Here is a 57671-nt window from a genome sequence, read left to right on the forward strand (position 1 = left end):
CCCAAGGGTTATCCGCAGAAATTGGGGATAATTTAAGCAGTGGATGAGTTGATAACATACAACAATGTGCTATTTTGATCAGATATTGATCAATTTTATTGGCAATATATTCCAGAGTTGTACATAAAAAAGCCGACTTGTTTCCGAGTCGGCTTTTTTGTGGCTTTTTGAATTTTTAAAATCAGTTAAGTTGTTGAAATGGTTAACTTAAATGAAACGCGTTTCGTATAACGACCATTATGTTAAATGAATCTAAAACATTAATACGACAGATCCGAAATTATATTGATAAAAGAGGTAATTTTATAAAATGGAGATCAGCTTTAGCCATATCTTATATAACAGAGCAAATTTAAATTTTTTCTAAAATCAACACTCAAATTCAACAATATGGTCTAGGTCTGGTACCATTTTTAAAAATGCTCCCCACTCTTTGATAATTCTATAAAAGCATTCAAAACTCATATTTTCATCATATTTAGTATCATCATACATCCAATAAATTAAAACATTTGCCTTAGTTATTTCCGCTGCCCAAGCATGAAATGCACACATGTCATAGTAATTTAATTCACCATTTGAAATTTTTTCAATTTCAATCAGTCCTTCATCTATCCAATTACTTAAACATTTTATTCCATGACCTTCGTCATCATTCAAAAAACTAAATATTAGTCCTTTAAAAGTGTTAGGTGCATCATAGCTTCTTGCTTCTGGAAATAGGTATCCATCATTCCACCTGTCTATCCAAAAAAAATGTACTTTCATTTCTTTCACTTATTAGAGTAATAATTAAATTTTCCTAAAATTAACATAATACACCTTATACGAAAGGCTCTGATTTGCCCCCCGAAAGTTGGACGGTTTGATTAATCATCTGTTTAACATGAAATGTCTTATGCGAAATTTAAGACGACATTTTCAGAGTTAAAAAGACAACGTCCTGTAAGGTATTCGAGATAACGTTCAAGTCTTTGCTACGTAAATGCAATTATTTGCCACACTTTTGCAATTATTTGCTACGTAAATGCAATTATTTGCCACACTTTTGCAATTATTTGCTATGTAAATGCAATTATTTGCTACACCTCTTACTTTTGTCCAAAGCCTTTCTTAATCTTAAAATAAAATAAAACCTTTTATTTTAATTTAAACTTATGATTTTATTTAAAAAATTAGACAACGCCCTTAAAAACCTAAAACTTTTTAAATTTTGAATTCTATATATAATTTTATAAGGATTAATGCGAAATTTTATGGATACACCATACGCACCTTACAGGATGCAAAAATCAATAACTTACAATCTTAAAGCATATATGGAAATCAAAAAATTCATACATAATTAACCTTATTGCACTGATTTATATAGAATTGATAGGTATGAAGATAGAAGCCTCTTCCAGCACCTAATATCTTTAATTTTAGTCGGGATCGATTGAGCGCTCTTATAAAGAATTGCAGGGAAGTTAAGGGTTATAAAATTAATAGCAATTCAATGCATCAATTTTGCATCATAAAAAATAAATATTGAATCAATTAAACCATTCAATTACATAAAGAATAGTTTAATACATGTAAGGATTTACTGACTTTTAAAATGATCTTTTCACACTCTAAAAAATCAAGAAAAATGTTATTTTTGGAAGAGTTTTTGGTTATTCCACGTATCTTTCTAATGAAATACTGCATTAAATGATCCAATACATGTAAATAAATACCAAATGATTCATGTATAGACCTATTGTTTTATACATATATGTAAGGATTAACTAAAAAAAGGGAAGTTGAAAATTTAAGACATAACTAAAAACGGCTTTTTAAAGCCCATAAATAGCTTTTAAGTTAAAACAACGTAAAACCATTGGTCATAAGAAGAAATATGCTTTAAATCGCATTCTATGCGCTTATAGCAGTATTTTTAGAGCGAGTGTCTACGAGCGAACTATAAAAACTTGCGTCTAGACCCTCTGAAAAACTGTTTTTTTAATTTTGAATTTTTTAAATATATAAATTATATACAAAAAATAGATTCCATATCGAGCGTAGCGAGTAAAAAAGCTTTATGAGCGAAGCGAATTCCTAGTTGCTTTTGCTTTTTTTAAAAGTCACAAGTTAATGAGTCAAAAAATTGCCCCGAAGAATCGAGCGAAAGCGAGATTCAATAGAGTTTGAGCGTAGCGAAAACATAGGGCAATTTTTCATTCCCTGGGCTTTTAATTATTTTTAATGCTTTTAATGCTTTTAAGCACGCTGAAATCCTTTCTATATAAGGCTTTCAAAGCCTATAAGACTACAATCTCTTTGTCATAAGACTACAATCTCTTTGTCATAAGACTACAATCTCTTTGTCATAAGACTACAATCTCTTTGCATTTGACTACACATATTGATAGTGTAGTCTCAACAACACTAATAATATGTAGTTCTATGAAAAGTGATTTGGTTGTCAAAGATAATATTCTTGTTAATGCTAGTTATAATCTAGAAGTTACAGAGCAACGCCTAATACTCTTATCTATCATAAGAGCTAGAGAAACAGAACAAGGGATTACTTCCGATAGTAAATTAGAGATACATGCTTCTGACTATGCAACACGCTTTGATGTAACTAAGGAAGCAGCTTACAGTGCGTTAAAAAATGCTGTTCATAATCTTTTTGAAAGAAAATTTTCTTTTAAAGATAATCATAAAGATACTAACAAAGAAATTGTAGTCAAATCACGATGGGTTAGTAGAATCGCCTATATAGATGATCTTGCTATTCTAGAAGTTACATTTGCTCCCGATGTTGTTCCTCTCATCACTAGATTAGAGAAACACTTTACTAGTTACCAATTAAAACAAGTCGCTCAATTAACTAGTAAATATGCTATTCGCTTATACGAATTGTTAATCTCATGGAAAGAGGTTGGTAAAACTCCAGTCATTGATTTAGCAGACTTTCGAGAACAACTAGGTTTAGAAACCAATGAATATCAGAAAATGATTAACTTCAAAAATCGGGTATTAGAGCCAGCTATAAAACAAATTAATCATTTAACTGATATTACTGTTGAATATGAACAATTTAAAAAAGGAAGATCTATTTCAGGCTTATCATTCACTTTTAAACCTAAAAAAGTTAATGCTCCAGTAACTAAAGTTAAGAGCGCTCATAATAATTTTGATCTGTTTTCTCGAATGACAGATTCGCAACGTCATTTGTTTGCTAATAAACTTTCAGAGTTACCTGATATGGGAAAATATTCACAAGGTACAGAAAGCTTTCAACAATTTGCTGTTCGTATTGCTGAAATGTTACAAGATCCTGAACGATTTAAAGAACTCTATCCATACCTAAAAAAAGTGGGATATATGCCATCTAATCAAAAGGACACTGTAAATGGCTAAGTTATCACTAAGTGAGGTTTCTAAACGCTTTAATGTTAGCCGTTCTACGCTATATAGAGCTATTAAAGAAGGTCGCTTGTCTCGAAGTTCTGATAATCTTTTTGATGTATCAGAAGTCATCCGTTGCTTTGGTGAACCAACTAAAAAAAATGAAACCTACCAAATCGTAAATCCCCCCAAAGATAATGCAGATTTACGCCAGTTAGTAGATTTCATGAAAAAAGAAATTGAATCTTATAAAGATCGAGAGCAACGCTATTTAGATCAGATAGACCGCTTTCAATTACTTATAGGACATAAAGAAAATACTGAAGAATTGTCTCACGATACAACCGTGAAACAACCTAATGATGCACCACAAGACAATACATATGAAACACCTGTAACCCATATAAATAAAGCAATGGATCAAAATGAAACGTCCCATGAAACAAACATAAGGCATCCCAATGATGCACCACAAGACAAGTCAATAACACACTATGAGACATCCCCAAAAGAACCTAAAAAACGTGGTTTATTTGGACGAGTATTGAGTGCAGTCTTTAACGAAGATTGAGCTTTCTAGGAAGGAGATCCAGCGTGAAAAAACTGAAAGAGATTCTACAAGGCATTGCCTTTCTCTTGATCGGCATTCCCATCATGATCATTACCAGTATCATGGATCAAAAAGCTTTCAAGAAAGAGCGAGAACAGCGTCAAAAAGCCCAAGAGCAAAGCAAGTGATTGTTCAGTAAGGTTTATCAATACACACTCAAATTGCTGAGAAAATAGGCATATTGGATGAATGATCCCCTAAAAAGTCCAGTTTGTTCAAACTGGACTTTTTAGGGGATCTCAATATCTTGATTTAATTCAATTTAATGAGAGTATTTCGTATAAGCTGTATTATGTTAATTTTAGAAAAAATAAAATAAATCAAATAAAATAAAGACTTAACTAAAATTATTAATTCTATATAATTTGAGTAAATTTTACTTCATGAAGATAACAGTGACTCAAAAGAATATATCTAGTATTTCTGATCTTATTAGCCATTTAAAAGATGATTTTAGTGTTTCAAATACAAATATTTGGTACAGAGGACAATCTCATAAATCATGGGACTTAGTGCCGGGATTTCATAGAGGAAATAATTTAACTTCTGAATCAAACCTACTAAAAAGATTTAAACAATCTGCCTCAATGCTTTTAGATAAAGACCCTGTTAACAGCTTTTCATGGATGTTTTTAATGCAACACTATGGACTTCCAACTAGGTTATTAGATTGGTCTGAGAGCCCTTTAATTTCGTTATATTTTGCTTTAGAAGATTATGAAAAATATCCGAATACAGATGCTATTCTTTGGTGCTTAAAACCAACAGAATTAAATAACGAAGCTAATATTAAAATTGTTGATGAAAACAACTTCATCCCATCTTTTGATGATGAAGATATTATTACAAGTTATGCGATTGAGAGTGTTAATTCTACTAGAATTGGGATGAATCCAATAGCAGTAATAGCCACTCGAAACAATCCTAGAATTCAAGCTCAACAAGGTGTATTTACCATACATCATAAGGATAAAATAGCTATTAACAATCTAGCTAACACAGAAAATTTTTTAACTTCCTACATCATTTCCTCAGATGATAGGTTAAAAGTTTTATTAGAACTAAAAACATTAGGATTCTCTAAATTTTCTCTTTTTCCTGAATTATCTAGTATATCTGAACACATTAAACAAGGGTTTTAAGCATGAGCTATATAGAAACAAGCCCAATGCAACATTCAACTATATTACGAGTATATTCAGATAAAGATACTCTTAACGTAGATCCTGAATATCAACGTATGGGAGATGTATGGAGCATTGCTAAGAAACAATTACTCATTGATTCTATTTTGAATAACTATGATATTCCTAAAATGTACTTTCATCACCTAGCTAGAGAAGAACGAATTGAATCTGGATTTAGTTACTCTGTAATTGATGGTAGACAACGGTTAGAAGCTATTTGGGGGTTTCTAGATGGAAAGTTCAAATTAAGTAACGATATAATATATTTAGATGATCCTATTATTGAACTTAAAGGCAAAAGTTATGAAGAAATTGCAATAACTTATCCTAAGATTAAAATTAAATTCGATTCGTATGTTTTACCAATTATTAATGTTGTTACCGATGATATCGAATTAATTGAGGAAATGTTCTCACGCCTAAATGAAGCTGTACCACTAAACTCTCCTGAAAAAAGAAATGCTATAGGTGGTAGTTTAGTAAAATGTATACGTGAATTATCTGAGCATCAGTTCTTTACACAAAAAATTAGTTTTTCAAATAAAAGATATCAACATTACGAAGTCTTAGCTCGAATTCTGCTTATCGAATCTCACTTAATATTTAATGAAAAACTAGTAGATACCAAAAAAGAGTTCTTAGATAAATTAGCTTCTAGCTATAAAAATGAAGAAACTAAAGTAGCTAGTATGAAAGGAGTAGTAACTCAAGTATTAGATCAACTATCTTTAATATTTAATGATAAAGATAGTTTACTTAGAAGTCAGGGTAATATGATTGTCTACTATCTATTAGCAAAAAGTGATAGTGGAGAACCAGCAAAATTTACTAAAGAGAAGCTCGAAGAATTTCTTGAAAATGTTAGACAAAATAAAGACTTTGCTAGTAAAGCTACAGAGGATGAATACGATAGAATTGATTATGAATTAATTCAATATTCTAAACTATTAGTTCAAGGTACTAACGATGTAAGTAATATAAGATATCGACTTAAAACATTATCAAAGTTTATGGATATTAATCCAATTGATTTAAATAACTAATGTTCTTACTCTCTCAAGTTCCCACAGCCGTCGGGCAAGCCCTTTAGGCTGATGGTGAACATTGAGAGAGTTTCGGCAATACTCACCCTAAGAGCATTAAAGTATTGCCAAATACCAATTTTGGGCTGACGAAGCCACGCATCGGTCGTCCACGACAGTAGGTAATGGTACTTACACGAAATGAGGACTATATATCCTCATTTTTTGACTTCGAATAAGAGATTTCATGTTAAATAGCCCCATTCACATGGGGCTATTCAATTTATTAATCTCTGTATAACGGTTCTGGTAATTTTTTTAAAATTTCACCAGCGCCCGTATATGAGGGTAAACCTAGTAAATTTTCTTTTTCACTATGAGTCGGATCTGGAAATGAGAACTTATCTAAATCTTTTTCCGTTGCTATAAAAAATAATCGTCTTCTTTTTTGTGGCGTCCCATAATCACATGCAAATAGTTCCGCATGTTTAATGCTGTAACCAATATCATTAAATGATTTATAAATTTCATCTAACATATTGGCTTTCTTTACTTGAGCTAGACCGTAGACATTTTCCATCACGACAATTTTAGGTCGAAGTTGATCAATAATACGAATAAAATCTCTATATAACGTGCCAAGAGGATCATCGGTTGCTTTCTGTTTACCAGCTACGCTAAATGGTTGGCAAGGTGGGCCGCCAACAATAATGTCAGGCTTTCCATTTACAGCTTCTATAATTTGCTGTGGTGAAATGGTCCTAATATCCTGACGTATAAAATTCCAAGAAGGTCTATTTTTGTTGATAGTCTTTTCAGCGAAACACTCAATATCATTTGAAAATTTTGTTTCAAAAATGACTTTTGAATCTGTTGCATTTTCAAATCCTAAGTCTAATCCGCCTGCTCCAGTAAAAAAAGAAGCAATTTTTTTTGTTCCAATGTCTTCAAGAGCTTTAAAGTAATTTGAGACTTCTTTAGCGATAGCTGTAGCTAATTTAATAGGTACAGCATTTCCGATTTGTTTATGAACTTCTCCTAATGTTCCTAGAAATTCATAGTTTAAGGGGAAATCTTGGAGAGTGGCCGCTTCTCTAGGAGTAACATATCTATTTTCAATCGGATGAACGAACTTATTAAAGATATGTGCCGTAACCGTTAACGATGGTTTTTTATCTTCCAAGCGGATTAAACGCATGTTAGGACCACCGGTTTTTTTTTCACCAGTTCTAATGAAACTTTTGTGTTGAAGATGGGATGGAAGATCTCCCATCTTTCCACCAGGGGGAAGGTGTTCCAGCCTTTCTAACACTATACCTTTACAGATTTTAGCTTGATGGTTAGGAAGCACGTTAAATCTCTAAATTTCGTAAAGTCGAATAGTCTAACGTAATGATATAGTCAAAAACATATCTTAACTTTTCTTTGGATATATACTCACCAACTTCAGAATTAATACACATATCTTTTTGATCACCCCACATCAGAGGGATTAAATCATCAATATATTCGCGCTCGTGTCTATATGCTGGGAGGTTGGAAATAATTGCCGTTTTGACATTATTCTCATGTCTATGATTAGACCCAATTTTTAGTGTTTGATAGATACCTTTTTTAATATCATCAGTTCTATCAAGCCCTGCACTAGTTTTTGAATCACTAATAACTTCTTTTTTTGGCCAACCAAATTCTGTTTTTGCGATTTGAGGTGGTGCCCCACAGGCATTTACTAAATAGAAAATTGGGTCAGATTTATCTTTTGATTTATATAAGTCTCTAGCTCTTTTCCAATGATCGAAACCTGCATACATTAGCTTCTTATTATCAATATTATCAACAAATTCAAGTAAACCATGAAATGGCCAAAGGTGCGAATGTACTTTACCTAAAGGGATACTTATATGCTCATTGATATATAAAGCAGAGTCACATTCTTGTAATTGAGAATGTGTAATTTCCAATTTTTCGTGGTCTTCTATATCCGAGAAAGGAGTCTGTACTAATAATGGAAAAGTTATCAAAGGAGCACTTTTAACCTCAGCGTAAATTAATTCACCTGATTTAAGATGAATAATTGCATCTGCATAGTTTGTCCCCCCAATTACTTGCACTTGATCAAATTCTGTAAATTTTGATGAGATGAACTTTAATATTAACTCACTACTTAACTTACCTAATGCACCTGAAGATGGTTTTGCTGCTTTTTGATATCGCCAAATTTTATGAGCATAACATTTAGCGCATAAGTTAATAAAACCTAAGTGGGCATTATAGTGACTATCTCCAGAAGTACATACCTCTAAACTATTACCTAAATTATTTGTTGAATCTATGTATGCTAGTGACATAACAACATCAAATAAAAATGGTAATAAATCTTTATCTTCTAGAGTTTTACTCTGTAAGATTTTATCTAAAGTATCTTTCCATGGATAATCTATTAAAGGTTCTTTCATTTTGCAAATAATTCAAAAGTTTATAAGCTATTATGCTTGGATTTAAATGTTTATCAAAGATAATAAAAAAGCCCAACATCCTGTTGGGCTTTTTTACATATTTGATGCGTTGGTATAACTCCTGTCGTACCTCACATTCCCTGTATCTGATCTTATTATTCTTATCTGGAGCATCCTGCTCTCTATGTCCTCATGATAGGAAATAAGCGTGAGGTCGTATAGCCGCAAAGGGCTTGAATCCATGTGCGCCTAAGCGTACAAAACTGTTTAAATTTTACCCCAAGGGTTATCCGCAGAAATTGGGGATAATTTGAGCAGTGGATGAGTTGATAATGTACAACAATGTGCTATTTTGATTAAATATTGATCAATTTTATTGGCAATATATTCCAGAGTTGTACATAAAAAAGCCGACTTGTTTCCGAGTCGGTTTTTTTATGGTTTTTTGAATTTTTAAAATGAGTTAAGTAATTGAAATAATTAACTTAAATGAAACGCGTTTCGTATAACGCCCATTATGTTAAATGGAAGATTAATAAGTATGTTTTATTGTTGTGTGCATGATCCAATTTTAGTTCGATGAATTAAGTAGCTCATATAATCCTATCTCAGAGGGATCATTTAGTATGAATGTATCTTTTTGAGTTCTATAAGTTAATTCAAACTGTCCTTTTTCTTCGTCAATAATTCGAACACCATCTAATACTGAAAAAACACCAAATAAGACATCATGAGCAACTAACTCCATTATGGTATTAACTTTACTAGTATTTTCTTCTGATAAGCCATTATACCATTCAGATAAATTTTTCATCTTGGGAGAAACACTTCTACCAGGTGGGTTTTTTAACCGAGAAATAACACCCTCGATTCCGGCATCTCGAACATAGAGCCTAAGTGCATCAACAAACTCAGCGTTATCCATTATTAGTTCCTTAATTTGATAATAGATGCTACTACATCATTTTATTTACTTTTTCTAAAATTAACATAATACACCTTATACGAAATGCTCCTTTTATTTTTATATAAATCAATCACTTAAGTATTTAATCAAAATCCAACCCTCACCAATTGGGCTTTTTACGTGAATAGTCGTGTTCCATGCTTATTATTTAACCATTATTTCAGAAAGTCGATAAGCTAACATTTATAATGAGTTATCGTCTATTTCATACTCTCAAAGAAAAAACCTTTCAACATAGCCACCACGCCCTAAATTTTGTAGAATACCCCCTTTACTCCCATGGTTCTGTTTTATGACCGCTTGGACAGCTCACGTTACCGTAGCCACAGTTGTTGAAAAAGACGGAAAATTCCTGTTTGTTGAAGAACATACTGAAGGTGTTACGCATACTGTATTCAATCAGCCTGCGGGTCATGTTGAATGTGGTGAAACGCTTATTCAAGCCGCAATTCGCGAGACCATGGAAGAAACTGGCTATAATGTCGAAATTGAATCATTGCTCGGTATATACACCTATACACCGCCAATGTTCTCCGATCGTACTTACTATCGTTTTTGCTTTTTAGCCCGTGATGTTGAACATTATCCTGATGCTAAACTGGATACCGATATTGTTGGTGCGGTGTGGATGACTGTAGATGAGCTGATTGAATCTGCACGAGCACGTAGTCCCCTAGTGACTAAAGCCGTAAAAGATGCTTTATCTGGTCAAAAATATCCTTTATCGCTCGTTTATGAGCACCAAAACTCTCCTTTAATTTCAAATTTGGATGCCTAATCCTATGCAACAACGTGTCATCGTCGGTATGTCTGGTGGTGTAGATTCTTCTGTTTCTGCAGCACTTCTTCTTCAACAAGGTTATCAAGTTGAAGGACTTTTCATGAAAAACTGGGAAGAAGATGATGGCACGGAATATTGCACGGCAATGGATGACCTTGCCGATGCACAAGCTGTGTGTGACAAAATTGGCATCAAACTCCATACTGCTAACTTTGCAATGGAATATTGGGATCGTGTATTCGAGCACTTTTTGGCTGAATATGCTGCGGGTCGCACCCCAAACCCTGACATTTTATGTAATAAAGAAATTAAATTTCGTGCTTTCATCGACCATGCCATGAACTTAGGTGCAGACTTTATTGCAACAGGTCACTATGCGCGTCGCGGTGAAACCATGACCAATTCTAAAGGTGATGAATATGCACCTTTATTACGTGGTGTGGACAGCAATAAAGACCAAACTTATTTTTTGCATGCTGTACATGGGCGTGAAATTAACAAAACGTTGTTTCCTGTCGGTGAAATTGAAAAACCTGAAGTACGTCGTATTGCAGAAGAACTCGATTTAGCAACAGCCAAGAAAAAAGATTCAACCGGTATTTGCTTTATTGGCGAACGTCGCTTTAATGACTTCTTAAAACAATACTTACCTGCACAATCTGGAAAAATTCTACTCGATACGGGTAAAGAGGTTGGTGAACATCACGGCTTAATGTACTATACGCTCGGTCAACGTGGTGGCATTGGTTTAGGCGGCTTAAAAGGCGAGTCTGAAGGTGCATGGTTTGTTCTTTATAAAGATATTGAAAACAACCGCCTCGTGATTGGTCAAGGTCATGAACATCCACTCATGCAAAGTACAGTGCTTTGGAGTGAAGCAATTGACTGGGTGGCTGGCGAACAAGAGATTCCTGAGTCAGGTTTCCGTTGTACTGCTAAAACGCGTTATCGCCAACCTGACCAAGCCTGTGTAATATTTAAAGACCCGAATTCACCCAATGGTGTACGGGTTGAATTTGATGAGCCGCAACGTGCGGTGACTCCTGGACAAAGTGTAGTGTTCTACGCAAATGAAGTTTGTTTAGGTGGTGGTGTGATTCATCATACCAATGCGCCAAAACCTGATTTTATTTAAAAGGAAGCGATAGGCATGGCTGAGTTACCCTTTCAACAGCCTCAAACTTTGAATGTTCGCCAAAATAGAGCTTTGGCATTAGCAGCTGTGTTTCAATCGACACAGCTGACGCATATGACTGCCATGTCGGGGCAGCAAAATGTCGGTGAAAGTGGTAGTTTCTACTTAGAAAAACTCATCAAAGCCAGCCTCAATATTCGTCCAAGTGCCAATGAATCCTGTCAAACACTGTATTTTTTCAATCAACTTGCCGATCTTTCTTTAGGCTTAAAAACGCTAGAAAACAGTATTACCCAGCCATTTAATACGTCGCCTAAGTCTCGTTTACCTAAACTTTCTAATACCAAATTGCCGATGAGCTATGCCATGGCACTGTTGCAGTTAGAAAAGAAAGTCTATGGCAATCCTAAGTTCGTTGAGATTATTGAACAATCTCAACAGAAAATTTTGAAACAGCTGTCTTTCTTTGACAATAATTATCTGCATCCCAGTATTATTGCCAACCTTGCCCAAACCTATATTGAAACTGCGGGACAAATTAGTCCACGCATTATGGTAAAAGGCAGTGCAGAAGCCTTTAAAGATGCTTCTCACACCAATCGTATTCGCGCTTCCCTGTTTACTGGCTTACAAATGGCGCATTTATGGCGTCAGTTGGGTGGCAGTTCATGGGGCATGATTTTCAGTAAGCGTAAGCTGCTCCAAGATATCCAAGATCTTGCTCGTTTACAGTATCAGGTGGTTTAACTGATGCTGTGCGAGTTTTGTTTTACGTTTAATTCCAAAGTTTAAGGAATCGCTATGAACGCTTTAACCGCACTTTCTCCATTAGATGGACGCTACGCGAGCAAATGTGATGCTCTCCGTCCTTTCCTCTCTGAGTTCGGTTTAATCCATGCTCGTGTGACTGTTGAAGTGCGTTGGTTACAAGCGCTTGCAAACCGTCCTGAAATTATTGAAGTTCCTGCTTTTTCAGCAGCAACTAATATTGCTTTAGATGCAATTGTGACTGATTTCTCGGAAGACGATGCAAACCGCATTAAAGAGATTGAACGTACCACCAACCACGACGTAAAAGCGGTTGAATATTTCCTGAAAGAAAAAATTGCGCATATTGATGAATTGAAAGATGCCGGTGAATTTATTCACTTTGCCTGTACTTCTGAAGACATCAATAACTTGTCTCACGCTCTCATGTTAAAAAATGGTCGTGAGGTTCTTGTTGCTTCTATGCAAAGCATTATCGATGCAATTGCGACTTTAGCGGAAACACATGCTGAACAAGCAATGTTGTCTCGTACCCATGGTCAAACAGCTAGCCCAACCACTTTGGGTAAAGAAATGGCAAACGTGGCTTATCGCCTTGCGCGCCAAATCAAACAATTTAACAATGTTGAACTTTTGGGTAAAATCAATGGTGCTGTGGGTAACTACAATGCACATTATTCAGCTTATCCAGACATTAACTGGCCTACACATTCACAAGCATTTGTTGAATCTTTAGGTTTAGCATTTAACCCGTACACCACGCAAATTGAACCACATGATTACATGGCGGAACTTTTTGATGCGTTACGTCGCTTCAATACTATTTTGATCGATTTTAACCGTGACGTTTGGGGTTATATCTCTTTAGGTTTCTTCAAACAACGTTTGAAAGAAGGTGAAGTTGGTTCTTCAACCATGCCACACAAAGTCAACCCAATTGATTTTGAAAACTCTGAAGGTAATTTAGGTTTAGCCAATGCAGTATTGGCTCATTTGGGTGAAAAACTTCCGATTTCTCGCTGGCAGCGCGACTTAACTGACTCTACTGTTCTTCGTAACATGGGTGTTGGTTTTGCACAAAGCTTAATTGCTTTTGATGCTTGCTTAAAAGGTATTGGTAAATTAGAGCTGAATGCCGCACGTATTGCTGAAGATTTAGATCATGCTCAAGAAGTTTTGGCTGAACCAATTCAAACTGTTATGCGTCGCTACAACGTAGAAAAACCATACGAAAAATTAAAAGCCCTTACTCGCGGTCAAGCAATGACACGTGAAATGATGGTGGACTTCGTTAATGGTCATGAACTTGCAGTTGTTCCTGCTGCGGATCGTGCACGTTTAGCTGAGATGACACCTGCAACCTATACAGGTAATGCTGCTGAACAAGCCAAACAAATTAAAGATTTAATTACTAAAATCTAATTAAATTTTAATATCAAAAAGCGAAGCTTCGGCTTCGCTTTTTCATTATAATTCCAATACTTTATAGTCGAAAAAAATAAAATGATTGAATATCAATTCAGCTTAAAACACTGGCTTCTTTTAGGTTTTTTAGCCATTGCAATTATTATTGCAAGTATTCAACCATTAGAATTACCCTCTTATATACTGCATCAGATTGGTACAGTATTTATGCTAATTGTCCTGTTTATTTGTTTTAAAAAAATTGGGCTAAGTTATTACAGTTTTTTCCTCTATATTTTATTTTTACTCATTCATATTCTTGGCGCACATTATCTCTATTCTTATGTACCCTATAATGAATGGTTCATGCAATATTTTAACTTTGATATAAATGAAGCTTTTGGCTGGTCACGCAATATGTACGACCGTTTAGTTCATATTGCTTATGGTTTATTGCTGTATCCTTTTTTCTACCGCTTATTTCAAGTTTGGCTTCCCACCCTAAAACCATGGGTTTTATTTCTGCTTATTATTCAATTTGTCATGGCAAGCAGCCTCGTATATGAATGGATTGAATGGTGGATTGCAATGCGTTTATCTCCTGAAGAAGCAGAAAACTATAATGGACAACAAGGAGATATCTGGGATGCTCATCAAGATATGCTGCTGGCGACTATTGGCGCAATCATTACTGGCCTGATCTGCTTAATTAAAGTTTCCAAACATCGCTAATCCCTAAATAACGAAGCTGCTACATCGATTGTTTATTGCTGAATCGAGGTCGGCTCAATCCATTTTAAAATTATCGATTCGGATAACTGTGAGTTTTTCTGACGATCATGAAATTCAAAACAAACATGATCGTCTTTATTCTTACGCACCAAACTTTCAACAAATCTAAAATGGCGGAAATATTTAGAATCATCTAGTTGTAGTGTAATTCGTTCAAAAGTCTTCCGACTATGCCGCCCCCAAGACAATAAGAAACCTTGCCATTTTATAGATAAACAATCATGAAACAATATTAGTATAACTCTTTAATATGGCTACAAAAAAAGCATACCTAAGTATGCTTTAAAATCTTAATCAAACTTTATTATTAAAGTTTCGGATCACGCATTTGCACTAAGCTTGAATTACTATTCGCTAAAGTTTCCATGATTTTATTCATGACTGCTGGCACTAAACCATCTGCCATCTGTGCTGCTTGCAAACCTAACTTTTCACCTAAAGTCGGCTTACGACGTGTATCAATCACATAGACATCGTGCTGTGCCAACAAACTAAGCAAATATTCATCTGAGGTTTGTAGTTTATCCAGCAAGTTTAACTCAAGTGCATCTTTACCATACCAATGCTCCCCTGTAGCCACTTTCTCAACATTCAATTGTGGACGGTATTTTTCAATAAAGTGCTTAAATAATTCATGTGTTTGCTGTAACTCTTCTTCGAATTTTGCTTTACCTTCAGCCGTATTTTCACCAAACATGGTTACAGTACGTTTAAATTGACCTGCGGTATATAACTCGAAATCGACATGATGTTCTTTCAACAAACGATTAAAATTGGGCACTTGTGCAACCACACCAATTGAACCGACCACTGCAAATGGCGCAGAAACAATTTCATTGGCAATACATGCCATCATATAGCCACCGCTTGCCGCGACTTTATCCACACAAATGGTGAGGTTAAACCCAGCATCACGTAAACGTACCAGTTGTGCCGCAGCTAGACCATAACCATGTACCATACCACCCGGACTTTCCAAGCGAAGTACTACTCGATCACGACCTGCTTTTGCTGTGGTTAAAATTAAGGTAATTTCTTCGCGTAAACTTTCCACCGCAGATGCCGCTGTGTCACCTTTAAAATCGAGGACATAAACTTTTTGATTATTCTTTTTACGTAAACGTGCTTCTTTTGAAAGCTGTTGAGTCAATTGTAATAGTTCAAATCTAGATGCTGTGGTTTGTGCAATTTTTTTTCGTTGTTCATTTACACGTGCATTTAAATGGCTGATTCGAATTTCAGCAGGTAATTTCGGGGTGTGAAATAGCATATAAAATAATTTCTCTAATTGTATTTACAGTTAACCTTAACATGAGGTCAAAATATCAAAAATTCAATATGATTTTTGATCCAAATCATCTGATTTTTTATTCTGCTACTCTTATAAGCATTTTAGCCGTTATAAAGCCTCTTTTATGTCGCGAATTTCAACCCGATAAACAAAAATAAGCGATTTGAGAAGTATAAATCTAGTTCAATATATCTTTGATTAAAAATAAAAAAGAGCCTAACGGCTCTTTTTTATGCGGTCATTGGATTAACCAAAACGACCAGTAATATAGGCTTCTGTTAATTGATGATCCGGTTGGGTAAATACTTTTTCGGTCGCATTCACTTCAATTAAATCACCTAGATGGAAATAAGCAGTACGATCTGAAACACGCGCTGCTTGCTGCATTGAATGCGTCACAATGGCAATCGTATATTGTGTAGACAGCTCTGAAATCAGTTCTTCAATTTTTGCCGTTGCAATTGGGTCAAGCGCAGAACACGGTTCATCCATCAGGATCACTTCTGGGCTAACAGCAATGGTACGTGCAATACATAAACGCTGCTGTTGACCACCAGACAAACCTGTACCCGGCTGATTTAAACGGTCTTTCACTTCATTCCAAAGACCGGCTTTATGCAAACTATTTTCAACAATTTCTTCAAGGTCATATTTATCACGCGCTAAACCGTGAAGCTTTGGACCATAAGCGACGTTGTCAAAAATTGACTTTGGAAATGGGTTTGGTTTTTGGAATACCATCCCCACTTGTGCTCGTAATAGAACCACATCAAGGCTTGGATCATAAATATTTTGATTATCTAACATTACTTTACCCGTTATACGACACGAATCAATCGTGTCATTCATACGGTTTAAAGTACGTAAGAAAGTCGATTTACCACAACCTGATGGACCAATAAAAGCAATCACTTCATTTTCATAAATATTCAGATCAATCCCTTTGATTGCCTCTGCTTCACCATAATATACATGTACATCTGAAGTACTAATTTTCACGTTAGCTGTTTTTGCTTCTTTTTTTGCCGAAGTTTGGGTATCAAATTGAGAAACAAATGAAGTCCCTTGACGTTTTTTATCTGCTTCGGAAGATATAAATTGTTTCTGTTCTTGATTCACGGATTCATCCTGCTCTAAGGAATTTGTTTTTGATGCAGTTACAGTATTCATATATTGCCCTCTCTACCAGCGCACTTCAAATTTTTTACGTAACCAAATTGCAAGGCTATTTAAGCCCACCATCAGTGCCAGTAAGACAATAATGGCAGCAGCAGTACGTCCTTCAAAGAAGTTACGTAATTCATTGCCCTGCCATAAATAAACTTGGACCGGTAAAGCCGTTGATTGATCTAAAGGTGATACAGGAATATTCGCTACAAATGCACTCATTCCAATCAATAATAAAGGTGCTGTTTCACCTAAAGCATGTGCGATACCAATAATAGAGCCCGTCATGATTCCAGGCAAAGCCAAAGGTAAAACATGGTGAAAAACAGTTTGGATTCGTGATGCACCAATTCCCAAAGCTGCTTGACGAATAGATGGTGGCACTGCTTTTAACGAGGCCCGAGTCGTAATAATCACTGTTGGTAGTGTCATTAGACTTAAAACCAAGCCACCGACCAAAGGTGCAGAAATAGGTAAATGCATCCAACCAATAAAAATTGCAGCACCTAGCAAACCAAAGACGATTGATGGCACAGCCGCAAGATTATTGATATTCACTTCAATAACATCTGTAATGAAATTTTTAGGTGCAAATTCTTCTAGATAAATCGCACTTGCCACCCCTAATGGAATCGAGATAAAAATCACGATCAGCATCATGAACAATGAGCCCATGAATGCACCCGCTAAACCAGCTGTTGCAGGTGAACTACGGGAGTCTGGATTAGTAAAAAGCTGCGTATTGAATGTACGCTGAATAATTCCTTTTGCAGCAAGATCGTCAGAGAGCTTACGGATTTCGGGGCTTAATTGTTGCTGATCATCGGGTAATGAGCGATCAATATTCCCCGCTAACCAGACATCAATATTGGCATCTGCTAAGAAGTTCAACTCAACTTTTTTACCAATTAAAGCAGGATCTTTAAAGACCATATCCCGAATCCGATAGGCTTCTGAACTGGTATATAAGCTACTTAAGTCATCACGATAATTGGCTAATGATGGATCTTTGGCGATTAAACCATTGGCAATCAAAGCATCCCAATCGACCATGCCCATTTTAGTTTGCCATTCTATAAAACGCTCTTGGTAGAGTGCTGGAGACTCGCCTACTTTCTGCGTTGGTCTAGGGCCAGCATTAATCAATGTAGGATCAAAATAAACAGGAACCGTCATACTGGCTTGCCAAAATGCAGGAAGACCTTTATATAAAATACTACCAAACAATAAAGCGACAAAGGCAAGTCCGATAACCACAGAAGAGAAGCCTACAAAGCGAAATGCGTTTTCTTTACGATGGCGCTTTGACAATGAACTTGCAATTCTAGCTTTACGTTTTTCGCGTAATTCCGCAGCTGCACGAGGATCAAATACATTTTGATCCGTTGGAGATGTATTTGATGTACTCATTCGTATTGCTCACGATATTTACGCACAATATAGAGTGCTACAATATTAAGACCTAGCGTAATGACAAACAGAGTCAAACCGAGTGCAAACGCCACCAAGGCTTGAGGGCTTGCGAAATCTGTATCACCCGTTAATTGCTTCACAATCGTTACGGTGACGGTCGATACTGCTTCAAAAGGATTAACATGAAGTAAAGGGCTATTTCCTGCCGCAAGCACCACAATCATGGTTTCACCGACAGCACGGGACACAGCCAATAAAAATGCACCCGTAATCCCTGGCAATGCGGCTGGCAGTACCACTTGACGAATCGTTTCAGATTTTGTTGCACCTAGACCTAAAGAACCATCACGTAGTGAACGTGGGACTTGCGTAATAATGTCATCTGAAAGTGAAGATACAAATGGGATAATCATAATCCCCATGGCAAAACCTGCTGTTAAAGCACTGGTTACATTAATTTCAAGACCAACGGCTGCACCTATTAATTTTAAAGCGGGTCCAATCACCATCAGTGCAAATACACCATAAACGATGGTCGGAATACCAGCTAACACTTCAATGGCGGGTTTGGCCCAAGATCTAAATTTTGGCGATGCATATTCTGCCAAATAAATCGCAATCATCAAACCCAATGGTACGGCAACCAGTAATGCGACACCACTGACCATGAGTGTGCCCCAAATGAGAGGCAGTAAACCATAACTTCCTTCAGCATTTCCCGATGTACTAAAACCAGGATTCCATTCAGTTCCGAAGAAAAAATCAATTGGAGAAACAAAATTGAAAAAATGAACTGCTTCCTTAAACATTGACATCACAATGCCAATCGTTGTCAGAATTGCAACCCCTGAACATAAAATCAAAATAACATTGATGGTACGTTCAACTTGATTACGTGCACGATAATTTTGACTGACCCGTTTCTTTGCCCAAATCAAACCTAACATTGCAGCACAAATGACGACAGCAAACTTTGCTAATCCACTTACTTTTTCAAACTTAGCTAAATGCTCTGCTGCTGCAACTTCATAAGCTGCGGGTGTGTCACTCACACCAAAACCTGAAGCAATTGCTTTAATTCGATCAATCAGTACATCTATGCCAGCGACATCTAAGTTTGCTGTAATATTTGCTGGAACATTTTGTAAAATTAAATATTGCAAAACATTGGGTTCAACTAGATTCCAAACAAGTAAAATTAAAAAAGCAGGGATACCACACCATAAAGCAACCAATGCACCGTAATATCCGGGACGAGAGTGCAACTTCGCAGAGTTATTTCCCTTACCTGCTAGGTTACGGCTTTTAGATAACCCGATTTGATAGGCTACGGCAATCAATGCCAATAACACACCTATGAGTAGCAGATTCATGTATTCTCCGGCATTTTTTCAATTTTCATGCTTTGAAAAAACCTTATCTTTGCAAAAAAAGCCGATGCTAAGAACTCTCCTAGCACCAGCTTATTCATCCTAATTACTTAACGGCTTTGCCTGCTTTCAAATCTGCAAGAACTTTTACACGTTCTTTATCAGACATTGAAATAAGACCAGATTTTTCTAATTTAGAACCTTTACCTGAAACTTTCTTATTTAAGAAGTACTCAGAATATTGTTGTAAACCTTTGATTGATTTAAGGTGCTCACCTTTCACGTAAAAGAACAATGGACGTGATACTGGGTAAGAACCATTTAGAATTGTTTTCTCTGATGGCACAACATTATTGACTGTCGCTACACGTAATTTGTCACGGTTTTGATCATAAAAACCTAAACCAAATACACCAACTGCACTTGGAGAGGTTTTTAAACGTGCCAGTGTTTCTGTGTAGTCACCTGAAATTTCAATCACTTTGCCATCTTTACGGAAAGTAGAGCATGCTTTTTTCTGAGCATCTTTATCTAACTTTTTAAAGTATTCATAAGATTCACAACCTGCTTCAACCATTTTTTCTTGGAATACTTCACGTGTACCATGGTTAGAAGCTGGAATGACCAATGTAATTGGTTCATTTGGAAGTGATTTGTCAATTTGATTCCAATTCGTATACGGGTTTGCAACCAACTTACCATTCGATGGTAATTGTGCTGCTAGTGCTGCAAATACATGTTGTGGACGAAGTTTATAAGCGGCTTTTTTTGAGTTAGACGCAAATACAATACCGTCATAACCGACTTTTATTTCAATAATTTGATTCACACCAGCTTTTTTACATGCAGCCAGTTCAGTATCTTTAATTTTACGAGATGCATTGGCGATATCGATCGTGTTATCACCTACGCCTTGACAGAATTGCTTTAAACCACCAGATGTACCACCAGAACCAACAACAGGTGTCTTAAATTGTGGAAAAGTATTACCAAACTCTTCTGCAACAATACTTGAGTATGGCAAAACAGTTGAAGAACCAGCGATTTGGATTGTGTCACGAGCTGCATTTGCTGTTGTTGCTACAACTGCTCCTGAAACTGCTAAAGCAAGTGCGATATGATTTAAGCGCATTCTTTTCTCTCTTCATTAGATGCAATTTTGAAGCACGCTACTTTTTATAAAGTTTTGTACTTTTTCGATATCTGCATTTTGAGTTTAAAATATGACAATGAAGTTACAGCTTTATGACACTTTAATGATCTGTACATTTTAAGTAAATTTATGCGTTCATCCACAATACTCACGCACTTTATAAAAATAACTAAAACTTTGTTTTGACTTAAAAAATTAAAGAAATATTCAATGACCATATTTATGACAAAAGATCATCCTACGATGTTCCATACCAATCATGATGAATGTAATATTACCCTTGATGACTTAGAACACATCATTATTTGTACCTATTTGCCGTAAACCATACCGAATACCTGACTATAAATTAACCTATAAAAGCACGTTTTCTGACAGATCACCACTCTAGTGTGTATCGAAAATTACTTGGCAAAACTGGATTTAGTCCAATCTTGGCAGCTGAATTTTACAATTTTAAAAAGTACGATCATCACTTTTTTTAAGCATATATCAAAACATCTGCACAACATTGAAAAATATATGCGCTACAATCTTTACCACTTATTTTTTACTCATTATAAATTTTAATCACGACAACCAAATTTATTTTTAATCAAAAAAACACCAAATAAAAACAATATATTGATCATAAATTAATACTTTTTAGTTGGTGACTCATCACGTGAATTAAAATCCATCTTATACACAAATTTTATGATGAACAGCTTACTTTAGAAAGTGCTATTAAAATGATCAAAGCACAGAAAAAAATTATGCTTTGATCACGGCTTCCTAACGTGTATAAAAAAAGCCAGTTATAAAACTGGCTTTTCTTTTAACTTAAAATTATTTACATTCGCTTAGTCAATTGCTGTCACATAAGTACCAGCTTGAATTGGCCCTTTGATACGATCTGCTTCTACTAACACAAGGTTAAGCAAGTTCTTCACGTTATCTAAAGTCGCTACTGGACTTAAAGTAGTCATTTTCAAGGATTGAACTTGACCGACTTTAGTGACACCAATATTCGCCTCTCCACGCGCAAACAATTCATCTGCAACGTTTTGATTCAATGTATCAAGCAATTCTGTTGGATAACCTTCAGGAATCACACGGAACAATACAGAAGCAAATTGTGGATCAATCAACATCTCTAAACCATCAGTTGCATTGATATAATCAGCAACTTGACGTGTTAGAACCACACCATGGTCGATCATTGAACCATAAAGCTCTTCACCTAATGATTCTACCGTCATCCACAATTTCAACGCATCAAAACGACGCGTCGTTTGTAGTGACTTCGACACAAGATTTGGCACACCATGTTCTTCATCATAAGCCGAGTTTAAGTACTCAGCTTCATAATGCATGAAACGATAGTTCGCTTCGTCTTTCAACAAGAACGCGCCACACGAAATGGTTTGGAAATAATGCTTATGGAAATCGAGGGTCACAGAATCAGATAGTTCGATACCATCTAACATGTCACGGTAGTCATTGGAAAGAATGAGTGCACCACCCCATGCTGCGTCGATATGCATCCACGCACCATATTTGTTGGTGATTTCACGTACTTTCTTCAATGGATCAATTGCGCCTGCATCGGTAGTACCCGCAGTTGCAACCACACATGCCACGATTTTACCTGCTGCTTGAAGATCAGCCATGGTTTTTTCCAAGGCATCCATATCCATCTGTGCATTTTCATTTACAGGAACAGTCACAACCGATTGGAAACCCATACCCATCATTGCCATGTTCTTTTGCACAGAGAAATGTGCATTTTCAGAACAAATCACTTTGACGTTACGCATCGCATCCGCAGGGATACCATCACGCTGAACAGACCACGGCTTGCCGTTTTCATCTTTCCAGTTTTTCGCAATACATGCATCACGCGCCAACAATACACCCATCAAGTTCGACTGTGTACCGCCAGAAGTAAATACACCCGCCTGACCTGCACCATAACCGACTTTTTGACGAAGCCAATCAATCAATTGAACTTCCATCAACGAACCCGCTGGGCTTTGATCCCATGAATCCATCGATTGGTTGGTTGCATTGATAAGCACTTCAGCAATTTGACTGGTGACCATGGTTGGGCAATGCAAATGCGCAAGTGAATGCGGATGATGTACTTTCAAGCTTTTATTGAGGAAAAGCTTAACCATACGTTCAAGCGACTTGTGTACACCTAAACCTTCTTTTGAAGGATTAAACGCAATTGCGCTGCGTAGCTCTTTAATGCTACCGCCTGTGTACATTTTGTCATTGTGCAACCATGCTGCGACTGCTTTAGTCGCCTCACCCATTGCTGACTCGTAGTCAGCAATGGACTGAGCATCATTGCAAAGTAATGCTTTACGATGTTCTGCAAAATCAACCATTATGCGCCTCTTACAGCAACAAGTGCTTCAGCAATGGCTTTCTTAAAGCGAACAAGGACTTCTTCACATTCAGCTTGAGTGATGATGAGTGGGCAAAGTAAACGAATTACAGTACCGTTACGACCGCCTTTCTCTAACAACAATTTGTTATCGAAACAAGCCGTTTGGATAGCAGCTGCCAATTGAGAATCACCCGGTAATGAACCCATGTGATCTGCTGTTTGACGTTCGTCTACAATCTCAACACCCAACATTAAGCCACGGCCACGTACGTTACCGATGCATGGGAATTCTACGGCTAATTTTTTAAATTCAGCTTGTAAGAAATCACCACGTTCTTGTGCATTTTGCGCAAGATTTTGCTCTTTAATGGTGTTGATTGTTGCAAGACCAGTACCCATCGCCAATTGGTTACCACGGAAAGTACCTGTGTGACCCGCAGGCTGCCAAGCATCAAACTTACGCTTAATACCCAACACTGCAAGTGGTAAGCTACCACCTACCGCTTTCGACATTACAATTACATCAGGCTCAATGCCTGCGTGTTCAAAGGCAAACATTTTACCTGAACGGGCAAACCCTGCTTGAACTTCATCCAGAATCAACACAATGTTGTGTTTTTCAGTGACTTCACGGATTTTTTTCAACCATTTGTTCGGTGCTGTAACAACACCACCTTCACCTTGAATTGCTTCAAGAATTACGGCAGCAGGTTTAGTTACACCACTTTCTACATCTTCAATAAAGTTTTCAAAGAAGTACGTTAAGGCATCTACACCTGCTTCACCGCCAAGACCTAATGGGCAACGGTATTCATGCGGATATGGCATAAACTGTACGCCTGGCATTAAGCCATTTACCGAATTTTTCGCAGATAAGTTACCTGTCATGGCTAAAGCGCCATGTGTCATTCCGTGATAGCCACCTGAGAAGCTAATCACCGAACTACGACCTGTATAAGTTTTTGCTAATTTAATAGCTGCTTCTGTGCCATCTGCACCAGATGGACCACAGAACTGTAGACAATACTCTTTCTTACCACCAGGTAATTGTTCAAGTAATGCTTCAGTAAATGCATCTTTTAAAGGCGTGGTTAAATCTAAAGTATGTAATGGCAGACCACTCGCTAAAGTGTCTTGAATACTTTGAATCACCGCAGGATGATTATGGCCTAAAGCCAAAGTCCCTGCCCCAGCTAAACAATCGAGGTACTCTGTACCTTCAACATCAGTAATCCAGCAGCCTAAAGCTTTTGCTATTGCCAACGGTAATTTACGTGGGTAGCTACGAACATTGGATTCCATCTGGCTTTGGCGAGTCAAATAGTATTCGTTAGTAGAATTAGGGGCAGGATTTACAGAAGAAACGCTCATATCGAATTACCATCTCTGATATGGGTTGAAAGAAATAAGTCGGGTGACTTGCGGTCTGTTGACTCGGTGCTTTATAGAATCTAGTTAGACTTGAATTTGTTTGTCATAACTAGAGGGCGGATGATACCGAATTTTTCTGAAAAATAAACAACTTTCGGCACTTTATCCTTCCTATTTCATTAAAAAAATCAAACTAATCTATAGGTTGAATTTTCATCTTACATTGTGACAGAAGAAAGAAAACCTCATTTTTTTATGCTTTGATTGAAAAATAATGATAATACAGCGAAATTTCATACAAATTAATTCATAAGTGTATAATTTTCTTTTAGTTATATTGATAGATGCTATTTATTTGATTTCATCCATTTTTACAAACCCACCACAAAACCTGCTCAAATCCAACATAAACACACTTTAGTATCATCAATATAACTTCAAATTTTACTTACAAAAAATAGGTCAAAGAAATGCGTTATTTAACTCTCTCATCTCTAGTTTTAGCTTCTGCTTTAGCTACACCAGCTTTTGCTCAACAAAATGAGCAACTCAATTACAATCTAGTCAATATACAAGCGGAAGCTGCACGCAAAGTTTCTAATGATGAAATGCATGCTGTTTTATACATTGAAAAAAGTAATAAACAACCCGCTGAGCTTGCTGTACAAATTACACAATTAATGAATCAAGCCATGGCTTCAGCCAAGAAATACCCGCAAGTAAAAGTGGAAACAGGTTCTCAAACTACTTATCCAATTTATGACAATGATAGCCGTAAACTTAAAGAATGGCGTGGTCATGCCGAAATTCAAATTGAAAGTACTGACTTTAAAGCTGCAAGCCAATTGGTCAGTGAACTACAACAAAATTTTCAAACACAATCCATTAATTTTAGTGTTTCTGATGCCCAACGTAAAAAAGTCGAAAATGAGTTAATGGTAGAGGCTTCTAAAAACTTTCAGCAACGTGCCTTAACCTTAAGTCAAGCATGGAATAAATCAGGCTATAACTTGGTTAATCTAAACTTAAATACCAATAACTCTTACCCACAACCGATCATGATGCGTGCGAGTATGGCAAAATTTTCAGGCGCTGAGGCAGCAGATGCGCAAGATGTCGCGGCAGGTGAATCTAAAATAACTGTGAATGCAACCGGTACAATCCAGTTTAAATAATAGTTTAATTCTTCATCATCTAAAAACCGTGTGCTATACACGGTTTTTATTTATCTTTCTATTGCATGAATTTTTCATTTGAATAGAAATTTTATTATAAAAATTCAAATACCATAGTAATAAGTAATAACTATTATTATTTAAATGTATCACTAAACCCTTTAACATACACGAAATTTGAAAATCGATTTCTGTTATGTCACATATCTCAACTCAATTTGGTGTTGCTAAACCCACCCAATTTTCACCTTTAACTTTAGCGATTAAAGTTGCGCTTACTTATGCAATCAGCCAAGCTGCTTTTGCTGAAGAGTCAAGCACATCCTCAGTCAGCACCTTACAAACCATTACCTTACAAGCACAAGGTAACTGGTTAGAAAATGCAAATGCTGAAAAAGTGCAAAAACATGCAGGTGCACGAACCATTATTGACCGTAAACGCTTAGATGAAACAGTATCTACATCCATTAAAGATGCTTTGCGCCAAGTTCCTGGTGTTCAAGTTCAAGAAAGTAACGGTACTGGCGGTAGCGACGTTTCCCTAAATATGGGCGTTCGCGGTTTAACTTCGCGCCTTTCTCCTCGTTCAACTGTACTCATGGATGGCGTACCGATGTCATTCGCGCCTTATGGTCAGCCACAGCTGTCTATGGCGCCTGTTTCTTTAGGCAATATTGAATCTGTTGACGTAGTACGTGGCGCAGGTTCTGTACGTTTTGGGCCACAAAACGTAGGTGGTATTATTAACTTTGCAACTCGTAGTATTCCAGAAGAATTCTCAGGCTCTATTGGCTTAACCACAGAATATGCATCTGGTACAGATCAAAGCAAATTCAGCCCGAATCTTTTTGTCGGCGGTACCATGGAAAATGGCTTAGGCTTAGCCCTGCTATATTCAGGTACCAAAGGCAACAACTACCGTGAAAACAACAACAAAATTGATATTGATGATGTAATGCTGAAATCGTCTTACAGCATTACAGATCAAGACCAGATTGCGTTAAATTTGCATCACTACGAGGGTCGTGGTGAAATGCCTGAAGGTTTAACTGCTGCACAATATGCAAAAAATCCGTATCAGTCCAACCAATATCGCAATTACTTTGCAGGTCGACGCTCAGATGTTTCTGTGAAATATAGCCACAAAGATGATGTGAATAACTTTGAAATCTTAGGCTACTATGTCGATTCATTCCGTACCAGTGATCTTGAATCTGCTATCGCCAATACAACAAACAGCCGAATTAGTAACTCACCACGTGACTACAAATATTTTGGTATAGAACCTCGTTATTCAAGAGCTTACTCATTGGGCGATATGAATAATGAAGTCACTGTCGGGTATCGTTATTTAGAAGAAGAAAGTTCTGAGTTTTCTGGGCGTACAGCACCATATAATACATTGACAGGTACGCCTGGCGAACGCCTTGCCAATACCACCAGTGACGGTGGTACCAAAGCACATGCAATCTATATTGATAACCGTTTCGAACTTGGTCAATGGACCATTACACCTGGTGTGCGTTTTGAGTCGATTGATACCCACAATGACTTCAGTGCATACACCAATGGTGTATTGAACAATACCGTTAACCCATCTATTAAATCTGAAGAGTTTTTACCTAGCTTAGCTCTGATGTTTAAAGCGACAGATCACTGGAACTTCTTTGCCAATGCGGGAGTTTCATTTGGCCCACAGCAATACAATCAATTAGCTCGTGCGGTCAATAATATTGCGCAATCCACAACAGATGGTCTGCACCCTGAAAAATCCAATAACTATGAAATTGGCACCAAGTATTTAGGTAATGGCCTCAATGCTGAATTAACGGCGTTCTATTTAGATTTTGACAAAGAATTGATTCTAGAACGTGATGCACAAAATAACGGCATTTGGACAGACTTAGGTGCGACTAGCCACAAAGGAGTTGAAGCTGGCCTAAGCTATGACTTTGGTTCAGTTGCTGATACGTTAGAAGGCTTAAAAGCTTACGGTAACTATACATTCACCAAAGCAGTCGCCGAAGCTGGCAACTTTGAAGGAAAAGACTTGCCATTCTATTCACGCCATGTTGCTAATATTGGCTTAGGCTATAAATATGATGCATGGAGCGTGAATGCTGATATGTTTGCTCAATCTAAGCAGCATTCCCCAGGTTCGGATAATGTTTATCAAACTGTAGAAACAGCCGATGGCCGCATAGGCGATATCCCAGGTTATTCAACTTTTGCAGTACGTACAGGCTATGACTTTGGTCAACAGCTAAGCGGTTTAAAAGTTGCGGCAGGGATTAAAAATGTATTTGATAAACAGTATTTCACCCGTTCATCTGACGCTACTGGCGGTAAATATGTAGGTCAGCCTCGTACTTTCTTCCTACAAACTTCATTTGATTTCTAATATTTTTATTATAAATTAAATTTCTACTCTCTAAAAAAGACTACAAATCTGTGGTCTTTTTTTATGTCGTCATTTAATGATTCTGATAGATTATCGGGTTATTTTTTCTCTTGGCATCAATTTTCATTATGTCGCTTTCCGAATTAAATCTCAGCCTTTTTGAATGGATTAATGCATCCAGTCATGCGACTGATTGGATGATTGTTTTTGCAATTTTCATTGCCAATGATTTGTTTTACATCATGTTACTAATATTTTTATTTTTTTGGCTTAGAGGCAGTTTCGCCATAAAAAAACAAATAATTAAGGCTTTTATTTTTACCTGCGCGGCACTTTTGTTCAGCCAAATTATTTCTCATAGTTTTTATCATCCACGTCCTTTTATGATGGACGTTGGGCGTACTCTAATTTATCACTCACCCAATGGCTCTTTTCCCAGTGACCATATGCTAATTTTCAGCAGTATTGCCTTTGCATATTTTTTCTCAGCAAAACGTTCCATTGGTATAATTTTAATAGCCATAGCATGGTTGGTTGCATGGTCACGGGTTTATTTGGGCGTGCACTTCCCTTTAGATATGCTTGGGGCTTTTTTCCTTGCCTTTGTATTGAATTTTTTTGGTTTAGCTATATGGAATCAATACAAAGTAATGATTATGCAGTTTGTATTAAGAGTACATTATTTTCTATTTAAGCCACTGATTGAAAAAGGTTATATCAAATAAATTTAGATTGCATAAAAAAAATCCCGCTCAAAAGCGGGATTTTTTATGACGAAATTTTTAGTAAATCGCCATATGGTCACGATGAATCATTTCTAAAGAACGCGCTTCACCTAAAACTTGATAAACTTTATCTGAAGACAAACCCTTCACGATGTCAGCCGAACGTGAACTAAAGTTGACACGTCCTACTGCCACACGACCACCTTGACTATCGACACATTCAACCACATCACCACGATCGAAATGTCCTTCCACCGCTTTTACCCCGACTGGTAATAAACTACGGTGATTGTCTTTAATCGCATTTACGGCACCATCGTCTAAAACCAAACGACCGGCTGTTTGTAAATGCGCTGCTAACCATTGTTGATGTGCGGTCATACGGTCATTGTCTGTAATAAACAATGTTCCGAGCAACTCACCAGACATTAGGCGAGCAAGCACTTGATCACTTTCACCACTGGCAATTAGTGTTGGACAACCTGATTTCGCGGCTAAACGCGCTGCACGAACTTTGGTCAACATACCACCACGACCAAACTTCCCACCACCACCAGCCATATCAAATAGGCTTTCATCCAATGCGCGAACGGTATGAAACAGTTTCGCATTCGGATTAGAACGTGGATCAGAATCAAACATACCTTGCTGATCGGTTAAGATAATAAGTAAATCGGCATGGACTTGCCCTGCAACCATAGCAGCTAAAGTATCGTTATCACCAAAGCGAATTTCGTCAGTCGACACAGTATCATTTTCATTAATGACAGGAATCACCTGCCAATCAATTAAATGCTGTAAAGCATCGCAAGAGTTTAAATAACGACGACGGTCTGCTAAGTCATCATGGGTCAATAAAACTTGCGCGGTTTGAATAGCATGCTTTTCTAATACGCTCGACCACGTTTGAATTAAGCCCATTTGACCAATAGCAGCACATGCCTGAAGACTCGGTAAATCAGTGGGTCGGTTGATCAATTTCATTCGAACCATACCTTCAGCCACAGCACCTGAAGACACTAGAATAATCTCGTGTCCTGCATTGTGTAGAACTGCAATTTGTTTCGCCCAATGCGAAATTGCTGCAATATCTAAACCTTGCCCATTTGCTGTGAGTAAAGATGATCCGATTTTAACAACGATTCGTTTGCAATCCTTGAGCTGACGTTGCCCATCCACCACTTCTATCATCTTGTCCTCAGTTACTCATATTTTCAGAGCTTAACGTACGTAAAACACTTCCATATTGCTATCATCATCGCCATCTTCATCATCTTCATCATCGTCCAACAGACCTTCAAGACGTTGTTGACGACGCATTTCACGATAAGCTTCTTTCGCCGCAATAGTTTGTTCACGTGTTTCAGCTTCAAGCTGATCACGGAATGCTTTCATTTCTGCAGCGTATTCAGGATCTTCAACTTCACGTTCGCGTTGTTGCTCAATTTCATCCATCAAGTAGTACACAACATCTTTGGTGCCTTCCGACATCAAGCCAGAAGTCTGGAATACTGGACCTTCCCACTGAATTTCATCAAGAATATGCTGACACCATTCTTCACGAGTTGACTCATCAAGTTGATCGACTTTATTCAACACCAATACCACTGGCAATTTCGCCAAAGTTGGAGAGAATTTTTTCAATTCCTCCACAATTGCTTTGGCGTTATATGCTGGGTCTGAACCATCAATCGGTTGAACATCAACAATGTGCAACAAGATACGCGTACGTGCCAAATGTTTAAGGAAACGAATACCTAAACCTGCACCCTCAGAAGCACCTTCGATCAAACCTGGAATATCGGCCATTACGAATGAACGGTGACTATCGGCATCGACCACACCTAAGTTCGGTACCATTGTGGTAAACGGATAATCTGCAACTTTTGGTTTTGCAGCCGATACAGCACGGATAAAGGTCGATTTACCTGCATTTGGCATACCCAGTAAGCCAACATCCGCAAGAACTTTAAGTTCTAAACGAATTTCACGGAACTCACCTTTAATACCATGGGTGCATTTACGCGGTGAACGGTTCGTCGATGATTTAAAGTGAGTATTACCCAAACCACCTTGACCACCTGCGGCAACCATGACACGTTGACCATCAGTGACTAAATCCCCGATGATATCGCCAGATTCTACATCGACAATTGTTGTTCCTACTGGAACCTTTAATATGGTGTCTTCACCGCCACGGCCTGCGCAGTTCGCACCACGACCATTTTTAGCACGTTCCGCACGGAATCTACGTGTATAACGATAATCTACGAGTGTACTGGTGTCATTGTTTGCTTCAACATAAATACAGCCACCACGCCCACCATCACCACCATCTGGACCACCAAATGGTACGAATTTTTCACGGCGAAAACTGGCTACGCCATTGCCACCGTCGCCAGCCTCTACGGTAATGACTGCTTCATCAACAAAGCGCATACTGCCAATCCTCTAAATACTTTAAAACCGCATATTCTGCCATATTTTAAAGAATTTCTCGAATAGTATTATTCAGCATTACATGATTTTTAGTCATGCCAAGACCATTTCCCCTACGGCTTAGCCTATATTGCGGACTTCATTTCAATTAAGTCGATACAAAAGCAAAGTGAAACATCAGCTTATTTCTGCAAATGATGATTCACTGATGTTAGACAGTGATGAAGTCATATGTATTACGAAGTTTAAATGACCGTTACGCAGGTATTTGGTTAGATTGAGCGAACGTCCTTGTATACAGTCCAATGGGGTGGCGTGCATGCCAACCATCTGCGAAATTAATGTTTTCTATGGTTTAATTGGATAGATTTACCTGTACGATAAATCTTGCCTGATCTTTCTCCAAATCAGCCCATAAAACAAAATCATTTTGCTCTTTTCTTCTTAATGAATATTTTAACTTTGATCAAATTCAAATAGCTTTATGCAGCTTCAAAAGCTTCGCCAAACTCAGGCATGATCGTTTCAGAGCAACATTTACAATGATGGCGTAGTACGTTGTTTATTTTCCATAATCTCAGGCAAATTGCGTTCAATCCAGCCAATCAAATGATTCAATTTTTCTGCGGCTTGTGAGCCTAAAATCGTCAGTTGATATTCAACTTTCGGCGGTACAACAGGATAAACCGTACGGATCAGAAAGCCATCTTTCTCTAATACCCTCAAGGTTTGAGCCAACATTTTTTCACTCACCCCGTCTATGCGCTGTCTTAACTCACTAAAACGATGGATACCATCACTTAAACAGCGCAAAACCAACACCGACCATTTGGTGGTTAAATGTTCTAATATTTCACGTGAAGGACACTCATTGGATAAAACCTGTCCAAGTAAATTACTCGTTGCATAGTTAATCATCATTTCTCTCCAAATCGAAACAAGCTTACTTTTGGGTACGTACTTACATTAGGTAAGTTAGTGTATTAAGATAAAAACATCAAGTATACAAAATAAACAAATTAGAGGTTAGTCAAATGAAAATTGCCATCACAGGTGCAACGGGTCAGCTCGGTCAATTGGTTATTCATGCACTGTTAAAAACACGGCTGCGACCAATATTGTGGCATTGGTTAGAAATGAATCCAAGGCTGCCGCTTTAAAAGCAAAAGGAATTGAACTGCGTCTGTTTGATTATGACACACCTGCAACTTTAGCTTCTGCATTATCTGGAGTTGATAAACTGTTACTTATTTCAGCCAATGAAATTGGTCGTCGTACACCACAACATAAAGCAGTCATTGATGCTGCTCAACACGCAGGTGTTCCCTATATTGCCTATACCAGTTTGCTCAATGCAGATCATTCGCTACTCGGTTTAGCACAAGAACACCGTGAAACTGAAAACCTAATTAAAGCCAGCGGCTTGCAGTACACCTTCTTACGTAACAATTGGTATAGTGAAAACTATTTAGCAGGTGTCACCCACACCGTTGAAATCGGTACGCTGTATGGTGCAGCAGGCGCAGGAAAAATTAGTTCAGCGGCACGTGCCGACTATGCCGAAGCAGCAGCAAAAGTGCTAACGACATCTGGACATGAAAATAAAACCTATGAGCTTGCAGGCTCGACCAGTTTTACATTGGCAGATTTAGCAGGTGATATTGCTAATGTTTCAGGAAAAGACATTACTTATCAAAACCTCAGTGCTGCAGATTACACCCAAGCTTTAACACAGGCAGGCTTAGCTGCTGGCTTAGTCGATATCATTGTCGATGCAGAGATACAGACCCAAAAAGGTGCCATGTTTAGTAAAAGTAAAGACTTAGAGCAACTTATTGGGCATCAAACTACACCGATTAAAGAACAAGTTGCAGCGATTTTAAAAGCGTAGTTGTTCCGTTATTAATCTCCACACCCTCTCCTTTTTAAAGACTGACTTTTATTAAAAGAAGGAAAAGCCTTCCCTCAATATTAGACAAAAAAAAGAGCCTCATATGAGGCTCTTTTTTACTGCTTTACAAATTATGCATTCTTTTCAGCAGGAACTTTTGGATAGCTCACGCCACACATTTGTTCAGCAATACGTAATACTTGGCAGCTATAACCCACTTCATTGTCATACCAAACATAAGCAGTTAAGCGCGTACCTGAAGTGATGGTTGCTTGCGCATCAAATACACCCGCAGTACGTGAACCGATAAAGTCAGAAGATACAACTTCAGTCGAATTTGTATAACCAATTTGACCTTGAAGGCTTGAATTGATTGAAATTTGACGAATGTATTCATTCACTTCTTCACGATCAACTTCTTTCTCAAGGGTTAAGTTAAGAATAGCCAGTGAAACGTTTGGAGTTGGAACACGTACAGAGTTACCCGTCAACTTCCCTTTAAGTGCAGGAAGTGCTTTTGCAACCGCTTTAGCAGCACCCGTTTCAGTAATGACCATGTTCAAAGTCGCAGCACGACCACGGCGATCTGCACTGTGGTAGTTGTCGATTAAGTTTTGATCATTCGTGAAAGAGTGAACAGTTTCAACGTGACCATTAAGCACTTTGTATTTGTCATCTAACACTTTTAATACTGGTGTAATGGCATTTGTGGTGCAGCTTGCAGCAGAAATAATTTTGTCTTCATCTAAGATGTCAGTATGGTTTACGCCGTAAACAACATTTTTCATTTCGCCTTTACTTGGAGCAGTCAATACCACACGAGCAACGCCTGGGCATTTCAAGTGTTGAGCAAGACCTTCTGCATCACGCCATTTACCTGTGTTATCAATCACTAAAGCATTATTGATACCATAAGCAGTGTAATCCACTTCAGCAGGACTAGACGCATAAATCACTTTAATGAAGTTACCATTGGCAATGATCGCTTCATTCGCTTCATCTACAGAAATAGTCCCTGAAAATGGACCATGGATTGAGTCACGACGAAGTAAAGACGCACGTTTTTCTAAATCACCATCAGATGATTTACGAACCACAATGGCTTTAAGGTTTAAACCACGACCAAGACCAGATTGACCAATGATTAAACGTGCAAGAATACGACCAATACGACCGAAACCATAAAGAACAACGTCTTTAGGTTCAACAGTTTCAGCATTACCTTTTAAAGATTCTACTGCTTGCGCAACAAAAGCGTCGATATCGCCGCCTTTTTCTTTAAATTCAACGGCTAGTTTACCTAGATCGATTTCAGCAGAACCGATATTTTCAACTTTAGCTAAAGCTTCTAAAATTGGGAAAGTGCTAACCACTGAAAGCTCAACGTCCATAACACGTGTACGGCGATGCGCTTTTAAAATTTGGATTACTGAACGGTTAACCAAAGAACGACCGTATACAGAAGTCACGATATTTTTTTCACGATATAACTGACCAATTAAGGCAATCATATGCTCCGCGATTTCTTCACGGTTTTTCCAGCGACCTTGATGCTCTGCATGTAGGGCGATGATAGTGTCTTTGCTCACAGATACGTCCTCTAATTAATTGTATATCTAGGCATAAATTTCAAAACCCGACAATTGTAAAGGAATTATCGGGAAGTTTGAATCAAAAGCTGATCCAGACTTGGCTATTTTCCTACATATTCATTATAAATTGACAAAATAGTTGTAATTATTTTTATATCAAAAGCGCTAAAACATTTCATTTCCTGCAAAACGAGTCAATTACACTCAGATGTTGTTTTATCAAACAACACTCAAAGCATAAAACCCATCACTTTAAGCGCTCTTGGTAATTTTCAAGATTTTTAGACAATGCTTTCTGCTTTTGTTGTTGTTTCACGAGATGAATCGAACCTTCAACGATGAGCAGTAATACCGCAAACCAAATTGGAATATAAGTAAACCATTCAGCCGCTTCAACTCTTTCACCTAAAACAATAGAGGCGAAGGCAAGTAATACAGGCTCTAAATAGCTTAATAATCCAAAGATGACAAAAGGTAAATAACGACTCGCCAACATGTAACTTCCTAGTCCAAATGCACTTAAAAAGCCCAACCCCAAGATCGCCAAAATTAAATGTGGAAACTGTGCAATGAGGTTAAATGAGTCGCTATAAATCGTTGCTAGATAGATTGCAACAGGCAGAATTAAAAACAAATCCCACCAGAAACCACCCAAATGATCCGTTTTAAAAGCACGTCTTAAGAAGAAATAAATAGGATAAGCCACAGCAACATAAGCCGTTTCCCATGCAATACTGCCGATACGCCATAATTCATGTCCAACGCCCATGCAGGCAAATAGGACTGCAGCAATTTGCCATTTGGACAACTTTTCTTTGTAAATCACACAGCCAATCAGCACCATGACCAAGGGTAGTAAAAAGTATCCTAATGAGACTTCTAAACCGCGTCCATTCATCGGTCCCCACAAAAACAGCCAAAGCTGCGTGGTACACAATACTGAACTAATGATCAACCAAATAAACAAAGAAGGTTGCTTAAAAATACGTTTAAAAATTTCGATGATATGTTTTAAATCACCGCTCCACCACATAAATAAAGTCAGGAACGGCAGCGTTGCCAACATACGCCAAGCAAAAGTTTGTTCACTATCTAGTGGTTTTAAAAACTGGGTATAAAAATACAAAATACCAAAAGTGATAGATGCCAATACAGACAATGCTACGCCTTTATACATCTTTCATCTCTAAACTTATGTCATCTGTATTATAAACATTTCACTCTGATAAAACTTGATCATTCATCTTTCAATCTGACTATTCAATAAAAAAAACATGCCGAAAACATGGTTTGATCATGAGATTACGCCCAACTTTAAAAGAATATATTAATTCAATATATTAAGATTACTTTTCGTCTGCTTAGTATGAATAACATCACTTAAGTTATAGCCTAGGGATTTTGCATATTCTAGATATTCATTAACTACGGCCTGATCTGGCTGTGCTGAACGTGACAATACCCACATATATCTACGCCGTGGCTCACCAACCAATACAGTTTGGTAATCGTTATCTATCTTCAAAATCCAGTAATCGCCACGACCTACAGGCAACCAACGAACAGCTTCGGGTAAAAAACCAACTTTCAACTTACTGTTAAAAGGTGCATTTTGTACAAAGGCTTCACCAATAGAGCGTTTTAACTGCCCATCTTTACTAAAACAACGGTTATCCACGTTAATATTGCCATTTTCATTTAACGTATAGGTCGCGGTGACATCGCGATCACACTGATTTTGAAAGTACATTGGCTTACGCGCAATTTCATACCAAACACCCAGATACTTATCCAACTGAACTTTATCTACAGTCTGCAATGGTTTGGTCTGTGCATATGCCAATGTTGCAGCACCTAAACCAATCAGCACCACCCCAACCACTGCAATTTTAGCAAGTTTAAAACCTGCCTCTGGAAGATTATTAGCAACCATAAAAATACCTGATTAAAAAAATCGTATTATATTAATGATGAATATCCATTAAAATAACGAGTATTTTTCAGCCACACTGTAGCGTTATGTAATGATTTTTGAAGATAAAATTTTGAAGATAGAATCATGACCTCAAGCTACGTCAACATCTGGGCTTTCAAACGAACAATTTCATCACGCAGTCGTGCTGCCTGCTCAAACTGTAATTCTTTCGATGCTTTTAACATCTCTTTTTCCAGTTTAGACATGTGTTTGGCTAACAATTTTGGATCGGCTAAAATATGTTGTTCATCTGCGCTTAATGCACGTGCCTGATCAGAAATTTTGCCATCAATTTGATCATCATTAAGTACCTCGCCTGTATCAATATCCTTTTTATTTTGACGTTTGGTACTGCGTGGGGTAATACCATGGATCTGATTAAATTCGATTTGTTTAGCACGACGACGATCTGTTTCATCAATCGCCTTTCGCATGGAATCTGTTATTCGGTCAGCATAAAGAATTGCTTTGCCTTTCACATTACGCGCTGCACGACCAATGGTTTGAATGAGTGAACGCTCAGAACGTAAAAAGCCTTCTTTATCCGCATCTAGAATTGCCACCAACGATACTTCTGGCATATCTAGACCTTCACGCAGCAAGTTAATCCCCACCAAAACATCATGCACCCCCGAACGTAATTCATGAATAATTTTGACACGTTCAACCGTGTCAATGTCGGAGTGTAAATAAGCGATTTTTACCCCATACTCTTTTAAATACGAAGTTAAATCTTCCGCCATCCGTTTGGTCAAAACGGTAATTAAAACACGCTCATCTAAATCTTTACGCAGATTGATTTCTGAAAGCACATCATCGACTTGCGTTAATACTGGACGAACTTCAATTTCAGGATCAATCAAACCTGTAGGACGAACCACCTGCTCTGCAATTTGCTCAGATTTTTCCAACTCATATTTTGCAGGCGTTGCACTGACATAAATGGTCGTTGGAATAATTCGCTCCCATTCTTCAAATTGCATTGGACGATTATCCAGAGCACTGGGTAGACGAAAGCCATAATTGACCAGATTTTCTTTACGCGAACGGTCACCTTTATACATAGCGCCAATTTGTGGAACGGTGACATGCGATTCATCAATAATCAGTAAAGCATCATCAGGAAGATAATCGAATAGGGTCGGCGGTGCTTCACCCGATGGACGACCCGATAAATGACGTGAATAGTTTTCAATACCATTGGTATATCCCAACTGCTGCATCATTTCCAAATCGTAACGGGTACGTTGTTCAATACGCTGCGCTTCAAGCAATTTGTCGTGTTGTTTAAAGAATGCCAAACGCTCTTTAAGCTCATCACGAATGGTGCCAATCGCACGCTGTAAATTATCTTTCGGTGTGACATAGTGACTTTTGGGATAAATCGTCACCCGTGGCACTTTACGCACTAATTTCCCCGTGAGCGGATCAAACCAGCGGATAGAATCAACTTCGGCATCAAAGAGTTCGATGCGAATGGCATTTTGATCAGATTCGGCAGGAAAAATATCAATGATTTCGCCACGAATACGATAAGTACCGCGTAAGAATTCCAATTCATTACGGCTATATTGCATCTCGACCAAACGACGAATAAGGTCGTCACGGCTAATTCGATCGCCCTGCACGATATGCAACAGCATACTCATATAGGCATTGGGATCACCCAAACCATAAATAGCAGAAACGGACGCCACAATAATGGCATCACGACGTTCTAATAAAGTACGCGTTGCTGAAAGACGCATTTGATCAATATGATCATTAATTGCAGAATCTTTTTCAATAAAGGTATCGGACGATGGAACATACGCTTCAGGCTGATAGTAATCGTAATAGCTGACGAAATATTCAACCGCATTATTGGGAAAAAAAGATTTAAATTCGCCATAAAGCTGTGCAGCTAAAGTTTTATTATGTGCCATGACTATCGTTGGACGTTGTAATTGGGAAATCACATTGGCCATAGTATAGGTTTTCCCCGACCCCGTTACCCCTAATAGCAACTGATCGTGATAGCCTTTTTCAATCCCACTGACTAATTTTTCAATGGCTTGTGGCTGATCCCCAGCGGGTTGATAGCTGGTCACTAATTCAAAAGGTTGCTGACTATCCTGCATAGTATCCATCTTCAACGACATAACCTTCATAGTATGAGGGCTAAAAATCTACATGCAACATCAGTACCCTTATATTTCTATACTTTGCCCATTCAACAAGGCCATGAGAACGGATTCAGGTTGATCTCGCATTTAACAATTTGCATGCAATCAGATTAAAATATAACTCTACTTGTATTGCAAACTCAGATGTATACAGCCCTAAATACATTATCCTTTATACTAATTTTAAAAATGCTGATCTTTCACTTGACCATCTGTCATTTCAATTGCAACATGAATGAAAGCCCATCACGATTGCATTCGCCTATGTCATATCTCTATCACGATGAAAATATTATAAAAAGCTTACCAGAAGACACTGTATTTGTTTTTGGCAGCAACATGGCAGGAAACCATGCAGATGGTGCAGCACATACGGCTCTAGAGCACTTTGGAGCAATGCAAGGTGTGGGTCGAGGTTGGTCAGGTCAAAGCTATGCCATTCCCACCATGAATGAACATTTACAACAAATGCCATTGTCGCAAATTCAACACTATATTGACGATTTTAAGATTTATACCAAAAACCACCCCAAAACGACCTATTTCATTACCTCAATTGGTTGTGGCATTGCGGGTTATAAAACTGAAGAAATTGCACCAATGTTTAAAGGCATTTCACATAATGTCATTTTCCCAAGCTCCTTCCGTCCTTTTGTAGAAAGAGCACTACCAAAACTAACACGCCATTTTTTAAGAACTGTATTTACCGATGCCGTAATTTTTTCAACTGCTGATGAAGAGGTGATCAATCAACTCGATTTATCAGAAAGCGAAAAAAGTGCCGCCAGAATTATTTTACATACTCAAATGTACCCAACGGACAGTAATGGCCGTGATCGAATTTTTGAAATTTCAGATATTTTGCATACATTGAACGGTAAAATTTTCGATTGGCAAAATAAATCTGAAGGTGCAATGCTATTTGGTGGCGTAGTTCTAGCATTATTGGAACTCTACAATATTAATGAAAAAGATTTTATTGATGTTTGGCAAGGTGACCGAGAAATTTCTGCACCCAAACCTGAAAATAAAGCACGCAAGCAAAGTCGCTAAATAGCGGTACATATCCATAAATACCAGCCAATTTATACATTGGCTTTTTATTGTTAATTAAAATTAAGTGATAAAAACCACATTAATTAAAAATAATATTTTAATTATCACATTATTTAAAAAACATTTTTTTCGTTTTATACTCCATTCCTAAATTATTGATATAAAAATGATGAGCGACTGAAATGGAAATAGTGGATTCGCCTTTTTTTGAACTATCACCCATTGCAATGTGGCTTGAAGACTACAGCGAAATAAAAAAACAATTTGATCTTTGGCGTGAACAGGGTGTCCAAGATCTTTTCAGTTTTTTACTAGAAGATGAATCTCGCATTCTTGAATGTGCAAGAAAAATTAAATTATTAAAAGTAAATTCCAAAACACTTGAACTCTATCAAGCTAAAGACTTTGAACATTTATACCAAAATCTTAATTTGATTTTTAAAGGTGACATGACCAAAAGCCATATCAAGGAACTGGTGGCTTTGTGGAATGGTGAAACTCACTTTTCCAACTCTGCGGTGAACTACACCCTGACGGGTGAACGTCTTGATATTCAGCTCAAAGGAATTGTATTCCCAGAACATGAACATGATTTATCGCTGTTATTGATTACCACTGAAGATATCACACCCTACACTAAAGCCTGCCGTCTTGAAGAACAAAGCCGCCATCTAGCAGAAGCACGCTTTATGTATTCACCGACCTCTCTCTGGGTGGAAGATTTTAGTCGTATCAAAATAAAATTAGATCAAGTCCGTGCTTTAGGGATTGAAGACTTTAAAACTTTTTTAGACGTACATAATGACTTTATTAGTGAATGCATTAAAGATATTGTGATTATTGATGTCAATCAAGCAACACTCAATCTATTTAGCGCTCCAAACAAGGATGTTTTATATAAAAATATACACAAAGTTTTTGCTCAAGAAATGATTCAAACCTTTCGAGAACAATTAATTGAACTTTGGAATGGCAATATTCATCATCATCGGGAAGCCGTCAATTATGCACTTGATGGTAGTATCCGTCATGTGTTGCTGCAATTTACCGTATTTCCAGATTATCTGGATGACTGGGGAATGGTTCAAGTTGCGCTCACCGATATTACCGCTCGGAAAAAGGCTGAAAATTATCTTGAATATTTAGGTAAGCATGATGTGCTGACCAAACTCTATAACCGTGCTTTTTATACAACGGAAATAAATCGTTTAGAACGCAATATGCTACGCCCTGTGTCCTGCATTTTCATGGATATGAATGGGCTAAAGGAACTCAATGACAGTTTAGGACATGATGTCGGTGATGGTTTATTACAACGTATGGGCAATGTCTTAAACCAACTGGTTCAGCAAACGCTTTATTCTGCATGTCGTATTGGTGGAGATGAGTTTGTCGTTCTGTTACCAGGCGCCGATGAAGCTGCACTACAAAATTGTTTGCAAAGTTTGCAAGAGCTGTTACTTGTCGATAATCAATTTCATTCCCACCAACCTCTTAGCCTATCCACTGGCTATGCAACCAACAAAGATGGGGAACGTATGGAAGACATGCTAAAACGTGCCGACATGATAATGTATCAAGAAAAAAGAAATTATTATCTCAACAACAATCGCAGAACAAACAATTCATAATATTTTAAAACTAAAGTCCCATCAAAACACTCAAAGAAAAAGCCATGGTCACACCATGGCTTTTTCTTTGAAAGCTTAACGCTTGCCAAATGAACGTCTAGTTCCACGTGGTGGCATCCATGTACGATCAGCATAACGCTGTGGACGTGGACGAACGTCATCTAACACTTCATCAAGATTTTGCTCAGTTTCTTTTTTAATTGGAAAAGGCAAATTGACCAATGGTTTTTTCTTGGGAGTATTTTGGGTGCTCATATGATTCACTCAATAATTTATGAGTCATATTGTACGGAAAAATACCTTCAAGTGCGAGATCAGATTTACAGACTTTTCATCAGCTCCTATTACTTTACCTCAATTATCAAAAATACTTTTCAAGTATCAAATATGACAAACTTTAACATGCTCAAATTATAGAAATCTTTAGCCACATGTGACATATAAGCATCATTAAAAATAATAATGTATTGAAAAATAAAATAATAAATAAAAATTCCGCTCCTATAATATTGAAACAAATCAACGCTTATTTTTACATCAACACAACTAGATTTATAATTTTTAGTAACATTTTATTTTCCATGCAAATATACAATCCGCATTGTCAAAGAAAAAAACTTATAAACACAAAATGGACATGGAGTCCCTGAATGAAGACGTCGTTACTTTGTATTATGTCATCTCTTGCTGCCCTACCTGCAATAAGCTATGCCGATTCCCCTTATTTTAGTTTAAAAGATGGTGATGGCTTTAAACGCTTTTCGGTTTCTATAGGTGCGCTACATGTTATGCCCCAAGGCAAAGCCCAGCCCTTTCAAATTAATACCGCGGTTAAAAATGGTGAAGTTGCCAAAAATGGTGATATTCAAGTTGATACGGTATTAAACAATCTAAACCCAAATGTTGACCAAGCAGGACTTGCAGCAGCTTTAAAATTTTTGGGATTTTTTACTGGTGGCAATTTACCCGCAGGACTCAGTGGCTCTTCTAAAATTAGTGGTTTAGAGAGCTGGGAAGCACAAGGAACAGGACTTGAAGCAGATGATATTACGACACTGGGCATGATGACCAATTACTTTTTTACTGATCATGTTTCATTTGAAATGAAAGCAGGGATTCCTCCTAAAGTAGACTTGCAAGGGAAAGGAAAAATTTATGCCCCTTTTTCCGCGGTAGCCACACCACAAATTGGCAATCTACCTTTAGAATTTCTCAATATTGATCTCCAGAACGATATTTTTATTACCGATTTAGAAGCACATGGGCCAGTCGCTTCAGCACGTGCTTGGACACCTGCCTTTGAATTCCAATATCACTTTGGTAAAACGGGTGTCAATAAATTCCGTCCTTATGTGGGCTTAGGCCTCATGTATGCTTACTTCAATGAACTGGAAATTAATCCTCGCACAGAGCAAGATTTAATTGCGGCAGGTCATATGATTGCGAATATTAAAGAAGGCAATGCAGGTGCTTCTTTAGAAGGTAAACCAAGTAAGGCTAATCCTAAGGTTGATTTAGAAGCAAGTGATACTATTGCACCCGTAGCAACCGTCGGTTTTACCTATGACTTTAATGAGAAGTGGTTTGCAGTCGGTTCAATATCCTACGCTCACATGAAAAATAAAACTACGATTACCGTCACAGATGCGACCCATGGTGAATTAATTCGATCTCAAGCCGATATTGAAATTAATCCATTATTGGTTTATGCAGGCGTTGGTATTCGCTTCTAAATTATTTCAAGCCAAAGACGACTTCATGTCGTCTTTTTATATTTGAATAAATTTTCCATAACTTAATTTTATCGTTTGTTTAAATTTTATTTAATCGCTTCCCTCTTCATAATCTAATACCATAGCGACATCAGATTTGCATCATGGATGAATTATGTCAGACACACGTTTTTCCAAACCTCTTATTTACATGTTAATTGGAAGTGCACTTATTCTGGCATTATCACTAGGTGTACGTCATGCCTTTGGTTTATATCTGGTTCCAATGAGCCATGAATTTGGCTGGGGACATAATGTCTTTAGTCTTGCCATTGCAATGCAGAACTTAGTTTGGGGTGCTGTACAACCCATCACAGGGGCATTTGCTGACAAATATGGCAGTAAAATTGTCGTTGCTGTAGGCGGTGCGTTATATAGCATCGGCTTATTGCTAATGGCCTTTAGCTCTACAGGCTTAATGCTAAATTTAAGTGTCGGTTTAATTCTAGGTTTAGCACTATCTGCAACTTCATTTCCTGTTTTACTTTCAGCCGTTGGACGAGCAGCCCATCCTGATAAACGTAGCCTTGCCATGGGGATTGCCAGTGCAGCAGGCTCTTTTGGGCAATTTATTATGCTGCCTTCTACCTTACTGCTCTTACAAAATATTGGCTGGTCAGCGGCCTTGGTGGTCAGCTCAATTTTTATTGCCTTAATTATCCCATTGGCATGGATGTTAAAAGCCCCCATGTATGTCGCTCCACATACCTCGACTCAAATCAACAAACCTGCTTTAAGCTTTAAACAGATATTGGTTATTGTCAAAAATCATAAGCCGTTTTGGTTTTTAGCCTTAGGCTTTTTGGTTTGTGGCTTCCAAGTGGTCTTCATTGGCATACATTTACCTGGTTATTTAATCGATCATGGTTTTAATGCAACTACAGGTACTATTTTCCTTGCATTGGTCGGTTTATTTAATATTGTCGGGACATATAGTGCAGGTTGGCTCGGGGGAAGATACTCTAAGCCACATCTACTCATATGGTTATATGGCTTACGTGGGATTGCCATCATCGCTTTTCTACTCCTTCCTTTGAGTGCGTGGACAGTTTATGCCTTTGGTGTCATCATGGGCTTATTATGGTTATCTACCGTACCATTGACCAATGGTATTGTTGCCAATATGTTTGGCGTGAAATACCTCTCCATGCTCAGTGGTCTCGTATTTTTCACTCATCAAATCGGTTCATTTTTTGGTGGCTGGTTAGGTGGTGTCAATCACGATATGACAGGCAACTATAATGCTGTTTGGATATTTTCAATCGCATTAAGTTTACTGGGTATACTGGTACACTTCTTTGTCAATGAGGAGGCAGTGATTCATGACTGATTCGCTCTTAGGCTTTAAAAGCATCATTGCCCTAGTGGTAATTGGATTACTCAGCTTAGCCATTCTATTGTGGCTCAAAACACCGCAACTCTTTGTCTATTTCAATCAAGCTTTTTGCCCACATTAATGCTTTAAAAACAGCAGCTAAAACAGCAGCTAAAACAGCAGCTAAAACAGCAGCTAAAACAGCAGCTAAAACAGCAAAAAATAACTTTATTTTGCTGTTTATATTAAAAGTTTTAAAATCATTTATTTAGATATTTTATTTATTATTTCATAAGCTTAGCAATTATTTTTATTTTATGCTTGGGTCATTTTTGATTAACTTTTTCACAGTAAAACAACTTGAGAAAAAAATGACCAGCCTGACCCAACTATCACAAGCCATTCACGATGCTCCTCGCTGGCATCAAACAGAACAATTTCAAAATCCAGAAGAAATCACCATTACTCCTCTCCATGATAAAGCATTAGGTGCAGTGGTTTTCGGTTTAGATGCACGTAAAGCCCAAGCAGGTGAAACGATTCACCAACTGAAACAAGCTCTTACTGAGCATTTAATCTTAATCTTTAAAAAGCAAAGCTTAGATGATTTTCAATACTTAGCCTTTGCCAGTTATTTTGGCTCTATTTTTCGCCCAAGTGCAGATAATCCCGTACTGGCAACACAGTCTGATACAGGCACCCCACCCGATGTGATTGCTGTATCGAATGCGGTTGGTCAAGGAGATTACACTGGACATGGTGAACTTTCACCACATGCAGATCACCAATGGACACCTCAACCCTCTTTTGGCTCATTACTCTATGCTATAGAACTTCCTGAAAATGGAGGACAAACCTCATGGTTCAATACCATTAAAGCTTATGATGCTTTAGACAAGGACACTCAAAAACAGATTGATCCATTACAACTGATTACCTACAACCCTTTTGCTTGCGCCCAAAATAATAAAGGTACAGGTGGTTATGGCAACACGCCCTATTATCGTTTTAAAGATCAACCGATTATTGGACATGCTTACCCACATCCCTTAGTGCGCACTCATCCTGAATCTGGACGTAAAGCACTTTGGCTCAATACACGTTCAGAAGTAGAATTAGTCAATTATGAAGATCAGGCAGCTAGCGACTTGATTGCGCAATTACGCGAACATATTTTAAAACCTGAATTCCGTTATGAGCATCAATGGGAGCAAGGTGATATTGTATTTGGGGATAACCAAGTAACACTTCATTCACGACGACCGTTCCCTTCAGATCAGCGTCGTTTACTCAAACGCATTAGTTTGGCTGGTGGACGACCTTTCTAAGCCTTTTCCTTTCATTACAGAATGGGCATCTTAGAAAATAAAAATAATACCGTTTCAATATGTTCTTATCTAATGACAAACAAAGTCAATATTAATCTTTCACATGAACATCAATCAATTTTTATGATTCATAAAAAAAAACCCCGCAAGCATTCACTTACGGGCTTTTAATTTAAGACTTAAATCAGACTTAGAACAAACGGTTCATACCATTTAAAGTTGCAACACGATACGCTTCTGCCATGGTTGGGTAGTTGAACGTCGTTTCAACAAAATACTTAATCGTATTGTTACCACTATTCATCACTGCCTGACCAATGTGAATAATCTCTGAAGCATTATTACCAAAGCAATGCACACCTAAAATTTCTAAAGTGTCACGATGGAATAAAATTTTCAATTCACCGACAGTATCACCGGTAATTTGTGCACGTGCCAAATGACGGAAAGATGCTTGACCAACCTCATAAGGAATCTTTTCTTCAGTCAACTGTTGTTCAGTTTTACCAATAGAAGAAATTTCTGGAATGGTATAAATACCCGTCGGAATATCTGTTACTGGTTTAACATCTTTTTCACCACTCATATTTGCACCTGCGCAACGACCTTGGTCATATGCAGCAGAAGCAAGCGATGGCCAACCAATCACATCACCCGCAGCGTAAAAATTTTCCACTTCAGTTTGGTATTGATCATTCACCGTAATTTGACCGCGGCTGTTTGGCGTAATACCGACATTTTCCAGCCCCAAACCATCAGTATTACCCGAACGACCGTTACACCACAAAATGGCATCAGCTTTAATTTTCTTACCGCTTTGTAAATGCATGACAACATGATCATCAAATGTTTCAAGGTGGTCAATTTGTTCGTTGTGACGAATCAACACCCCTTGCTCACGTAAACGGTAAGACAAAGCATCTGAAATTTCATCATCAAGATAACTTAGTAATTTAGGCTGAGTATTAATCAAATCTACTTTATGATCGAGTCCAATAAAGATTGATGCATATTCACAACCAATGACACCTGCACCATAAATAATGATTTTTTGAATTGGAAAATCCAAGTCCAAAATTTTGTCCGAATCAAATACTCGCGGATGATTAAAATCAAGTACAGCTGGACGATATGGACGTGAACCCGTCGCAATCACCAACTGTTTAAAAATAATGGTTTCTTTAATCCCATCATCACTAAAAATCAGTACTGTATTTTTATCTTGGATATATGCACGACCATGATAAATATTAATTCTATTTCGGTCATAAAAACGCGAGTGTGTATCAACCTGTTGTTGAATCACTTTATGTGCATTACGTAATACTTGCTTCATGGTGAACTGTTTCCAGTCGCCCACTTTTTGGAACATTGGATCACGTTGGTAACGAATAATGCTCGATACTGTTTGACGCAATGCTTTACTTGGAATGGTACCCACGTGTGTACAGTTACCACCTAACTGCTCACGCATATCAATAATTGCAACACGCTTGCCTGATTTAGCAAGTTTCATTGCCGCGCCTTCACCAGCAGGGCCTGAACCGAGAACTACCGCATCGTATTTAACGAAAGTTCCACTAACGACCTCTTTTTTACGTGGCATTCAACGCTCCTTTAATCAATTCTATCGCTAATCTTCTGTATATTATGACTTAAACACAGCTCATTTGGTGTATTTACCTAGCATATATTGCATGATAACCACATTTATTAAATGAATACCGTTTTCGCCCTATTTAGACTCAAATTCGCTATAATAAAAAAGCTTTTTTTAGTATCTCCCCCGTCTAAAACAGTGGAAAAGTTGACTATGTCTGAAAACCGTAAACCTGAACAGGGTGTTAAGCTTCGTGGCGCAGAAAAGGTCGCTCGTATACCTGTAAAAGTTATACCTACGGTTGAAACGCCACGTAAACCGGATTGGATTCGCGTCAAAATGGCGGCTCCAGATGAAGTTCAACGAATTAAAACCACTTTACGCGCACAAAAATTACATACTGTTTGTGAAGAAGCAGCTTGTCCAAACTTACCTGAATGTTTCGGTGGTGGTACGGCAACCTTCATGATCATGGGTGATATCTGCACACGTCGCTGCCCATTCTGTGACGTTGCACATGGTCGCCCGAATAAGCTAGATGCTGATGAACCGCGCCATATGGCGGAAACCATCGCTAATCTTAAATTAAAATACGCAGTCATTACTTCGGTTGACCGTGATGATTTACTTGATGGTGGTGCACAACATTTTGTTGATTGTATTCAAGAAGCACGTGCTCTTAGCCCAACAACCTTATTAGAAATTTTAGTACCAGATTTCCGTGGTCGTATGGATATTGCGCTGCGTATTATGACCGAATGTCCGCCAGACGTATTCAACCATAATATTGAAACTGTGCCACGTTTGTATAAGGCGATGCGTCCAGGTTCAGATTATCAGCACTCTCTAAACTTATTAAAAATGTTTAAAGAATACTGCCCTGATATCCCAACAAAATGTGGCTTGATGGTTGGTCTAGGTGAAACTGAAGAAGAAGTGCTGGCACTGCTTGATGACCTTCGTGCACACGATGTTGACTACATCACCATTGGTCAGTATTTACAACCGTCTAAACAGCATGCACCGCTTGACCGTTTTGTAACGCCTGAAGAATTTGAACGCTATACCGCACACGGTCAAAAACTCGGTTTCAGAAATATCTGGGCTGCACCGATGGTGCGTTCAAGCTACTTTGCTGATCGTCAATATTATGGCGAACCCGTTCCAGCGGTACGTCGCAAAGCCGATCCTGCGAAAAAAATTGCCGTACAAACCATCGAAGCTTAATTTACAGCAAATTAAAAACTAAACTGATCTAGCGATGCCAATCTAATCTATTTAGATTGGCATTTTTGTTCTTAAATATTCAAAAATATAGGGTCATAAAAAATCCCCTAGTTAAATAGAGGATTTTTTATGAACGATAGATTAAGCCGCTTGATTCGGCACACCACTATGAAAGCGAAATAAATCATCTGGACTTAAAATTAGATTTTTTTCAACTTCACGAAAGTGTGCAATACGCTGCTGAATATCTTCTTTGGGATTTTTTAACTTTGACGTTTGAGCCACATCCAATGCCAATGCCAGATAATCTTCAAAGTGACGAGATTCAGACTTAAGAAGGTAGCGGTAGTATTTACCTAAGTCTTGATCTACAAGCGGTGCTAGCGCATAGAAACGCTCACATGAACGCGCTTCTACAAAAGCACCAATAATCATAATATCAATTAAAGCTTCAGGCTCATAAGTACGGACTTCTTTACGCAACCCACCCGCATAACGACCTGCACTAATCGATTGCCATTCCTGCCCACGCTTGGTCATCAATTCAAGCACTTGTTCATAGTGCAACATTTCTTCACGCACGAGCTGTGCCAGTTTAATCTGTAAATCTGTAAAAAACGTGTAGCGAAACATCAGGTTCATGGCTGTACCTGCGGCTTTTTTTTCACAATTGGCATGATCCTGCATGAGTAACTCTAAGTTATTTAGCGCTTCACCCAACCATGCTTGAGGTGTTTCACAACCCAAGAAACCAATGACTGGCTTCATGAGTTCATCAAAATTTGTTATCGACATAATACTAAAAACTTATCTTGCTGATTTAATGACAGCTTTCATTTGTTGAACAGCTTGTGCTAAACCCACAAATACAGCATCGGCAATAATAGAATGACCAATATTGAGTTCATGAATTTGCGGAATTTGTGCAATAGGTGTGATATTTTCAAGGTTCAAACCGTGTCCTGCATTTACGACTAAACCTTTGGCTGCCGCATATTCTGCGCCTTGAACAATACGCTCAAGTTCATGTTGCTGTGCTTCAGCGGTTATTGCATCGGCATAAGCGCCTGTATGCAATTCAATCGTTGGTGCACCGCAGGCAATCGCTGCATCAATTTGTGCAATATCGGCATCAATAAACAAAGACACATCACAACCAATTGCCGTCAAGGCTTGTGTCGCTGCTTTGACTTCTTCAAAGTGTCCCAAGACATCCAAACCACCTTCAGTGGTTACTTCTTGGCGTTTTTCTGGAACCAAGCAAACATGTTGCGGCTTAATTTCTTTGGCAAATTCAACCATTTCAGCGGTCACTGCCATTTCCAAATTCATATGTGTTTTCAATAACGGACGCATACGACGGACATCATCATCTTGAATATGACGACGGTCTTCACGTAAATGTAAGGTAATTCCTTCTGCGCCTGCTTGTTCACACATCAATGCAGCATTCACTGGATCTGGATAAGTGGTTCCGCGCGCTTGTCGCAATGTCGCCACATGGTCAATATTTACACCAAGCAATGCAGCCATAACAGTTACCTAACGATGATTAAAATTGAGATTAAGATTGGGATTGAGTATTTTGAATCCACAATTGACGGCTTTTAAGCGGTCGATCGCCCAAAAGAGAGGTGATCATCTGCCGATACAGTTGAGCCAACAATTGTAACTGCTCTCGATTAAAATCCCTACCCTTTTCATAATCACGCATTGAGAGAATTTGCTCTCCTGTTAAAGTTGCACGTGATTGCAGCGCTGTCGGAAGAAAACCATCATTGAGCTGAAATAGATAATGTTGTGTTGCTTGAATATCGTGTTGCTGAGCATCAATCGTAAAATCGAGTGCGTAACCTAAATCTTCTAAAAGCGCATGTTCAAACTGACGTAAAATTTGTCTAAGAAAAAGCTGAGGATTTTCCTGCTGCGCCAGCAATTGTAGTTGTTGTAAAGTTTGATGATAGAGCACAAAAGTCTGCGGCATTTCCACTTCGGCTGGACATAAACGAAGAACAACTTCATTCAAATAAAATCCAGAAAAGAACGCATCACCAAAGAAAAAAACTGGCTGATTAACAATTTCAAGTTTGGTAATGTTTTTAAGATCCGATTTACCTGACGCCTGCAAACAAATCGGTTGATATTGTGGCGGTGGAGTTTGTCTTAAAATACCATCGACACGCCCATGCTCTTGAGTAAACAAATGCACAATATGACTTCGTTCCCGATATTTACGGTGATGAATTAAATAGCCATGCAATATTTCATTGCGCATAAATAATAAAATCTAATCTTTTTTCTTTTTAGAGTCCGTATCTTCGTCTTCATCATCACCATCTGGAATGACTGCACCAACGACAGCAGCAGTGCCTTTCACCACCCCCTTCGTGGTTTTATAAGCAACTTTTACAGGAACAGTAACAAGTTTATGAATACAGCCTTGCAGGAATAAAACACACGCTATAACCGCCAATACTTTCATCATTACTATTCCTATAAAAAGTTACCAAATAAAATTTAGATATCGCTATAACCTAAACTTTTCAATGCACGTTCGTCATCAGACCAACCGCCTTTCACTTTAACCCAAAGTGTCAGCATGATCTTTTGTTCAAACATTTTTTCCATATCAGCACGGGCATCCATACCAATTTTTTTCAACTTCGCGCCTTTTTCACCAATCACAATGGCCTTTTGACCTTGACGATCCACAAAAATAGTCGCATCGATATAAGTACATGCTGGTTTTGGACGACCTGTTTTTTCATTTACAGTGGCTTCTTCAGTCTTGAACGACTCAATTTGCACGGTTAAATCATACGGTAATTCTTCACCCAATTGACGCATGATTTTCTCACGAATCACTTCAGAAGCAAGGAAACGCTCTGAACGGTCGGTAATTTGATCTAGCGCATATAAAGGTGGCTGGAATGGCAAATACTGTTCAATGGTGTCACGTAAATGATCGAGATTCGCACCACGAAGAGCAGAAACTGGAACAATTTCTGCAAAGTTCATTAACTTAGCACGTTCTTGAATCAAAGGTAATGTACTGTTTTTATTTTCAAAGGTATCAATTTTATTGATCACCAAAATAACAGGCATTTCAGCATTCTTTAGTTTTTCCAAAACGAGCTCATCGTTTTGTGTCCACTTTTGTGCATCAATAACAAATAAAACCAAATTTACATCACGCAATGCCGAACTTGCGGCACGGTTCATCATTTTATTGATGGCACGGACTTCTTTTTTGTGCATCCCTGGCGTATCAACAAATACCGCCTGAGATTTTTCACGTGTATCAATACCCACGATTTTATGACGTGTGGTTTGCGGTTTACGTGAAGTAATCGAAAGTTTTTGACCCAAAATATGATTCATCAACGTTGATTTACCAACGTTTGGTCGTCCAACAATCGCAACAAATCCACTTTTAAAATCTGTAGGAATTATTGTACCTTGTGAACTAAAAAAATCATTAATTAGGTCATTGCCGTTGCTTTTCGGCTCGTGATCAGCATCATTGTGATCAGAATGTGTAGTCATTTAGGCTACTTCTCCAATTGTTTTAAAATATCTGCCGCTACTGCTTGCTCAGCAAAGCGACGGCTTGATCCTTCACCATACAATACAGGTAAGCCATCAATAATACATTCCACTTTGAAATGCTGATTGGGAGCATCACCTTGAATATCCACAACATCGTAAACAGGAAGTGGCTTTTTACGTGCTTGTAAATATTCTTGTAAGCGTGATTTAGGATCTTTGAGTTGGTCTGTAGGCTCAATATGGTCTAAATATGGTACATACCATTTTAGTACAATCGCTTGTAAGACTTTTAAATCATCACAATCGACATAAATTGCACCAATAATCGCTTCTACAGTATCAGCAAGAATAGATTCTCGATGATGGCCACCCGATTTCAACTCACCTGTGCTTAAGATCAAACATGGGCCAAGTTTCAAATCGTTTGCAATTTTGCCTAATGCTTCTTGACGTACCAATGTCGCGCGCATACGCGTTAAACGTCCTTCATTTTCATGAGGGTAGGCTTGATACAAATAATGGGCAATGATCATCCCCAACAACGAATCGCCTAGAAATTCTAGGCGTTCATAGTTAGATTTATGACTAACCGATCGATGTGTCAGTGCAAGCTGCAATAATTCAGGTTGTTTGAACTGATAACCGATACGGCTGACTAAGTGCATATCACTTAGTTTGGACTGACCTTTGATCAAAATTTTTCTCGAACTTTAACACTAAATCTATATTGAGTAAGAAAGGCTTTCTTATCTCATAATCTTTTTTAACTTGCAGACCTTCAACATTGGTCACTTGCGCAATCTCATCGAATTTCAGATCGCGTATCCCATTCATATCGAAACGTTGACTCATCTGACTGACAAACTTTGAAGGATCTGTATTGGCAGGGCTATTTTTCAGCAACTCTGCAATCTGACCATCTACCACTCGATCATCCCAATAGGGTCCCCAAACAGCAATCGCAATTTTTACTAAAAAAGCAAAACCAATAATTGCAATTAAAATCCCAATATATGATGCACCTTGTTGATCTTTACGCATTTGTTATTTTTCCAATTCTGCTCAATCAATTTTACCGTTACGACCAAATGACGGTAATTTAAAACCAGGCTCTTTATGCATCCAAATATAGAATGCACGACCTGTTAAGTTTTCTTCTGGTACAAAGCCCCAAAAACGACTATCAGCACTTTGATCTCGATTATCCCCCATCGCAAAGTAATGACCTTTTGGAACTTTGACTTCCCAATATAAACCATTTTCAGCCGAGTATTTACCATTTTCAACATAATTGATAAATGGTGCTTGGCGTGCAACATTCACATCTTCAAGCTCACGCATCGTAAAGGTATGCTTACCCAGTGTTTCTTTATGATAAATCGCTGTTGGCGTATCTAAAATATCTTTTTCACGACTCAATTCAACAGGAACTTTTGCAACTTTCTGGCCATTAATGGTCAGTTGACCATGATCATAAACAATATGATCACCTGGCAAACCGACTACACGCTTAATATAACTAATGGTCGGTTGTGGTGGATAACGGAATACCATCACATCACCACGTTCTGGCTCAGCTACATCAATCACTTTTTTATTAATGATCGGCAAACGCACACCATATTGGTATTTATTCACCAAAATAAAATCACCTGTTTCTAAGGTTGGCACCATAGAATCGGATGGGATGTTAAAAGGTTCATATAAAAATGAACGTAAAATCAGCACGACGGCCAACACTGGCCAAAAATCATAAGCCCATGTGATAATGAAATTTTCATTACCCTTGCCTAGAGTTTGTCTTTGCTTAAAAACAAACTTATCCAACAACCACACCAAGAAGAAAATTAATGTCGCTGGTACAAGGATCAAATTAAAATCAAAATCCATGGGCTTATATCCTCAACCTGATTATCTTTCTACTTTCAATACAGCCAAGAACGCTTCTTGTGGGATTTCAACACTACCCACTTGCTTCATGCGTTTCTTACCTTCTTTTTGTTTAGACAGCAGTTTCTTCTTACGTGAAACGTCACCACCATAACACTTCGCCAATACGTTTTTACGCATTGCTTTGACTGTAGAGCGCGCAATAATTTGTGCGCCAATAGCAGCCTGAATAGCAACATCAAACATTTGACGTGGAATCAACTCTTTCATTTTTTCCACCAGTGCAATACCACGGTGACGTGCATCATTACGATGACAAATCATAGCCAAAGCATCTACTTTTTCACCATTGATTAGAACATCGACTTTTACCAATGACGAACTTTCAAAACGTACAAAGCTATAATCGAGTGATGCAAAACCACGTGAACATGATTTTAAACGGTCAAAAAAGTCCATCACAACTTCAGCTAAGGGAATTTCAAAGGTCAACGATACTTGTTTACCCAAGAACTTCATCTCTTTTTGAACACCGCGACGCTCAACACACAAAGTCATTACGTTACCCAAATATTCTTGAGGAACTAAGATATGACATTCTGCGATTGGCTCACGCAAATCTTCAACCATTGAACCATCAGGCATTTTTGACGGGCTGTCGATATAAATCGTTTCACCATTTTTCATCAACGATTCATAAATTACCGTTGGTGCAGAACTGATCAGGTCTAAATCATACTCACGCTCTAAACGTTCTTGTACGATTTCCATGTGTAGCATACCTAAGAAGCCACAGCGGAAACCGAAACCTAAAGCATCAGAACTTTCTGGTTCAAAGAATAAAGCAGAGTCATTAATTTGTAGCTTATGTAATGCTTCACGGAATGGCTCAAAGTCACTGGCATCAATCGGGAAAAGACCCGCATAAACCTGTGGTTTAACCTTTTTAAAACCTGGCAAAATAGCAACATCAGGCGTAGTTGACAACGTAATGGTATCACCGACTGGTGCACCAAAAATGTCTTTAATACCTGCAATCACAAAGCCAACTTCTCCCGCTTCCAACATACCGGTTTCAGTATGTTTCGGGTTAAAAATACCCACTGAAGTTACAATATGGGTTTGACCTGTTGATTTCACCAACATTTTGTCGCCCTTACGGATACGACCATGCTTGATACGAACTAAGGACACAACGCCTAAATAGTTATCGAACCAAGAATCAACAATCAAAGCTTGTAAAGGAGCATCACGATCGCCCACAGGTGGTGGAATCACATTAACTAGAGTTTCTAAAACACCCTCAACACCCAAGCCTGTTTTTGCAGAACAGGTTGGTGCTTCTGTTGCTTCAATCCCGATAATATCTTCAATCTCTTGAATAACACGTTCTGGTTCAGCTTGAGGTAAATCAATTTTGTTCAAGACAGGAAGAACTTCCAGCCCTTGTTCAAGCGCGGTATAGCAGTTAGCAACCGATTGTGCTTCTACACCCTGTGCAGCATCTACAACAAGTAATGCACCTTCACACGCAGCCAATGAACGCGAAACTTCATAAGAGAAGTCAACGTGTCCCGGAGTATCAATAAAGTTCAGTTGATACTCTTCACCATTTGGGTGGGTATAATAAAGCGTAACTGAAGCGGCTTTAATGGTAATGCCACGCTCACGTTCAATATCCATAGAATCAAGAACTTGAGCTTGCATTTCACGCGCTTGCAGACCACCACAGGTTTGAATAAACCGATCGGCAAGCGTCGATTTACCATGATCGATATGCGCAATAATCGAAAAATTTCGTATATTATTGATATTAACTGACTTTTTAGCAACTGCCATAAACTACTCTAAATCAAAACACACAATCACATACTCATGAATGAACACAGTATTTATGACGTGCAAAAAAGGATATTCCGAAGATGTTACACAGTATAAGCAGTAGATAGTCAAAAATACATAGAGCTTTTAAAAATAGTCCCATTCTTCTACAAAAGTGTCCTACGAATTCCTCCATCGCGATATGAATCGATGAATCACATGACATTAATTGAGTCCGAGCTTTTTGATTTAACTCAAATAGAGTTAGCTACTCACTCTTCAAATCAATCTGGGTAAAATCTAAGGGATTAACATCCTTAGCAAGAGGTTGATACGCTTGGGTAAAAGTCGGTGACATTCTTTTTGCTCGACCTGTTGCAATTTCAACGCAAGCCCATTTGGTATTTCCTGAAAATAAAATAGCCTGATCTTGTGGGCGATAGAAAACATATTGGCGGGATGAATACAATGCATTGATATCATCAAACCATGTTCTTAAAATAATTTTTTCGCCTTTAAACGCAGCTTTACGATATTGCACATGATGCTCCACCGCCACCATCGCATGCTTCAATTCAAGATATTCTTTGAGCCCCAAACCCAAAGAGTCAATATGTGCAGTGGCGACTTCCTGCATCCACTGTATATATACAACATTATTGACATGCCCCAAACTATCAATATGCTCTACTTGAACGGTCATTTCTAAATCAAAAACTGTACTCATATACTTTTACGCCCTTACTCTTTGGAAAATTTCGCCCAAGGTCAAATAGTCTACGTAATTTTGAGTTAGAGTAAAATTGCAAAATATAAAAAAACCACTCATTTTCAGAGTGGTTTTAAATTGCATCAATTCTAAATCAAAACACACATGATGTTATTCAATACGCATGCCCAAAATTGCGCGTTGATCTTGACGAATAATCGAAACACGTGCAATCGAACCTTTCTTTAGCTCAGAAACAGATTTAATAAAATCGTCACTATTGAGAATGGCTTTATTATTAATTTGAGTAATGATATCCCCTGCAACCATACGTGATTGTGCAGCAACCCCTCCCGACTTCACTTCCTGTACCAAAATCCCGCCCTTAACATCCAACTGTGATTGCTCATTGGCGGTTAAATTACGAATCGTGATCCCTAATACAGGCCCTTTTTGTTGCGCTGTTTGTTCTACTTTTGCAGGAGTATCATCGGGAGCCGTCGTTAAGGTCGCGGAGATATTTTGCATTTTATCATCACGTAAAACCTGTAACTGAATGACTTGATTCGGTAAAGTTCGGTTTAAATAATTCAATAAATCCGATGTTCTTGAAATGGCTGAACCATTATATTTTAAGATCACATCACCTGATTTAAAACCGGCCTTAGCTGCAGGTGAATTTGGTATCACTTGTGTAATCAATGAACCTTCTGGTTTGGGTAATTTATAAGATTCAGCAAGGTTACGGTCGATATCTTGTAGCAT

51 protein-coding genes and 1 pseudogene (1 of these 52 running past the window's edge) are annotated in these 57671 nt (G+C 37.9%); 21 read left to right on the plus strand and 31 right to left on the minus strand.

Translation table 11 applies throughout. The features are described 5' to 3' along the window. Window positions 1-369: 369 nt before the first annotated feature. A complete protein-coding gene (locus tag B9T25_RS05130; protein ID WP_086187404.1) occupies window positions 370-768 on the minus strand; it encodes a hypothetical protein in 399 nt (132 codons plus the stop codon). A 1662-nt stretch (window positions 769-2430) separates the two neighbouring features. Between B9T25_RS05130 and repM the strand changes: the two genes are divergently transcribed. The 5 genes from repM (at window position 2431) to B9T25_RS05155 (ending at window position 6221) form a co-directional block, all read left to right on the plus strand. After that, window positions 2431-3393 carry a replication initiation protein RepM gene (gene repM, locus B9T25_RS05140; protein WP_086187405.1) on the plus strand — a complete coding sequence of 321 codons (963 nt, stop codon included), beginning with the start codon at window positions 2431-2433 and terminating at the stop codon, window positions 3391-3393. Beyond that, on the plus strand, window positions 3386-3952 hold the full coding sequence (locus B9T25_RS05145) for a plasmid replication DNA-binding protein (protein ID WP_086187406.1): 567 nt from the start codon (window positions 3386-3388) through the stop codon (window positions 3950-3952). Before repM ends, B9T25_RS05145 begins: the two co-directional genes overlap by 8 nt. Window positions 3953-3975: 23 nt before the next feature. Beyond that, window positions 3976-4119, plus strand: coding sequence for a hypothetical protein (locus B9T25_RS14540; protein ID WP_171262731.1), 144 nt, complete (start codon window positions 3976-3978; stop codon window positions 4117-4119). A 267-nt stretch (window positions 4120-4386) separates the two neighbouring features. Further along, window positions 4387-5133, plus strand: coding sequence for an FRG domain-containing protein (locus B9T25_RS05150; protein ID WP_086187721.1), 747 nt, complete (start codon window positions 4387-4389; stop codon window positions 5131-5133). Window positions 5134-5135: 2 nt separating this feature from the next. Further along, window positions 5136-6221 (plus strand): DUF262 domain-containing protein, encoded by a 1086-nt coding sequence (locus B9T25_RS05155; RefSeq protein WP_086187407.1) that lies wholly within the window; start codon window positions 5136-5138, stop codon window positions 6219-6221. Window positions 6222-6486: 265 nt separating this feature from the next. On the opposite strand, the gene dcm is transcribed toward B9T25_RS05155, so the two are convergent. The 3 genes from dcm to B9T25_RS05170 form a co-directional block, all read right to left on the minus strand. After that, window positions 6487-7551, minus strand: a complete 1065-nt coding sequence (gene dcm, locus B9T25_RS05160; protein WP_086187408.1) for a DNA (cytosine-5-)-methyltransferase — start codon at window positions 7549-7551, stop codon at window positions 6487-6489. 1 nt (window position 7552) lies between these two features. Next, on the minus strand, window positions 7553-8656 hold the full coding sequence (locus tag B9T25_RS05165) for a hypothetical protein (RefSeq protein ID WP_086187409.1): 1104 nt from the start codon (window positions 8654-8656) through the stop codon (window positions 7553-7555). 571 nt (window positions 8657-9227) lie between these two features. Next, on the minus strand, window positions 9228-9581 hold the full coding sequence (locus tag B9T25_RS05170; protein ID WP_086187410.1) for a hypothetical protein: 354 nt from the start codon (window positions 9579-9581) through the stop codon (window positions 9228-9230). A 334-nt stretch (window positions 9582-9915) separates the two neighbouring features. Here B9T25_RS05170 and B9T25_RS05175 point away from each other — a divergent pair, with 334 nt between their 5' ends. From B9T25_RS05175 to B9T25_RS05195, 5 genes are all read left to right on the plus strand, one after another. Continuing rightward, entirely contained in the window at window positions 9916-10401 is a 486-nt protein-coding gene (locus B9T25_RS05175; protein WP_086187411.1) for an NUDIX hydrolase, read from the plus strand. A gap of 4 nt (window positions 10402-10405) precedes the next feature. Continuing rightward, complete coding sequence (gene mnmA, locus B9T25_RS05180) at window positions 10406-11539, plus strand: tRNA 2-thiouridine(34) synthase MnmA (RefSeq protein WP_086187722.1); 1134 nt, start codon at window positions 10406-10408, stop codon at window positions 11537-11539. Window positions 11540-11554: 15 nt separating this feature from the next. After that, entirely contained in the window at window positions 11555-12286 is a 732-nt protein-coding gene (hflD, locus tag B9T25_RS05185; protein WP_086187412.1) for a high frequency lysogenization protein HflD, read from the plus strand. Between the two features lie 54 nt (window positions 12287-12340). Further along, entirely contained in the window at window positions 12341-13729 is a 1389-nt protein-coding gene (gene purB / locus B9T25_RS05190; protein WP_086187413.1) for an adenylosuccinate lyase, read from the plus strand. A gap of 81 nt (window positions 13730-13810) precedes the next feature. Then, a complete protein-coding gene (locus B9T25_RS05195; RefSeq protein ID WP_086187414.1) occupies window positions 13811-14443 on the plus strand; it encodes a DUF2238 domain-containing protein in 633 nt (210 codons plus the stop codon). A gap of 367 nt (window positions 14444-14810) precedes the next feature. Here B9T25_RS05195 and sohB read toward each other — a convergent pair whose 3' ends face one another. From sohB to B9T25_RS05230, 7 genes are all read right to left on the minus strand, one after another. Then, entirely contained in the window at window positions 14811-15773 is a 963-nt protein-coding gene (sohB, locus tag B9T25_RS05200) for a protease SohB (RefSeq protein ID WP_086187415.1), read from the minus strand. A 267-nt stretch (window positions 15774-16040) separates the two neighbouring features. Next, on the minus strand, window positions 16041-16964 hold the full coding sequence (gene pstB, locus B9T25_RS05205; protein ID WP_086187416.1) for a phosphate ABC transporter ATP-binding protein PstB: 924 nt from the start codon (window positions 16962-16964) through the stop codon (window positions 16041-16043). Window positions 16965-16976: 12 nt separating this feature from the next. Continuing rightward, window positions 16977-18371 carry a phosphate ABC transporter permease PstA gene (gene pstA / locus B9T25_RS05210; protein WP_086187417.1) on the minus strand — a complete coding sequence of 465 codons (1395 nt, stop codon included), beginning with the start codon at window positions 18369-18371 and terminating at the stop codon, window positions 16977-16979. Further along, window positions 18368-19747, minus strand: a complete 1380-nt coding sequence (gene pstC / locus B9T25_RS05215; RefSeq protein ID WP_086187418.1) for a phosphate ABC transporter permease subunit PstC — start codon at window positions 19745-19747, stop codon at window positions 18368-18370. Before pstC ends, pstA begins: the two co-directional genes overlap by 4 nt. A gap of 103 nt (window positions 19748-19850) precedes the next feature. After that, window positions 19851-20876, minus strand: coding sequence for a substrate-binding domain-containing protein (locus tag B9T25_RS05220; RefSeq protein WP_086187419.1), 1026 nt, complete (start codon window positions 20874-20876; stop codon window positions 19851-19853). 863 nt (window positions 20877-21739) lie between these two features. Then, window positions 21740-23272 carry a pyridoxal phosphate-dependent decarboxylase family protein gene (locus B9T25_RS05225; RefSeq protein WP_086187420.1) on the minus strand — a complete coding sequence of 511 codons (1533 nt, stop codon included), beginning with the start codon at window positions 23270-23272 and terminating at the stop codon, window positions 21740-21742. Then, window positions 23272-24645, minus strand: a complete 1374-nt coding sequence (locus tag B9T25_RS05230) for a diaminobutyrate--2-oxoglutarate transaminase (RefSeq protein ID WP_086187421.1) — start codon at window positions 24643-24645, stop codon at window positions 23272-23274. Before B9T25_RS05230 ends, B9T25_RS05225 begins: the two co-directional genes overlap by 1 nt. A 470-nt stretch (window positions 24646-25115) precedes the next feature. On the opposite strand from B9T25_RS05230, the gene B9T25_RS05235 reads away from it, so the two are divergent. The 3 genes from B9T25_RS05235 to B9T25_RS05245 all read left to right on the plus strand — a co-directional run bounded on the left by B9T25_RS05235 (window position 25116) and on the right by B9T25_RS05245 (window position 28946). Continuing rightward, on the plus strand, window positions 25116-25820 hold the full coding sequence (locus tag B9T25_RS05235) for an SIMPL domain-containing protein (protein WP_086187422.1): 705 nt from the start codon (window positions 25116-25118) through the stop codon (window positions 25818-25820). Between the two features lie 196 nt (window positions 25821-26016). Then, window positions 26017-28221, plus strand: a complete 2205-nt coding sequence (locus B9T25_RS05240) for a TonB-dependent receptor family protein (RefSeq protein ID WP_086187423.1) — start codon at window positions 26017-26019, stop codon at window positions 28219-28221. A 128-nt stretch (window positions 28222-28349) separates the two neighbouring features. Further along, complete coding sequence (locus tag B9T25_RS05245; protein WP_086187424.1) at window positions 28350-28946, plus strand: phosphatase PAP2 family protein; 597 nt, start codon at window positions 28350-28352, stop codon at window positions 28944-28946. Window positions 28947-29003: 57 nt separating this feature from the next. Here the strand turns inward: B9T25_RS05245 and proB are convergent, their stop codons facing one another. The 3 genes from proB to B9T25_RS05260 all read right to left on the minus strand — a co-directional run bounded on the left by proB (window position 29004) and on the right by B9T25_RS05260 (window position 32303). Continuing rightward, window positions 29004-30137, minus strand: coding sequence for a glutamate 5-kinase (gene proB / locus B9T25_RS05250; RefSeq protein WP_086187425.1), 1134 nt, complete (start codon window positions 30135-30137; stop codon window positions 29004-29006). A gap of 30 nt (window positions 30138-30167) precedes the next feature. Next, window positions 30168-31385 carry an Obg family GTPase CgtA gene (cgtA, locus tag B9T25_RS05255; RefSeq protein ID WP_086187426.1) on the minus strand — a complete coding sequence of 406 codons (1218 nt, stop codon included), beginning with the start codon at window positions 31383-31385 and terminating at the stop codon, window positions 30168-30170. Between the two features lie 537 nt (window positions 31386-31922). Next, window positions 31923-32303, minus strand: coding sequence for a winged helix-turn-helix transcriptional regulator (locus tag B9T25_RS05260; RefSeq protein WP_086187427.1), 381 nt, complete (start codon window positions 32301-32303; stop codon window positions 31923-31925). Window positions 32304-32419: 116 nt separating this feature from the next. Here B9T25_RS05260 and B9T25_RS05265 point away from each other — a divergent pair. Next, window positions 32420-33276 (plus strand): annotated as a pseudogene (locus B9T25_RS05265) (SDR family oxidoreductase). A gap of 131 nt (window positions 33277-33407) precedes the next feature. Here B9T25_RS05265 and B9T25_RS05270 read toward each other — a convergent pair. The 4 genes from B9T25_RS05270 to uvrB form a co-directional block, all read right to left on the minus strand. Further along, entirely contained in the window at window positions 33408-34865 is a 1458-nt protein-coding gene (locus B9T25_RS05270; protein WP_086187428.1) for a glyceraldehyde-3-phosphate dehydrogenase, read from the minus strand. Between the two features lie 250 nt (window positions 34866-35115). Then, a complete protein-coding gene (gene rarD / locus B9T25_RS05275; RefSeq protein WP_086187429.1) occupies window positions 35116-36045 on the minus strand; it encodes an EamA family transporter RarD in 930 nt (309 codons plus the stop codon). Between the two features lie 150 nt (window positions 36046-36195). Further along, the gene (locus B9T25_RS05280; protein ID WP_086187430.1) at window positions 36196-36801 is read right to left on the minus strand and encodes a lipocalin family protein; all 606 of its coding nucleotides are present in this window, start codon (window positions 36799-36801) and stop codon (window positions 36196-36198) included. Between the two features lie 137 nt (window positions 36802-36938). Next, window positions 36939-38963 (minus strand): excinuclease ABC subunit UvrB, encoded by a 2025-nt coding sequence (uvrB, locus tag B9T25_RS05285; protein WP_086187431.1) that lies wholly within the window; start codon window positions 38961-38963, stop codon window positions 36939-36941. Between the two features lie 309 nt (window positions 38964-39272). Between uvrB and B9T25_RS05290 the strand changes: the two genes are divergently transcribed. Beyond that, the gene (locus tag B9T25_RS05290; RefSeq protein WP_086187432.1) at window positions 39273-40061 is read left to right on the plus strand and encodes a hypothetical protein; all 789 of its coding nucleotides are present in this window, start codon (window positions 39273-39275) and stop codon (window positions 40059-40061) included. Between the two features lie 185 nt (window positions 40062-40246). Further along, window positions 40247-41695 carry a sensor domain-containing diguanylate cyclase gene (locus tag B9T25_RS05295; protein WP_086187433.1) on the plus strand — a complete coding sequence of 483 codons (1449 nt, stop codon included), beginning with the start codon at window positions 40247-40249 and terminating at the stop codon, window positions 41693-41695. 75 nt (window positions 41696-41770) lie between these two features. Here the strand turns inward: B9T25_RS05295 and B9T25_RS05300 are convergent, their stop codons facing one another. Beyond that, entirely contained in the window at window positions 41771-41950 is a 180-nt protein-coding gene (locus B9T25_RS05300) for a hypothetical protein (protein WP_086187434.1), read from the minus strand. A gap of 395 nt (window positions 41951-42345) precedes the next feature. On the opposite strand from B9T25_RS05300, the gene B9T25_RS05305 reads away from it, so the two are divergent. From B9T25_RS05305 to B9T25_RS05315, 4 genes are all read left to right on the plus strand, one after another. Then, window positions 42346-43428, plus strand: coding sequence for an OmpW/AlkL family protein (locus B9T25_RS05305; RefSeq protein WP_086187435.1), 1083 nt, complete (start codon window positions 42346-42348; stop codon window positions 43426-43428). A 154-nt stretch (window positions 43429-43582) separates the two neighbouring features. Next, window positions 43583-44797: an MFS transporter gene (locus B9T25_RS05310; RefSeq protein ID WP_086187436.1), complete on the plus strand. Its 1215-nt coding sequence runs from the start codon at window positions 43583-43585 to the stop codon at window positions 44795-44797. Next, window positions 44790-44924 carry a hypothetical protein gene (locus tag B9T25_RS14770; protein WP_265733488.1) on the plus strand — a complete coding sequence of 45 codons (135 nt, stop codon included), beginning with the start codon at window positions 44790-44792 and terminating at the stop codon, window positions 44922-44924. The genes B9T25_RS05310 and B9T25_RS14770 overlap by 8 nt, the downstream gene beginning before the upstream one ends. A 229-nt stretch (window positions 44925-45153) precedes the next feature. Beyond that, on the plus strand, window positions 45154-46110 hold the full coding sequence (locus tag B9T25_RS05315; RefSeq protein WP_086187437.1) for a TauD/TfdA dioxygenase family protein: 957 nt from the start codon (window positions 45154-45156) through the stop codon (window positions 46108-46110). A 190-nt stretch (window positions 46111-46300) separates the two neighbouring features. Here the strand turns inward: B9T25_RS05315 and sthA are convergent, their stop codons facing one another. After that, window positions 46301-47716: a Si-specific NAD(P)(+) transhydrogenase gene (sthA, locus tag B9T25_RS05320; protein WP_086187438.1), complete on the minus strand. Its 1416-nt coding sequence runs from the start codon at window positions 47714-47716 to the stop codon at window positions 46301-46303. Window positions 47717-47923: 207 nt separating this feature from the next. Between sthA and lipA the strand changes: the two genes are divergently transcribed. After that, on the plus strand, window positions 47924-48937 hold the full coding sequence (gene lipA, locus B9T25_RS05325) for a lipoyl synthase (protein WP_086187439.1): 1014 nt from the start codon (window positions 47924-47926) through the stop codon (window positions 48935-48937). A gap of 141 nt (window positions 48938-49078) precedes the next feature. Here lipA and B9T25_RS05330 read toward each other — a convergent pair whose 3' ends face one another. The 11 genes from B9T25_RS05330 to B9T25_RS05380 form a co-directional block, all read right to left on the minus strand. Then, entirely contained in the window at window positions 49079-49732 is a 654-nt protein-coding gene (locus B9T25_RS05330) for a tRNA-(ms[2]io[6]A)-hydroxylase (RefSeq protein ID WP_086187440.1), read from the minus strand. Window positions 49733-49744: 12 nt separating this feature from the next. After that, on the minus strand, window positions 49745-50470 hold the full coding sequence (gene pdxJ, locus B9T25_RS05335) for a pyridoxine 5'-phosphate synthase (RefSeq protein ID WP_086187441.1): 726 nt from the start codon (window positions 50468-50470) through the stop codon (window positions 49745-49747). Window positions 50471-50501: 31 nt separating this feature from the next. Beyond that, window positions 50502-51212 carry a DNA repair protein RecO gene (gene recO / locus B9T25_RS05340; protein ID WP_086187442.1) on the minus strand — a complete coding sequence of 237 codons (711 nt, stop codon included), beginning with the start codon at window positions 51210-51212 and terminating at the stop codon, window positions 50502-50504. Between the two features lie 12 nt (window positions 51213-51224). After that, window positions 51225-51422, minus strand: a complete 198-nt coding sequence (locus B9T25_RS05345) for an NF038104 family lipoprotein (RefSeq protein WP_086187443.1) — start codon at window positions 51420-51422, stop codon at window positions 51225-51227. Window positions 51423-51454: 32 nt separating this feature from the next. After that, window positions 51455-52483 carry a GTPase Era gene (gene era, locus B9T25_RS05350; RefSeq protein WP_086187444.1) on the minus strand — a complete coding sequence of 343 codons (1029 nt, stop codon included), beginning with the start codon at window positions 52481-52483 and terminating at the stop codon, window positions 51455-51457. 5 nt (window positions 52484-52488) lie between these two features. Further along, window positions 52489-53181, minus strand: a complete 693-nt coding sequence (gene rnc, locus B9T25_RS05355; protein WP_086187445.1) for a ribonuclease III — start codon at window positions 53179-53181, stop codon at window positions 52489-52491. Continuing rightward, window positions 53153-53527, minus strand: a complete 375-nt coding sequence (locus B9T25_RS05360; RefSeq protein ID WP_086187446.1) for a DUF4845 domain-containing protein — start codon at window positions 53525-53527, stop codon at window positions 53153-53155. Before B9T25_RS05360 ends, rnc begins: the two co-directional genes overlap by 29 nt. Before the next feature lie 21 nt (window positions 53528-53548). After that, window positions 53549-54376, minus strand: a complete 828-nt coding sequence (gene lepB, locus B9T25_RS05365; protein WP_086187447.1) for a signal peptidase I — start codon at window positions 54374-54376, stop codon at window positions 53549-53551. A 21-nt stretch (window positions 54377-54397) separates the two neighbouring features. Further along, window positions 54398-56215 (minus strand): translation elongation factor 4, encoded by a 1818-nt coding sequence (gene lepA / locus B9T25_RS05370; RefSeq protein ID WP_086187448.1) that lies wholly within the window; start codon window positions 56213-56215, stop codon window positions 54398-54400. Between the two features lie 250 nt (window positions 56216-56465). Next, window positions 56466-56924: an acyl-CoA thioesterase gene (locus tag B9T25_RS05375; RefSeq protein WP_086187449.1), complete on the minus strand. Its 459-nt coding sequence runs from the start codon at window positions 56922-56924 to the stop codon at window positions 56466-56468. A gap of 153 nt (window positions 56925-57077) precedes the next feature. Further along, window positions 57078-57671, minus strand: partial view of a Do family serine endopeptidase gene (locus tag B9T25_RS05380; RefSeq protein ID WP_086187450.1) — the 3' portion only. 789 nt of this gene lie beyond the right edge of the window; 594 of the gene's 1383 nt are visible here — the last part of the coding sequence; its start codon lies off the right edge, out of view — the gene reads right to left on this strand; the stop codon is at window positions 57078-57080.

This window comes from Acinetobacter sp. ANC 4470, from assembly GCF_002135335.1.
Taxonomy (GTDB): Bacteria; Pseudomonadota; Gammaproteobacteria; order Pseudomonadales; family Moraxellaceae; genus Acinetobacter.

Excerpts from the sequence above, each read along its gene's own strand:
- B9T25_RS05130 (WP_086187404.1), bottom strand. The coding sequence starts at position 768 with ATGAAAGTACATTTTTTTTGGATAGACAGGTGGAATGATGGATACCTA.
- repM (WP_086187405.1), top strand. The coding sequence starts at position 2,431 with ATGAAAAGTGATTTGGTTGTCAAAGATAATATTCTTGTTAATGCTAGT.
- B9T25_RS05145 (WP_086187406.1), top strand. The coding sequence starts at position 3,386 with ATGGCTAAGTTATCACTAAGTGAGGTTTCTAAACGCTTTAATGTTAGC.
- B9T25_RS05155 (WP_086187407.1), top strand. The coding sequence starts at position 5,136 with ATGAGCTATATAGAAACAAGCCCAATGCAACATTCAACTATATTACGA.
- B9T25_RS05165 (WP_086187409.1), bottom strand. The coding sequence starts at position 8,656 with ATGAAAGAACCTTTAATAGATTATCCATGGAAAGATACTTTAGATAAA.
- B9T25_RS05170 (WP_086187410.1), bottom strand. The coding sequence starts at position 9,581 with ATGGATAACGCTGAGTTTGTTGATGCACTTAGGCTCTATGTTCGAGAT.
- B9T25_RS05175 (WP_086187411.1), top strand. The coding sequence starts at position 9,916 with ATGACCGCTTGGACAGCTCACGTTACCGTAGCCACAGTTGTTGAAAAA.
- mnmA (WP_086187722.1), top strand. The coding sequence starts at position 10,406 with ATGCAACAACGTGTCATCGTCGGTATGTCTGGTGGTGTAGATTCTTCT.
- hflD (WP_086187412.1), top strand. The coding sequence starts at position 11,555 with ATGGCTGAGTTACCCTTTCAACAGCCTCAAACTTTGAATGTTCGCCAA.
- purB (WP_086187413.1), top strand. The coding sequence starts at position 12,341 with ATGAACGCTTTAACCGCACTTTCTCCATTAGATGGACGCTACGCGAGC.
- B9T25_RS05195 (WP_086187414.1), top strand. The coding sequence starts at position 13,811 with ATGATTGAATATCAATTCAGCTTAAAACACTGGCTTCTTTTAGGTTTT.
- sohB (WP_086187415.1), bottom strand. The coding sequence starts at position 15,773 with ATGCTATTTCACACCCCGAAATTACCTGCTGAAATTCGAATCAGCCAT.
- pstB (WP_086187416.1), bottom strand. The coding sequence starts at position 16,964 with ATGAATACTGTAACTGCATCAAAAACAAATTCCTTAGAGCAGGATGAA.
- pstA (WP_086187417.1), bottom strand. The coding sequence starts at position 18,371 with ATGAGTACATCAAATACATCTCCAACGGATCAAAATGTATTTGATCCT.
- pstC (WP_086187418.1), bottom strand. The coding sequence starts at position 19,747 with ATGAATCTGCTACTCATAGGTGTGTTATTGGCATTGATTGCCGTAGCC.
- B9T25_RS05220 (WP_086187419.1), bottom strand. The coding sequence starts at position 20,876 with ATGCGCTTAAATCATATCGCACTTGCTTTAGCAGTTTCAGGAGCAGTT.
- B9T25_RS05225 (WP_086187420.1), bottom strand. The coding sequence starts at position 23,272 with ATGGTTGATTTTGCAGAACATCGTAAAGCATTACTTTGCAATGATGCT.
- B9T25_RS05230 (WP_086187421.1), bottom strand. The coding sequence starts at position 24,645 with ATGAGCGTTTCTTCTGTAAATCCTGCCCCTAATTCTACTAACGAATAC.
- B9T25_RS05235 (WP_086187422.1), top strand. The coding sequence starts at position 25,116 with ATGCGTTATTTAACTCTCTCATCTCTAGTTTTAGCTTCTGCTTTAGCT.
- B9T25_RS05240 (WP_086187423.1), top strand. The coding sequence starts at position 26,017 with ATGTCACATATCTCAACTCAATTTGGTGTTGCTAAACCCACCCAATTT.
- B9T25_RS05245 (WP_086187424.1), top strand. The coding sequence starts at position 28,350 with ATGTCGCTTTCCGAATTAAATCTCAGCCTTTTTGAATGGATTAATGCA.
- proB (WP_086187425.1), bottom strand. The coding sequence starts at position 30,137 with ATGATAGAAGTGGTGGATGGGCAACGTCAGCTCAAGGATTGCAAACGA.
- cgtA (WP_086187426.1), bottom strand. The coding sequence starts at position 31,385 with ATGCGCTTTGTTGATGAAGCAGTCATTACCGTAGAGGCTGGCGACGGT.
- B9T25_RS05260 (WP_086187427.1), bottom strand. The coding sequence starts at position 32,303 with ATGATTAACTATGCAACGAGTAATTTACTTGGACAGGTTTTATCCAAT.
- rarD (WP_086187429.1), bottom strand. The coding sequence starts at position 36,045 with ATGTATAAAGGCGTAGCATTGTCTGTATTGGCATCTATCACTTTTGGT.
- B9T25_RS05280 (WP_086187430.1), bottom strand. The coding sequence starts at position 36,801 with ATGGTTGCTAATAATCTTCCAGAGGCAGGTTTTAAACTTGCTAAAATT.
- uvrB (WP_086187431.1), bottom strand. The coding sequence starts at position 38,963 with ATGCAGGATAGTCAGCAACCTTTTGAATTAGTGACCAGCTATCAACCC.
- B9T25_RS05290 (WP_086187432.1), top strand. The coding sequence starts at position 39,273 with ATGTCATATCTCTATCACGATGAAAATATTATAAAAAGCTTACCAGAA.
- B9T25_RS05295 (WP_086187433.1), top strand. The coding sequence starts at position 40,247 with ATGGAAATAGTGGATTCGCCTTTTTTTGAACTATCACCCATTGCAATG.
- B9T25_RS05300 (WP_086187434.1), bottom strand. The coding sequence starts at position 41,950 with ATGAGCACCCAAAATACTCCCAAGAAAAAACCATTGGTCAATTTGCCT.
- B9T25_RS05305 (WP_086187435.1), top strand. The coding sequence starts at position 42,346 with ATGAAGACGTCGTTACTTTGTATTATGTCATCTCTTGCTGCCCTACCT.
- B9T25_RS05310 (WP_086187436.1), top strand. The coding sequence starts at position 43,583 with ATGTCAGACACACGTTTTTCCAAACCTCTTATTTACATGTTAATTGGA.
- B9T25_RS14770 (WP_265733488.1), top strand. The coding sequence starts at position 44,790 with ATGACTGATTCGCTCTTAGGCTTTAAAAGCATCATTGCCCTAGTGGTA.
- B9T25_RS05315 (WP_086187437.1), top strand. The coding sequence starts at position 45,154 with ATGACCAGCCTGACCCAACTATCACAAGCCATTCACGATGCTCCTCGC.
- sthA (WP_086187438.1), bottom strand. The coding sequence starts at position 47,716 with ATGCCACGTAAAAAAGAGGTCGTTAGTGGAACTTTCGTTAAATACGAT.
- lipA (WP_086187439.1), top strand. The coding sequence starts at position 47,924 with ATGTCTGAAAACCGTAAACCTGAACAGGGTGTTAAGCTTCGTGGCGCA.
- B9T25_RS05330 (WP_086187440.1), bottom strand. The coding sequence starts at position 49,732 with ATGTCGATAACAAATTTTGATGAACTCATGAAGCCAGTCATTGGTTTC.
- pdxJ (WP_086187441.1), bottom strand. The coding sequence starts at position 50,470 with ATGGCTGCATTGCTTGGTGTAAATATTGACCATGTGGCGACATTGCGA.
- recO (WP_086187442.1), bottom strand. The coding sequence starts at position 51,212 with ATGCGCAATGAAATATTGCATGGCTATTTAATTCATCACCGTAAATAT.
- B9T25_RS05345 (WP_086187443.1), bottom strand. The coding sequence starts at position 51,422 with ATGATGAAAGTATTGGCGGTTATAGCGTGTGTTTTATTCCTGCAAGGC.
- era (WP_086187444.1), bottom strand. The coding sequence starts at position 52,483 with ATGACTACACATTCTGATCACAATGATGCTGATCACGAGCCGAAAAGC.
- B9T25_RS05360 (WP_086187446.1), bottom strand. The coding sequence starts at position 53,527 with ATGCGTAAAGATCAACAAGGTGCATCATATATTGGGATTTTAATTGCA.
- lepB (WP_086187447.1), bottom strand. The coding sequence starts at position 54,376 with ATGGATTTTGATTTTAATTTGATCCTTGTACCAGCGACATTAATTTTC.
- lepA (WP_086187448.1), bottom strand. The coding sequence starts at position 56,215 with ATGGCAGTTGCTAAAAAGTCAGTTAATATCAATAATATACGAAATTTT.
- B9T25_RS05375 (WP_086187449.1), bottom strand. The coding sequence starts at position 56,924 with ATGAGTACAGTTTTTGATTTAGAAATGACCGTTCAAGTAGAGCATATT.